This window comes from Celeribacter marinus (assembly GCF_965656515.1).
Classification (GTDB): Bacteria; Pseudomonadota; Alphaproteobacteria; order Rhodobacterales; family Rhodobacteraceae; genus Celeribacter; species Celeribacter marinus_D.
This window is the reverse complement of record NZ_CBFHKW010000022.1, coordinates 1-43,011: the sequence shown is the minus strand read 5'-3', so window position 1 is coordinate 43,011 and position 43,011 is coordinate 1. Positions and strand designations below refer to the sequence as shown.

Sequence of the window (43,011 nt, the reverse complement as noted above, 5' to 3'; positions counted from 1 at the left end):
CTCAAGATCAAAAACTCCAAACACGCGAGCTTCACACGCCGTCTCACCCTGTATGACCCGACGAATACCGCTGACCGCCTGTATCGTACAGCACGCGGGCTACTTGATCATGCAATGGATAAAGCGCCATTTCGCTTGATCGGTGTGGGTCTCTCTAATCTGGTCGATGCCAGTGGTGCTGATCTATCGCCTGATCTTCTAGACCCAGACGCAATCAAACGTGCTCGCGCAGAACACGCCAGCGACAAAATCCGTGAAAAGTTCGGCAAGGATGCAATCGTAAAAGGGCGATCCCTGCGCTGAACGTTATTCCGCCGCCAGCGGCACATCATCCGCGTCGATAGAGACGACTCGCCGCGCCGCGCGCAACAACGCCTCACGCACGTCATTGAATTCTGAGCGCGGCTCAATACGGGCCTCATGCATGTACAACGAACGGTCTATTTCGATCTGAATAGCATGGCGACGCATCGCGGGCCGCCCATACTGTTCAACGATATACGCACCCGCAAAAGGCATATTTCGCGTGACCAAAAAACCCTCGGCAATGAATGCGGATTCGACGTGTGCGACGATGGACGGATCCGCTGAGGCGCCGTATCGATCTCCGATTACAATCTCTGGCCGCTTCACATTGCGCAGCCCATTGGATGCCAACGCCTCACGTGGCATCGAATGACAATCAAGTAATATCGACTGGCCATAAAGCGCATGCGCCTCGTTCAAAAGTGTTTTCATGGCCCCATGATATGGCTTCCAAAACAACTCTATTCGCGAACGCACCTCATCACGAGTCAGTTTGCCGCTATAAATATTGCGTCCGCCCGCAACAACTCGCGGAACAACACCCAAACCCGATGCAACACGCGGATTAAGTTGGCCTCGCGTCATTCCCTCAATGAGGGCCGGATCGAATTCATCACAGCGTCGATTCAGATCAACCCATGCACGCGGAAAGACGGCACTGATCATCGGAACACCAAAATCTGTGACACCCTCAAACAAGAGATCTACGAACGCGTCCTCAGATGACCGAAGGGTCAAAGGATCCAAAACAGATTGATTCACGAAGCTTTTAGGGTAATTGCGTCCACTATGAGGGGACGAAAAGACAACCGAAGAGGTCCGTTGCGTGGGTCGTTTTAACAGATATGACGCGTTGCTCATGCATAAGTCCTCTCACTTGAAACTATAGCGAGTGAAATTACTCACCAAAAGCCCTTGATCAATCACCCGACTCCTTTTATACGCCCACGAACTGACGCGGGAATTATCCTGCGTTTTGTGTTCTAAGGCTCACAAGGCAATAAAATGCAAAGCGCAAATTCCCAAGGTAGGATGGGTGTATAGCTCAGTGGTAGAGCACTTCGTTGACATCGAAGGGGTCACAAGTTCGAACCTTGTTACGCCCACCATTCCTCGACGTTAGATAGGTTTTAACTGGCGCACGCAGGCGCCGCGATTAGGAGAAAGACTATGAAAGTTCGTAACTCACTCCGCTCGCTGAAAAACCGGCACCGCGACTGCCGCGTCGTGCGCCGTAAAGGCCGCGTGTACGTGATCAACAAGACGCAACGCCGCTTCAAGGCCCGTCAGGGCTAAGACGTTCAGCAGCGATTACTGATTGAGCCGCACGGGGCAACCCGCGCGGCTTTTTCTATGCTTGGTGGAGAGGTTGCGCGCACGCCTCTATTTGAGTCCCAACACCTCACGCGCCTGTGCACTCTGCGCAACTCTAGACGTGGTAACACCGATAAACTGACGTTCTGGCAAGACAGTCACAAACGACTGGATAAAGCCGTCTTCCCCTAAACGTGCTGCAAAATAGCCACCACTTTGTCCGTTTGGGTTTATGTTTGTGCTTGGACTCGGTGTCGGTGCCGTATCACGCACGCGCCAGCCACCTGTCGCAACAGCGAACTCAACGATATCCGCGCCCAATGCCATCACTTCGCAGGTTTGCCCGCTCTCATGGGCGACGACCATGATCCGCGAATCGTCCGTGCGATAAAGCTTGGCCACTTTACCATTCAACAGCTTGCGCTCCATCTCCGCCGGCGCACGCTCTAGCCCGAAGCCAAGAGCGATATCCTTCGCCAAAGGTGTGATACAATAGTCCTGAACCGCACGAGCGACAGGCTCGGCAAACAGACTCAACGGGCAAAAACCACAGATCGCCACCGCTACAAAAAATCGCATAAAACTCTCCTGTTTTCGTACACATAGGTATCAGACAGGATCAGACGGCGGCAATCCCTTCGCAGTGGCATGGGAGACGTCACGCTTTGCGGTATAGCTCGTCTTCCAATTCCGACGTGTCAACGCCGAGCGATTCCAACCCATCCTCCAAATAATCCGCTAAAAGCGGTACGCCCAACAGGTAGCTTTCGGTGGGCGCAGAGGCTTCTTGTTTGGCAGTCTCGAACGCTTCGTCATAATCGTCCACCGAAAAGGTATCGCGACCGATCCACATGATCGCAACCAACGCCGCCTTTTCGTCGTCGTTAAGATTGCGAATAAAGCTCTCTAACTCGCGACCCGTAGCATCGGACGAGCGCGATTCGTAGATAGTATCGGAATCCGCGTCATCACCCGCACGATCCCATCGACCTACCTTGATCGAAAGCTCCCGCGCCCTGACAATTACAAAACCGACTTTGTTTGGGCTGATATCCATCACCCTTCCTCCAATTGAGCATGAGGATAGTGTGCGCTGCCTATTGCGTGACAAACATGATTCAGGTCAAGTGTTCGAATGCAGCGACCACTACGACTTAGGCGGTAGTGGCGCGACCGGAGTTGGCGGCACATCTTGTGCAAGTTCTTCGAAATCAAAGTTATCAAGACGATGCGCGCGCTTTCCCGCCTTATCGGCCGAGATTTTGATGTCTTCAAGATCCTTTGCGGCTTGGCCGAAATGACGGTCCAAATTGCCGACACGGGTGCCCAAGCGTTCAACGTCACCGTGCAAAAGCGCTAACTCTTTGCGAATAGCGCCCGCCTGTTCGCGCATCCGCGCATCTTTGAGAATCGCGCGCATGGTGTTGAGCGTGGCCATGCAAGTTGTGGGAGAGACAATCCAAACGCGTTTATCAAAACCCTCGCGCACCAATTCGGGGAAATTGGCGTGAAGCTCGGCATATACCGCCTCGGACGGCAAAAACATCAACGCGCCATCTGCGGTTTCGCCCTCAAGGATATATTTATCCGAGATATCATTGATGTGCTTTTTCACCGAAGCACGCAGCATTTTTGCGGCCTCGTTTAACTCCCACTGGGTATCGGCACGGCGCAGTGCCTCATAGGCCTCGAGAGGAAATTTGCTGTCGATGGCAATCGGCCCAGGGGGGTTAGGTAAATGGATCAGACAATCGGCACGTTTGCCATTCGAAAGTGTCGCCTGCAACGTATAGCTATCCTTGGGCAACGCTTTGCCCACGATATCGTTGAGTTGAATTTCGCCAAAGGCACCACGCGTTTGCTTGTTCGACAAGATATCTTGCAACGACAATACATTGCCCGACAGTTTTTCAATATTGGCTTGTGCCTTATCGATCGTTTGCAGACGCTGCTGCAAATCCCCCAAGGATTGCGCCGTGCGCCGCGCCGACCCTTGAAGGTTTTCATTCATCGTCTCGGAGACAAGCGCAAGTCGTTTTTCCATCAACTGGATCATGTTGGTCTGCGCTGCGGCCTGCGCCTCGGACACATGCGTCAATCCCCCCGCAAGTTGTTGCTGCCCATCGGACAACAATCTCACGGTCTGACCCAATTGATACATCTGACCCGCCAAAGGCGATGTCATACGCGCCGCCTCGCCCGCGCGCTTCAACACGATGAACAGCAAAAAGACAACGAGTAACATGACAACACCAGCGGCCAAAGCCATGAGTGTACCCGCGTCTGAAAGATCGATTACAGTCGTACCAATTTGGATCATGTTCGGCCAAACAGTCTTTCAATATCTGAGAGCTTTAGCTCTACATATGTCGGGCGTCCGTGGTTGCACTGCCCCGAATGCGGCGTTGCCTCCATCTCGCGCAACAACGCATTCATTTCTTCGGCGCGCATCCGGCGACCAGAACGAATGGAACCATGACAGGCAACACGCGACAACACCGCTTCAATTCTTGCCTGGACGCTTAGGCTATCACCCACGTCTTCCAATTCGTCTAGGATATCGGAAATCATCGCTTTGGCATCGACGCGGCCCAAAATGGCTGGCGTTTCGCGCACGGCAATTGCTCCGCCACCAAACGGCTCGATCACCAAACCCAGACGGCTCAAATCATCGGCGAGATCCAAAAGCGTCTGCGCATCATTGGACCCAAGCTCTACCACCTCAGGGATTAAAAGTGCCTGTGACGCAACTCCGTTTGCCGCCATCTGCGCTTTGAGTTTTTCGTAGACAAGCCGCTCGTGCGCCGCATGCTGATCGACAAGCACAATCCCGCGTTCAGTCTGTGCAATGATATAATTTTCATGGACCTGAGCACGCGCAGCCCCAAGTGGCAATGCCTCGACCTCTGGCGCGCTTTGGACATCTTCGAACCGCGCAGACGGCTGGACTGACTCGGAAAAACCCGGGGTGCCAAACCGCTGCGGAGATTGCCACTGATAGCTTTGCTCAATGGCATCGGATGATGGATGTGGTGTGCGGACAAAACTACCGCCACGACCAACCACCGAGCGTTGGTCCATCTGATACACCCGCGGCGTGTGCCCTTGGCCTTCCGGTCGCATCGCATCCAAAGTCGCGGTGGCTACGGTTGTTGACGCGCGGTGCCCCGCTTCGGCCAGAGCATGGCGCAACGCCGACACAATCAGTCCCCGCGCAAGCGCGGGATCACGAAACCGCACCTCTGATTTGGCGGGATGAACATTCACATCCACAAGATGAGGATCACAATCGATAAACAGACATGCGGCGGGATGGCGATCACGGCTCAAGAAATCGAAATAGGCACCACGCAACGCACCGACCAAAAGCTTGTCTTTGACAGGTCGGCCATTCACGAACAGAAACTGCGTCACCGCTGAGCCGCGTGAATACGTAGGCAGAGCCGCGTATCCAGTCAGGTGCAAACCCTCACGTTGTGCATCAATGGCGAGCGCGTTTTGTGCGAAATCCTTCCCCAAAACCTGTGCCAATCGTCCATGAAGCGCATCGAACAAATCACCGCTTTCGGGATCCGCGCGAAACGTCACGCGCCCCTCACCACCACCAGAAACGTCACGCACAGTGAACCCGACAAACGGCTCGGCCATCGCAAGGCGTTTGATCACATCGCCAATAGCTTGGGACTCCGCACGATCAGTGCGTAGAAATTTGAGGCGTGCAGGCGTGGCATAGAATAGATCACGCAACTCAACGATTGTACCTTTGGACAGCGCCGCCGGTTTTACCGGCTCGGCCCGCCCGCCCGAGACAGTCAAAGACACACCATCGCCACCCTCAACCCGAGAGGTAATCTTGAGACGCCCGACCGCACCAAGCGAAGGCAACGCCTCACCACGAAACCCGAACGTGTGGATATCAAGTAGGTCTGATCCGTCGATCTTTGAGGTGGCATGACGCGACAAGGCGAGCGGCAAATCATCCGCTGTCATGCCACAGCCGTCATCCGTCACCCGAATAAGGGTTTTGCCACCATCAGCGTAATCCACTTCGATACGCCGCGCGCCTGCATCAACAGCGTTCTCAACCAATTCCTTCACGGCGGACGCGGGTCGCTCTACGACTTCGCCTGCGGCAATGCGGTTGATCGCCCCCTCGTCAAGCTGACGAATGGTAGGACGAGAGTCTTGGCTTATGTTGGGGCGTGGGGAATTCATACTACTAGAGGTAGCATGGCCATTCCCGATTCGACCATAATGAATTCAGCCCAAACCAACGCCTAAGTTAGTTGGCCTGCACACCCTCCGGCTGTCCCACAATGACGAATGTCAGAGTGTTCGGGTCATACAATTCTCGTACCACACGGTTGATTTCATCAAGTGTGACAGCATTCACCAAATCATTGCGATGCGCGATATACTCGGGTCCAAGACCCACCATTTGCATGCCGACCAAAATGCGCGCAATCGGTGCATTGCCATCAAACCGCAACGCATAGGCGCCCGTCAGATAGGTCTTTGCCTTGTCCAATTCCTCGGGCGTGATGCCATCGCGCGCCACCTTTTCCCATTCATCTTTGACAACTTGAACCGCCTCGGCCACCGAGCCGTTTGCGGACGAAAACTGCCCCGCGACCAGACTGCCGTGGTCAAAGGAGGCAAGGTATGACCCAATACCGTAGGTGAGCCCACGCGCTTCACGGACCTCGGCCATCAAACGACTGTCTGCGCCTCCACCGAAAATCTCGTTGGCGATAAAGGCAGGAATGTAATCGTCATCATCGCGCGCAATCCCTGCATGTCCAAACAACACAACCGATTGCGGCGTCTCGAATGGCACAACTGTTGTCCCGCCTGTCAGCCCCGCAGAAATTGCCTCAGGCATCTCCGGCCCGCTTTGAGCCAGATCTCCAAACAGGTCGTCCACCAATTGAGAAAGCTCGTCCGCCGTTATGTCACCAACGGCACCAATATAAACGCGATCCCTAACCAGTGCGCCACGATATGCGGCAATCACATCGTCGCGCGTCAACGCAGCAACGCTTTCAAGTGTCCCGTCCGGCGACGTTCCATAGGGGTGACTGCCAAAAGCCTGCTCATAAAAAGTGGCTGACGCTATATCGCTAGGATCGGTTTGTTTCGACCGGATGACAGAATAGATCTGTCCCTTTACGCGATCAATTGCATCTTGGTCGAAACGCGGATTGAGAATCGCCTCTCTCAAAAGAGCGACTGCTTCGTCTCGATTTTCAGTTAGGAATTTGGCTGAAATCGAAACGCTATCCATCCCCGCATCAAAGCTATAACTCGCCGCAAGATCATCTCGGGACTTTGCGAAGGCTTGCGCATCCAAGTCGCCCGCGCCCTCTTCGATCAGGGCCATCATCAGATTGACCTCACCACGCTTGCCATCACGGTCAAGAGAGCTGCCGCCCCGAAAACGAATTTCAAGCGCGGTGAACGCAATTGAATGCTCTTCAACCAACCATGCTTTCACCCCCCCCGGAGTGGTGATGTCCTGAACGTCTACGGCGGCATGGGCGGTGGTGGATATCAAGGCGAACACGGCAAACACGCACATTGTAACAAAGCGGATCATTGCGAACCCTCCCCTGTGGACGGCATCAACCAGCCGCTTACAGCATTTGATTTATCAAACACGGATCGGGCCGCAGCCATAACATCGTCGGGCGTCACCGCACCAAGCACATCAGGCCACGCGGTGATATCATCCAAGGTCAGACCAAGCGTCAACAACTCACCGTAGCGGCGCGACAAGCCCTCGATGTTGTCCTCATCATAGATCAGTGATGCGCGCAATTGGGTCTTGAGGCGGTTAAACTGCTCTTGATCCACGCCCTCGTCCAAGAACTCCGCAATTGCCTCGTCCAAAGCGGCCTCGGCATCATTAAGGCTGACGTCAGGAGTCGGAACGATGACCAATCCGAAATTTGCCGCATCCAATGTGGATCCGTCATAATAAGCGGACACGTAGACAGCCTTTGGATCTATAAACGTTAGCTTTTGCCCCAATACGGACGTCGCCGCATCGCCCCCCAAAAGTGCTGCGAGAAACTGCAACGCTGCCGCCTCACTCTGATCACCGGAATTGCGCTCTGGGGCAAGGTAGGTTCGGGTAACATAGGGTTGCGCGACACGTGGATCAGACATCGTCAACCGACGCTCGGACAGCTGCGGGGGTTCTGTAGGCCGAATCCGAGGCGCCAGGTCTGGTGTGGGCTTGATCGGGCCATAATGTATTTTGGCCATCTCATACACAGCCTCAGGATCGACGTCCCCCGCAACCACGAGAATAGCATTATTGGGGGCGTAATAGCGCTCATAAAACGCGAACGCGTCCGCGCGATTGAGCTGCTCTATCTCATGCTTCCACCCGATAATTGGAATTCCATACGGATGGTTAAGATATTGTGCGGCCCGTAGCTGCTCCATAAACAACGCACTGGGATTATTCTCAGTACGCATGTTCCGCTCTTCAAGAACCACATTGCGTTCTGTCACAACATCGTCTTCGGTCATCTGAAGATTACGCATACGGTCCGCTTCCATCCTCATCATCAACGGGAGACGATCAGCGGCAACACGTTGATAATAAGCGGTATAATCCCACGAGGTAAAGGCGTTGTCAGATCCGCCGTTGCGCGTCACAGTCTCCGACAACTCGCCTGCGTCCATCTCATCTGTCCCTTTGAACATAAGATGCTCAAGGAAGTGCGCGATACCGCTTTTCCCCATCGGCTCATCTGCTGCGCCAACACCGTACCAGACTGTGTGCACAACTACCGGAGCGCGATGATCCTCAAGGACATAGACCTCTAGACCGTTGTCCAACTTGAACTGGCTCACATCGACCGCAAACAGGGGTGCAGCAATCACACTCATCAACACGGCAAGACTACGGATCATTGGACTACCTATCTAGAAGATTTCATCACATATTTGCGACACCGCGCGCAAAGAACAAGCGGTGGTGACGGTGATGTGATCAAAGCTGTGGAATTGTTAGCTGCGCGGTGGTGCAGACGGGACATTCACACCCAGCGCGCGTAAGCGCCGCCACTCAGCGAAGGCGTCTAGCGAAAAGCGCTTGTACGTCCGCTCATACTTGTCCTTTTTCCAAGGCAAGCTGCCCCATCCGCTACGCTTCAACTTGGTCGCATCGTCTTGCGCCAAATCGGTGCGGATTGCGGGATCAACGCCAAACCGAGACGCATAGGACACGATCCCTCCGTCGACGCCACCGCCCACGTTGGGCCGTCCGCCCAGCGCGACAATCGCATCTGATTTTGGCTGTTGATCCGCCAAATTTCCGCCCTTGGGCGTCGGTGCCGGCAAAAGGGTGAAATCTGTTGGAGCTTCCAAAGGCTTTGAGGGAACAACTCCAAACTCGTCCGGTCCCGATGAAATCGCAGATGGGCGCAACTCGGTCTTTGGCGCGCACGCCGTTAACGCAAGAAACGCCGCGAGGCACAAACCTGTATTTAGAGCCTTAACCTGCATGAACACCGTTCCTTAAGCCGCTTGCCTGTCTATCTGTAACGGATGCAAGCAAGGACGTCACGCCCGCTTTTTGTCTTCGCCAGTGAAAAGGATCAAACCGAATGCTCCGGCGAAAATCGCAATATCGGCGACATTAAACGAGTAGGGATTGGAAAAGCCGCAGCACGACATGTTGAGAAAGTCCGCGACAGCCCCGTAAACAACACGGTCCACCGCATTTCCCAGCGCCCCGCCAACGAGCATCCCCGCGCTCAGGTTCCCAATCGCCGAAAACCCTTCCTTGCGGGCCCACGTCACCACCCAGATCGAAACACCGACCGCCAAGGCAACCCAGACCCAGCGCATAAGTGTCGCATAGTCAGAAAATAGGCCGAAATTGACGCCTTCGTTCCATGCCATACGGAACACGAGATACGGTTGGGCTACAATGATCTCACCCACGGATCGAAGGTTGAGCGCATGCACCACAACCCACTTCGACATCTGATCAAGTAGGAAAATGATCAAAGCAGTCCAAAGAGTTAGGCGCATACGCTCTCCAATTCGTTGTTGGTCATCCCTAGCCTAGTGGCGGAAGTGACGCATTCCGGTAAAGACCATGGCGAGACCGGCCTCATTGGCCGCATCAATCACCTCTTGGTCGCGCATCGAACCACCCGGCTGAATAACGCACGTCGCACCCGCCGCGGCCGCCTCAAGCAAACCATCAGCAAACGGGAAAAACGCATCAGACGCCACAGCGGACCCGATCGTCAAGGGCTCGGGCAAACCCATTGCCTCTGCCATGCGCTCCGCCTTTTTGGCGGCGATAAGCGCACTATCAAGACGCGACATCTGGCCCGCGCCAACGCCAACCGTAGCTTGGTTCTTGACGTAAACAATGGCATTGGATTTGACGTGCTTGCCAACTTTCCACGCAAACAGCAGGTCTTGTAGCTGCTCTGGTGTCGGCGCTTTTTCCGTCATTACGCGCAAGTCGTCGAGACCGATAAAGCCCGCATCTTTGTTCTGAACAAGCATCCCACCCGCAACCTGACGCACCGTATTTGAGGTCGCCAAAACGTCCGGTAAACCATCCGTGGTCAAAAGGCGCAGGTTCTTTTTCGCTGCGAAAATCTCTTTGGCCTCGTCGGAGGCTCCAGGTGCAATAACCACCTCGGTAAAAATCTCCACAATGGCTGTCGCCGTCTCGGCATCGAGTGCCTTGTTCAGCGCGACAATACCACCGAATGCAGACGTGCGGTCGCAATCGAAGGCCTTTTGATAGGCCTCAAGGAGAGTCGCACCCTTTGCCACACCACATGGATTGGCGTGCTTGATAATCGCCACTGCTGCGGTTTCGGCAGGATTAAACTCGGCAACTAATTCAAACGCGGCATCGGTATCGTTGATGTTGTTATAGGACAACTCTTTGCCCTGATGTTGAGTCGCGGTCGCGACACCTGCACGCGCGGAGCCGTCCACATAAAACGATGCCGTTTGATGCGGGTTTTCACCGTAACGAAGCGTCTGTTTGATCTGACCTGCGACCACACGGCGCCGTGGGGCGGTCTCGCCAATGGCATCAGCCATCCACGATGAAACAGCGGCGTCATAGGCACCCGTGCGGGCATATGCGATCTGCGCTAGGTTTTGACGAAACGCATAGGTCGTCTGACCATCATTGGTGTCTAACTCTGCGATCAGGGCATCGTAGTCCTCAACATCCACGACCGTTGTTACGAACCCGTGATTTTTAGCCGCCGCGCGGATCATTGCAGGGCCACCAATGTCGATGTTCTCGATCATCTCGTCGTAATCAGCGCCACGCGCCAATGCCGCCTCGAACGGATACAGGTTCACAACCAACAAATCGATTGCACCGATACCGTGTTCGGTCATGGCAGTGACATGATCGGCATTGTCGCGCAGCGCCAACAAGCCACCGTGCACCTTGGGATGTAGCGTCTTCACGCGCCCGTCCATCATCTCGGGAAAGCCCGTAACGTCCGAGACGTCTTTGACGTCCAAACCCGCATCGCGCAGCGTTTTGGCGGAACCGCCGGTGGAGAGCAGCTCGACACCTTTCGCGGCCAGTGCTTGGCCCAGCTCAACAAGGCCGGTTTTGTCGGATACGGAAAGAAGCGCGCGCTTTACAGGTGCGAGATCGGTCATGTGGCAGTCCCCAGATCAAATATCTAAATCAACTCAACGTCTCGTCATCCATCTCAAGATCACGCAAGGTATTTGGCGTTTCCTGCGCTTTCGCGAGAGTCCAACGGACGCGGGTCGCATAATCCATTGCGGCGGCAGATAGAACCACTTGTTTGCTCGCGCGCGGTTTTAATCGCCCTTTTTCGAGATAAACGGACCTTTCAAGGCTCAAAGTCGCGCGTCCGTCATGACGAAACACCCAAATCTCGCCCGACTTTAGAGCGATTGAGACTGCTGCCCCGCCCATATCCAATTCGGCATCAACATCCGGATGAAGATGAAACCGAACTTGAAACGGGATCCCCTGAAGTTTTTGACGATCCATCATTCGGTCGAATTGCTTTTCATCGGCGCCCGTAATCGTCGCAAGCGTGTCCTCGCCCGCCAATCCACGGCCGTCATGACTCAAATCGATTTGGCGCACGTGGGTCAATCCGTGAGTGCTCACATAGCCATTGTGCCCACCGACGAATCCTACATCCTTGCCTCCATCACGCATTTCAATGCGAACGTCCGTTGGAACATCCACCAACAATTCGCGCAAATGTCCGCCAATCATTGTTTTCGGGCCTAGGCGCGACGACGAAAAGCCCTCAATCCCGAGTGTAGAATGAGACGGGGTCGCGCGTCCGGCACGGCGCCAGTCGGGTCCGAAGGTAGCTCCCGACCCACAGTTGACAATCACAGGCCGGCGACCCGAGGTCATCTCGAATGCTAAGGTCGATGCATGGGCATTAAACGATACAGGAACAGCAGGCGGGGGGGCTGCATCCGTAATTATGGATGTCCGCCCCGCATGAAGCCGCAAATAGCCCATGTGAAGCCCCTCACCGGCAGCCTCTCGACTACCCGAGGCCGCCAAAGCATGATCGAGCCGACCGTCAGCGCCGCGTCCGCCGCCGTGGAACCGCGCCAGCCCACCATCCGAATGGCGCAGCGCACGCAATGTTGGCGCAATACGCGTGAGGGCAGACAGGTGCGCATCATCGGCGACCCGCCCCGCCTCCGAAAGCGCGGATGCCGCCCACGTCAAAAGCGTAAAGACCTCCAACAACTCTTCGGGGTTGCGTGTTGGCAAACCGCCCATCGCATCAATTCGTGCATCGCACTCGTGCGCCAAAGCCTTCACTGCTGGCGCAACGTGAACTTCCATCCCTTGCAACGAGAGACCCGCATAGATGAGGCCCGTCAGCGCCTCAAATCGCGGCAAGCCCTCAGAGGCCGTATGCCACCTGCGCGTCAGGAAAATAGTTTGTTGAGCAAGGGTCTTATAAAAGGCATCGGATGTGGCGGCTTCTTGTCCAGACAGGAAAAAAAGTGCATGATTGATCCACCGGATGAGACGCCGTCCAGTCAAGTCGGGCGTCCACCCTGCACCAGACCCGTTCATATGGCGGCGCATCCATTCGTTGATCCAGTCATGCGTGCACGCCCGTGCGTTCACATCACCAACCGCCGCCAAATCGTCAAGCCATGCAAAGCCATGGAGATCTTCGGCAAAATCCGGTGTCGGCGGTGCGATGTCCCATATCGACGTGCGCGGCGCCTCGACAAGATGCCCAGCGAACAAAAAATTGCCCGCGATCAACTGTCGGCCTTTGGCAAACGAGCCCATAGATTTTGGTTCTGGTTGAGACACGAATCCCATCGCGGGCTTAGTCCGCGAGGCTCTCCACGCATGAACGCGGTTCATGCGGCGAATGGTCTTTGCCCGCCAATCGTCTTTCCGCGACATTCGCGCCTGCCTCACTAAGTAATAACGTACGCCCACTCACGCGTGTGGATCATCATTTTGGATGCTACGATAGCGACGCGAGGCATGTCTGTCATTGTCGTTTTACGACTTTTGCTTAGGTGTGGCGAAAAACCGTGATGAAGAACCCATCCATACCACCCCGATCCGCCCAGAAATCTGGTCGCGTACGCAATCCTTCAGGGCCAATCCACTCGGGATCGACACCCTCAATTTGCAAAGCCTCCAAGTCCACAGTCAAACCCGCGTGACGCGCCAAGGCATCGCGCACTTGCTCCTCACCCTCATCGATCAGCAAACTACAGGTGCAATACACAAGCCGGCCACTCGGCTTAAGTAACGCCAACGCACGGTCGATCATGTGCTCTTGCAGCTCGAACAAAGACGGGAAATCCGAGCCGTCTTTTGCATAGGGTAAATCAGGGTGACGTCGAATCGTGCCCGTAGCAGTACACGGCGCATCGAGGAGAATTGCATCAAACGGCCCGCCCTCATATTCCAAGGCGTCACCGACAACGACCTGAGCAGACAAACCGCAACGCGCGAGGTTCTCGGACACACGTCTCATGCGGATTTCAGAAATATCAAGCGCGGTGACATCCGCGCCCGTTGCGGCAATCTGCATGGTTTTCCCACCAGGGGCCGCACACATGTCCAAAACGTGCTCGCCCACCTGAGCCGCGAGAACGCGTGCCGGCAACGCCGCCGCCGCATCTTGAACCCACCAGTCGCCCGCATCAAAGCCCGCCAACTTGGTCACTTGAACCGCACCGTCAACCCGTACAGAGCCCGTGGGCAAAACCGTCCCATGTGTTGCACTCGCCACTGCCGAAACGTCTGCTTTTGCGGACAAATCAAGGGGGGCACCTTTGGCCTGAGCAACCTCTATCGCGGCAACGGTCGCCTTTCCAAAATCGGCAATCAATGGCTTTCGCAGCCACTTTGGCATCATCGGCGCAGGCAAAGTTTCCCACTTTGCCACCTCTCCCGACACCCTGCGCAAAACGGCATTCACCAGTCCCTTAAAATGCGCGGCTGTGGCATTTTCTTTCACCAAGGAGACATAGGCATTCACAACACCGTGCGATGCCTCACCTGCGGCGCACATTTCATAGACACCCAAACGCAGCGCATTCATCACGTGCGGGGCGGGCAACGTGGACAAATACGGCCCCAACATCCGGTCGCAGCGATCCATAAACCGTAGGCATTCTGTCGCGAGACGCTGTGCGCGCGCACGGTCCTCAAACGCTAGGACGGCGGTTTTCTTTGTCAGAACTTCCGACAGCAGGCGTTTTTCGATCGTCACCGCATCAAGCAATGCGAGGGCCACGCGGCGCGGATCAAGGCCCGCGACTTTAGGAGAACTTGTTTTCATGGTCATGGCGCGTATATCAGAATGAACGCACGAACAAGGATTAGACAATGATCGACACCCCTAAAAAACGCATCGTCATCAACGGGCGCGACATTTCCGACCTGCCACCCGCCGCCCAACGCGCCCTGATAGAGGCCGAGGAACGCCGCCAAAAGACACAAGATGCCGTGGATGCCATGCCAATCGAACTTGGTGGTCGCGATGGCCCCGAACCCGTTCGCTACGGCGACTATGAAAAAAAAGGGTTGGCGATAGATTTCTAGACCCTGCGCCCGCCGCGATCGCTCACCGTATTGAGAATGTCGCGGATTGCCCCGTGCCACGATCTGCGGTGAACTTGATCTTTGTGCCGCTCAATTCAACAGTCTGGCAATTTGGGCCGAGGTCTTCACCTCCGAAAAAGAGATCGCGGCAAAAGTACCCTGCGTCCCACACCCATGCACCAGTGACATCTTTACCAAAAGCACGGCCGTTGATCGCGCCACTTTTCGACACCACCAACTCTATACCAAGCCGCGTCAGCGCGCGGCCCTCGACGGCAGTCGTAAATTCGGGCCCGCTTTGAACACGCGCATATGAATCGGCAAGGGCGTGCAGCGGAGCACAGACTGCGCACATTAAAACAATACCTCGAACCATGAAAACTCCTAGATAATAGCATCTAGATTACGCGCCAAAACTGAACACAGATTAAACATCGCGCAATATTTTTGTAACAGGTCAGTTTTCAGAAAACGGGCGCTTCGCGCCCCTATAGGCCCAGAACGTCCATCATATCGTATTCGCCCGGCTTTTTACCTTGCCCCCAAAGTGCGGCTTTCACGGCACCTTTGGCGAACAAAGACCTGTCGGTCGCGACATGCCGTAGAATGATGCGATCCTCACCGCTGATAAACATAACGTCATGTTCGCCCACAATGTCGCCACCCCGAATGGCCGAAAACCCGATATCGCCCCGCTTGCGCGCACCGGTTATTCCGTCCCGTCCAGACTCGCGCACATCATCCAATTTGACTCCGCGCCCGTCGGCTGCAGCTTCGCCAAGCATCAATGCCGTACCTGAGGGGGCATCAACCTTGCGATTGTGATGCGCTTCGACCACCTCAACGTCATATTCATCATCGAGCGCCTGTGCGACCATCTTTGTAAGCTTCGTCAATAGGTTAACGCCAAGAGACATATTCCCCGCACGAATGATCGTCGTGTGACGTCCAGCGGGTTCCAACTTGGCAATTTGTGTATCACTCATACCCGTTGTGCCAATGACGTGGACACAGTGAGCCTGAGCGGCCAGCGCGGAAAAGGCCAACGTTGCCTCGGGCGCTGTGAAATCAATCACGGCCTGCGCATGGGAAAACGCCTCTAGCGCATCATCGGTAACGAGCACGCCGAGGGCCGCGCCCCCCATCGCTTCGCCCACATCACGCCCGACCCAATCATGCCCCTCACGCTCCACCGCGCCGACCAAGGTGCACTTATCGGAGGCCATGACAGTTTTGATCAGCATTTGGCCCATACGGCCCGATGCACCTGTAATAACGATACCAGGAAGGTTGGACATGTGAGGTCTCCAGTGAAACAAGCGTGAATGACGTTGCGCGTGGTTTAGCGCGTGGTTCGTTATTTGGCAAAGGCTCGCTTGCATGAACGGGCAATCGGGCTTATCTGGCCCTTATGGCAAAACGATCTCATTCAGGCGGGCCAAGTGGCTCGCACCGCACTCTTCGCATAGGCGAAGCAATCCGCAGACGCCTGTCGGAGCTTCTCTCGCGTGGAGAAATTCATGATCCCGACCTCACCGCGATGTCTATTACCGTGGGCGAGGTCAGTGTGTCGGCCGACCTGCGCGTGGCAACCGCCTTTGTGCTGCCGCTCGGCGGGAAAGACGCGGAAACTGCATTGTTGGCGCTACGCAAAAATCGCGGCGAAATTCGCCACCACGTTGGAAAAGCTCTTGGCATCAAACACACACCTGAGTTGCGATTTGCGCTCGACGATACGTTTGACCGCATGGATGCAACGCGGCGCATGTTTGCGGACGAACGCGTTCAGCGCGACATCAACAAAGATGACACCCCCGAGACCGACGAGGAAGAGTAATGGCCCGACGCAAAAAGGGACGCGAGCTCCACGGTTGGTTGATCGTGGACAAGCCCGCAGGCATGACATCTACGTCAGTCGTGAACAAAGTTCGCTGGGCGCTCAACGCCCAAAAAGCAGGCCATGCAGGCACGCTTGACCCTGATGCGACGGGCGTTTTGGCCGTAGCTTTGGGGGAGGCTACCAAAACGGTTCCGTTCATTACAGACGCATTAAAATGCTACCGTTTTTCCGTTCGTCTTGGGCAAGCGACCAACACGGATGACGCCGAAGGCGAAGTACTTAGCGAAAGCGATATGCGCCCATCGGACGACGACATAAAAGCGGCCCTCGCACCATTTCGCGGTGACATCATGCAGGTGCCACCCAAATTTTCAGCCGTAAAAATCGACGGCGAACGCGCCTACAAATTGGCCCGCGATGAGGCCGATTTCGAGATCGCCGCTCGCCCGCTTTATGTTGATATGCTTAGCTTTATTGAGCGCACAGACGACGACCACGTTTTACTCGAAATGGTCTGTGGCAAGGGTGGCTACGTGCGCGCAATTGCGCGCGATCTTGGCGCGGCCCTAGGGTGTTTTGGTCACGTCGAATGGCTACGCCGCGAGTGGTCCGGCCCATGGGATGCCAGCGACGGAATCACCATTGAGACCATCGATGAGCATGCACAGACTGACGCGCTCGACGCCTATATTCGCCCCATCCAAGAGGGCCTGTCTGATCTGGACGAAGTGCGTTGTACGCCTGATGGCGTTATCCGCTTGGGCCATGGCAATCCCGGTATGGTCTATCCGGCTGACGGCGTGGAGTATGGCGACGAAGTTTGGGCCTCATTCGAGGGACGTCCCGTTGCAGTCGGCGTTTTCAAATCCGGCGAATTGCACCCCTCACGTGTGTTTAACCTCTAAGGCCGCCTTGCGCAGAGATCCGCAAACCGCCAATTATATTGAATGATCACGCGCACACATATCAAGGGCGATGCCCCATCCGTTGCTGTCTATTCTGACTGTGAAAGATACAGATATTCTTTGACCCGCACATGGGACACTCAGGGCTGCAAAGCTCTGTTTGTGATGCTCAATCCATCCACCGCGACCGAAGTGCAAAACGACCCGACCGTGGAACGGTGTGAGCGCCGCGCGCGCGCATTGGGGTTTGGGGCGTTTTGCGTGACCAACATCTTTGCTTGGCGCGACACCGACCCTAAAAATATGCGCGCCGCAGCTGACCCAATCGGCCCCGAAAACGACATAACCATTTTAGGTTTTAGCAGTTGGGCCGACAACATTATATGCGCTTGGGGGACACATGGTGCGCACTTGTCGCGTGGCGCAACCATTGAGGCACTGTTGCGTGAAACAGGCCACGACCTGTATCACCTTGGCCTATCAAAAGCAGGGCACCCAAAGCATCCGCTCTATATTTCATACGAGAAAAACTTGGAACTTTGGCGTTGAGCGAGGCCGCCCAGGCGCCTAAGCTCCCGTCATAGTGACAACGCCAGGCTCCAAGTTGACGATGCCCGTCACGGTCGCAATAGATATAGAATTCAACATGATAACACTCGACAGGCCATCGTCCGTTTGCGCTATACCAAGGACAACAGGTCCATCTGCTGCGGTCACGGGATCAACCTCGATCGTAATGGTATCGACGAGCGGATCAAAGTCCGCGATCTCGATCGTTGGCTGGCCTGACTCAGAGTCAAACTCCATCACGAACGCATCGCGGCCAGTCCCGCCGTGCAAATAGTAATCTGAATGCGCGTCCGATCCTGCGACCAAGGTATCGTCACCATCGCCGCCATACAGAATTGCCGAGCCATCGCCCGCAAAGATTTCATCGTCGCCGGCATTGCCGAACACAATAGCCGCGTCATCGCCCGTCCCGATTGTATCCGCCCCCAGACCACCCGTCACAACGTTGAGCGTCCCGTTGGTGTCGAGTGATGCAACACCATCTGTAACGCGCAAAGTGGCGTCACTCCCGCCTTGTTGGCGGTCGTCGGGCAACACCAAGGCGTCACCGCTATCATCGAGTGTGTAGGTCACGGTCTCACCACTTTGGTCGCCCGTTACGTTTTCGACCAGAGTATTGGCGTCTAAAATATCGTCCAAGTCCGAGCCTATTGGCCCTGGCAATGATGGCGCATCTGGATCGGAAAGCATTGATAAATCGTCAAAATTTGAGCCAACGGGGCCCGCGATGGCTGCCTCTTCAGGATCATTCGGCAAAAGGGCGGGTGGATCGTCGCCTCCCAACTCCCCTTGTGTACTCGATACCAACGCGGAGCCAGACAAAAGCTCTGCCAGCCCCGACGATGTCGCCTCCTCATCTGACGGCGGCGGCACCGACATGTCGCCTGATGCGTCATCCTCATCGGGTGCAGACGCCTCGACAAACATGAATGCAGCGGGAAGAATTCCCAATAATGCAAAGGCCCATAACATGCGTTCACCCCCTAAAACGAAACACGTCCTTCATACGCCAACGCGCCTTATTTTCGCAGCGAAAGATACAAACAACTTAACCTAAACGCTTGTTAAGCATCGCAAAATTTCAACATTGATTATTCTACGCTGTTGTTTTTTCTGCAAAATCCCTTATCCCTTCGGGCATGACACATCCAAATTTACCAACTGACGATCTGGTTGCTTTGACAGCCGAAATTCACCGTTTGAATGAACATCGCTTTGTTCAAATTCACAACTCAACGTGGAAATTGATGTGGTTTCAATTACTTAGAGGGCTTGCGTTCGGGTTCGGGTCTGTGGCCGGAGCGACGATATTGGTATCTATCGTTGGTTTTATCCTCAATCAGATGGAAGTTGTTCCAATTGTAGGTGAATGGGCCAAACAGTTGGCGACCGAAATCATGACCGACACGCGACAGATCGAGGCAGGCCAGTAAATCGACACGGCCATAAACTGCTTCCTTTTTTGCACGAATGCGCCTATACGCGCCCATCCGTGCAGGAATGTGCGGTGATTCATGGGCCTTGCTGGACGACATCCCGGCCTGCGCCGTCTTCGTACCCTAACCTTTAAAGGAGACCCCGATGTCGATTACTGTAGAAGAAAAAGCACGCCTAATCAAAGAGTTCAGCACCAAAGACGGCGATACTGGTTCGCCCGAAGTTCAGGTTGCTATCCTCTCCTCGCGCATCGCGACGCTCACCGAGCACTTCAAAACACACAAGAAAGACAACCACGGTCGCCGTGGCCTTCTTATGATGGTTGCGAAGCGCCGTAAGCTTCTTGATTACACGAAGTCGAAAGACGAAGCACGTTACCTTGACCTGATCAAGCGTCTCGGCATCCGTCGCTAAGCTGACCGACAGTTATGTGAAAAGCGCGTCCTTCGGGGCGCGCTTTTTTCATGCGCGGGCCCGACATCCGACATCAGGATTTCAACACCATTCAGACACATAGATTAAAGTCTTTCACATGTTTAAGGCGGGCTGTTTGATAAAGTTCATACCTTTAGGGCGGGCTATTTAAACATTTCCCGACAGCAAAATGCCACTTAACTCCATCGCAAAGCCGCCAAAACCGACCCCGACGTTCAGCGCGACTTGTCCGCCTTTTGGATGATCCTTGCCACCTGCGTGCCAATCAATCGCGAGGCCTTTACCGAAGGATGGATCATATCAAGACCGTGCATGGAGCGGTCACCGTCTGGCGTCAGGTCGGCCAAGGACAAAAACGTCACGCCTGAGTCGCGCTGCGCCATATTTGTGATCCGCGCCTCAAGCGTATTGCCGAACGGCAAACAGACATCGATGACGCTATCAACGCCGGGACTACGCAAATACCCGATGTAAACGACACGTGCGCCCGTTGCACGAATGCGCGCGACGAGTTTGGGAATGTCGCCCGTCTGGCCCGTTGGATCAATCATGCGCGATATGCGGCGATCACAGGCCTTACACCCGCACCCCAAAAACAAATCATTGCCGCCACCGGTCATAATAACCCAATCCCAGCCTTTGGGTTGAAACTGGCTGTCAATGCGCATGCCAAGCGCCCCCGTGATCGGTAACGCGTGAATGATCTTTGCACCGCCCACGGAGTTATTTATGACCGGTTCGCCCAGCTGTTTGGCCACAACATCGGCAATCGATTGCCCCGAAACGCTGTGCCACGCCATAAGCGAGTCGCCGATGGCCAGTATTTTTGGAGTATCTTGCGCGGCGACGCGCCCTGAAAAAAGCAAGAAAAGAGCCAAAACAACGCTTATAAAACCGTACCGCATACCACCTAGCCTTTTAACTTTTGTGCGCCGCAATCATGTCGGACGCCACGCAGTCTACCTTACCAAATTGCGATAAAGACCCAACCAAAAACTCTGTGCCCCTCGTTAAGTGGTCGGGCTGATGCGTGGTCTGGCGCGCGCATGTGAGCCAAACCACGCTGCCCCTTCCCAAAAGCCCAATTTTACTATATGCGCGGGGAATATCTGAGACGTATGTGCGACGACCCCCGCACAGCGAAAGATAGATACGCGGGGTCGGCGGCAATGCGGCCGCCATATATAACGGGAGACCCGACAGGGGTCGGGAGTGCTCCCAATTAGGATAGCTAGATGTTCAACGAAGTGAAAAAATCTATCCAGTGGGGCGAAGAGACGCTGACACTGGAAACGGGCAAAGTTGCCCGCCAAGCTGACGGCACCGTCATCGCCACTTTGGGCGAGACCTCCGTTATGGCCAACGTAACGTTCGCCAAAGCACAAAAACCGGGTCAGGATTTCTTCCCGCTCACGGTTCACTACCAAGAGAAATACTATGCTGCCGGTAAAGTTCCGGGCGGCTTTTTCAAACGCGAAGCGCGTCCAACGGAAAAAGAGACGCTGACTGCGCGCCTCATCGACCGTCCGATCCGCCCGTTGTTTGTACCAGGTTTCAAAAACGAAGTGCTCGTGATGTGTACCGTTTTGTCCCACGACCTCGTCAACGATCCCGACGTTGTTGCCATGATCGCAGCCTCCGCGGCTCTGACGATCTCTGGCGCGCCGTTCATGGGCCCGATCGCTTGTGCACGCGTTGGTTATGAAGATGGCGATTACATCCTCAACCCGACTGTCGACGACATGCACATGTTGCGCAACAACCCCGAGCAGCGTCTCGATCTGGTTGTGGCCGGCACCAAAGACGCCGTGATGATGGTTGAGTCCGAAGCATACGAGCTTTCTGAAGAAGAAATGCTTGGCGCTGTGACCTTTGCGCACGAGCAAATCCAGCCTGTTATCGACCTGATCATTGATCTGGCCGAAGATGCAGCCAAAGAGCCGTTCGACTTTCAGGCGCCTGACTACTCCGCCTTGTCCGCTGCTGTTAAGGCCGCTGGCGAAGCATCCATGAAAGCGGCCTACGCGATCACGGACAAGCAAGAGCGCGTTGCCGCTGTGTCTGCTGCCAAAGAGGGTATCAAAGCCTCCTTGAGCGAAGAGCAGCTTGCCGATGAGAACCTCGGTGCCGCCCTCAAGAAACTCGAGTCTTCGGTTCTGCGCGGCACTGTCGTCAAAGAAGGCAAGCGTATCGATGGTCGCGCACTCGATGAGATCCGTCCCATCCTGTCCGAAACAGGTATCTTGCCCCGCACACACGGCTCCGCCTTGTTCACACGCGGCGAGACACAGGGTTTGGTTGTGACCACACTCGGTACGGGCGACGACGAACAGATGATCGACGCGCTCACCGGCACGTATAAGTCGAACTTCATGCTGCACTATAACTTCCCTCCCTACTCGGTCGGTGAAGTTGGTCGTGTGTCTGGCCCAGGTCGTCGCGAAATCGGCCACGGTAAATTGGCATGGCGCGCGCTTCAGGCTGTTTTGCCTGCTGCAACCGACTTCCCATACACCGTGCGTGTTGTGTCCGAGATCACTGAGTCCAACGGCTCGTCCTCAATGGCGTCCGTATGTGGTGGTTCCTTGTCCATGATGGATGCGGGCGTTCCGCTCAAATCCGCTGTGGCCGGTGTTGCTATGGGTCTCATCATGGAAGACGATGGCGAATTCGCGATCCTGTCCGACATCTTGGGCGACGAAGATCACCTTGGCGATATGGACTTTAAAGTGGCCGGTACCGAAAACGGTATCACGTCACTGCAAATGGACATCAAAATCGCGGGCATCACGCCAGAGATCATGCAAAAAGCCTTGGCTCAGGCCAAAGCGGGCCGTTTGCACATCCTTGGTGAGATGAACAAAGCTCTGTCTGGCGCGGGCGACTTCTCCGTGCACGCACCACGTATCGAGACGATGCAGATCCCAACGGATAAAATCCGCGAAGTGATCGGTTCTGGCGGCAAAGTGATCCGTGAAATCGTTGAATTGTCTGGCGCAAAAGTCGACATCAACGACGAAGGCATCATCAAAATCGCATCCGCGAACGGTGAGGCAATCCAAAAAGCTTACGACATGATCCACTCGATCGTCGCCGAGCCTGAGGAAAACAAGGTCTACAAAGGTAAAGTCGTGAAGGTCGTCGATTTCGGCGCATTCGTGAACTTCTTTGGCAAGCGTGACGGCCTCGTGCACGTCTCCCAGATCGAAAACCGCCGCCTCAACCACCCGTCTGACGTGCTCAAAGAAGGTCAGGACGTTTACGTGAAACTCCTCGGCTTCGACGACCGCGGTAAAGTCCGTTTGGCCATGAAAATGGTCGACCAGACAACAGGCGAAGAGATCGCAGAAGAAAAGTCCGAGGAGTAATCCTTAGGCTTAAGCGCTACCCGAAAGCCCCGCTGGAAACAGTGGGGCTTTTTATATGGGAGAGGTGTCGATTTGGTTGAACAATTTCGAGCCCTCTCATAAGTGTATTGTCCGCTGGTCTATGCTGAAATCGCCATTACTCACGGATGGATGAGATATGCCTGAATTGTCGCGCTGCAGCTGTTCTGACGTTGTGAATTGCGCACATTTATGACCATTATCGAATTTATTTTACGTATTTAGGGTAGCCATTCGTGACAGACACAAATCTATCAAACCATCAGGCGCAATATTTTTGGCTGACGGCTATTACACTTTTTACATTTGGGTTCATCGGCTCACTTGGGCATGGTTTTGCGGTAATACTCGTTTTCGCATTTCTCGTTTTTGACGGGAAAAAAATATGGTCATCACGCCTGAATTATCGCGTACTCACCGTATATCTAGCTCTCTCAGGTGTCTGGTATGTCTTAGTGTTGCGGAGCCTACCAATAACGCCGTGGAGTGATCTCGTCGCGGCAGCGGCACCAATGTTTCCGATTGCGTTCGTAGGATTACTGGTTTTGCTCAGCGCCCAAGCGGGCTTTAAAATCGCGCCCAAAGCGTTGGGAAATATCGCGTGCGCCAGCGTTATTGGCATTTATCTCGTGATCCTCATCTTGGATCTACTGCCGTCTGGCCACGCTCTCAAAAGCTACCATCAACCCCGACTGTCGCTCTTTAGCGGCAACGCTATTCCGTTTTCCACGGTCAGCCTAAGTCTGTCCGCAATGTGCCTGCTAGGGTGGCAAAGCCGCACCCGCACGCTCCGCGTATTCGCCCTTGGGTGCGCCCTCGCAGGGGCCTACGCCGCCATAATCTTATCTGGGAGCCGCGGACCCGCAATCGCTCTTGTTCTGATCTCGCCACTGATTGCTTGGCACTTAACACACTCAAAAACTTGGACGAGTGCGCTATGTGGCGCATTCATCGCGAGCGCATGCGCTGTCTTAATGTTTCAGCACCTCGACATCATAAACATCAACTTCCTTCATCGCATTACATCAGGCATTGAAACACTCCTCACAGGCGAGAATGTAAATAATTCAAACTATTACAGGATGCATATGTGGATCGCCTCGCTTTCTGCAATTGGCGATGCCCCTCTTTTTGGATTTGGCCTAACCGAGCGCTTTGAGGCCATTCGTCCGCATTTGATCGAAGGCGTGGATGGAGCGTACTCTCACCCTCACAATGACGTTTTTGCGAGCGCCGTATCGGGCGGTGTATTTGCTGGAGTGGCCGCCGCGCTTGCGCTTCTCAGCCCAATCGTCGCATGGAGGCTGATCAATCGGGACAATCAAGATGCGTTTTTTCTCGCAACAGTGGTCGCGATCATCATTTTCGTGGCGGGGTCGGTGAATACGATCTTCTTTAACGATGTTGCAAGTTCATGGCTTGCCGTCAGCACGTTTTTGGTAGGCTGCATGGGAACACCAAAACCAGTGGTGTCCCCATTGGGATAGGCTAGGCAGCGCGGCTGTCTAGCGCAGAACCCACCTTACTTCGGATCTTTGGCGAAGCGTAGGTAAGGTAGTTTTTTGTCGATTGCGCCGAATTTGGCTTCGGCGGCGGCGTCGTCTAGCGATAGGGCAACGATGACGTCTTGGCCTGTTTCCCAGTTGGCGGGGGTGGCGAGGGGGACGCCGTAGGTTTTTTGCAGACCATCGAGCGCACGTAGCACTTCGGCAAAGTTGCGGCCCACGGACATTGGGTAGGTCATGATCAACTGCACCTTTTTATCCGGCGAGATGATAAAGACCGAGCGCACAGACGCGCTATCGGCGGCAGTGCGCCCATCGGGCAGGTAGGCCTCGGCGGGCAGCATATCAAACGCCTTGGCAACCGCCAGATCGGTGTCCGCGATAATCGGGAAGCCCGCTTTGGCCCCTGCAAATCCCTCGATGTCCGCTTTCCACTGAACGTGCTCTTCGGGGCCATCGACGGACAGGCCGATAACCTTGGTACCACGCGCGGCCCATTCATCGGCCAACTGCGCGACAGCACCGAATTCGGTGGTGCACACGGGTGTGAAATCCTTGGGGTGGGAAAACATGATGGCCCAGCTATCGCCAATCCAGTCATGGAACGTAATTTCGCCCTGATCGGTCATGGCGGTAAAGTTTGGAACGATGTCGTTAATGCGAAGGCCCATGGTCTTCTCCTTTTGAGTCTCTATGGCGTCTGGTTACGTTAGATATATTCTAAATTCGGAATTAACAGTGCAAGACAGAGCCATGCGACAATTTTACGTGGGCAGCTCGGACGCGTTAAAACGGGCACTTTGACGTGAACGACATCCCCTTGCCCCCATCGGGATGGCGAAAGCGAAGGTTCTCGGCATGCAGCATAAGGCGCGGGGCATTAAGCGCCTCGCCAGTCGCATAGAACGGATCGCCCAAAATCGGGTGGCCCAGCGCAAGCATATGCACGCGCAATTGGTGCGAACGGCCTGTTTTGGGAAAAAGGCGCACACGAGTCGCGGGAACATCATCCTCATAGCGTTGAACCCGCCAATCCGTGACCGCTTGCCGGCCCGTTTCATGGCACACCATTTGGCGCGGGCGGTTCGGCCAATCTGACGTCAGGGGCAAATCAACGGTGCCGGTTCGCTCGGCCATCGTGCCGTAGACGCGGGCAACATAGGTCTTTTTTGTCTGACGCTTTTCGAATTGCAGGCCAAGGTGGCGTTGGGCATGGGCGGTGAGCGCAAAGACCATCACACCACTGGTATCGCGGTCCAGACGGTGCACCAAAAGCGCCTCGGGAAACGCCGCCTGAACCCGCGTGATCAAGCAATCTGACAGGTGTTCGCCCTTACCCGGAACGGACAACAACCCCGCGGGCTTGCCCATAAGCAAGACCTCATGGTCGGCGTGGATCACGTCGAGGGGCACATCAGGCGGGGTGTATTCGGTAAAGTTCAACGTGTTCATGCCGCCCGCCTACCACGCGGGGGCAACATCCGCAAAGACCCGATCAAGAAGGGCTTGCAAGCGCGTGGCATCCTCGAGCGTGAAAGCGGCCGGAAGGTCGCTATCGATATCAAACACGGCGATGAGTGCGCCGGACGCGTTGCGCACGGGTAAAACCAACTCGGATCGCGTGGAGGACGCGCAGGCAATGTGCCCCTCAAAGGTTTCGACATCATCAACCAACTGCACCTCGCCCGTGCGCGCACATGCGCCACACACACCGCGCGAAAACGGAATGACAAGACAGCCGTGCCCGCCCTGATAGGGACCGATTTTCATGAGATCAGGCGCGACGACACGGTAAAAACCCGTCCAATGGAACCGCGTGTCACTATGGTGCACCTCACACGCAAGCGTCGCCATCAATGCAACGGCATCGGTTTCCCCCTGTGTTAGGGCGAAAATGCGCTGATCCAAACCGCTGTCCATATTCACAAGGTCCTTTTTGTTGTGACGTGCAAACCCGCTCTTAACGATTTGCACCTACGGTATGCAAGAGTTGGAACGATAGGTATGCCGATGAAACTGACCCATAAAGATTTTGACGATCTTCGTCTTATTACTGTCGAGGAGGACCGTATCGATGCGGCGAGCGCCATCAAATTCAAGGATGGCATAAGAAATTTGACACAGGGCGCGCCTGATCGTGTGTTGTTGGATCTGGCACAGGTTGAGTTCCTTGATAGCTCGGGGCTTGGTGCGGTTGTCGCGTGCATGAAGGCGCTCGGCAATGGAATGACCCTTGAACTGGCGGCGCTACAACCCCCTGTCGAACGGGTCTTTCATCTGACACGGATGAATACAGTGTTCAAGATTCACACCCGCGTGTCCGATGCGACGACGGATACCGAACATGCATCTTAGGGCGGAACAAAACCTGTCTGTCTTACAGGGCCCCATGAATCACCGCATAACATTGAACGCATCTCAAAAATCGGTGCGCAAGGCGCTGCGCGCGTTAAAGGCGCAACTGGACGACCACGGGCGTTCACCCGACGATATCGCGGCCATTGAGTTGGTCCTCGCAGAGGCGCTCAATAATATCGTGGAACACGCATATAGAGGTACGGATCAGGGCCCCATCGAAGTGGCCCTCTCTATAGATGCGAACGGACTAGCGTTTCGAATTACAGATCGCGGTTTGCCGATGCCAGATGGAGAGCCGCCCAAGGGGTCGCTTGCGCCTATGACGGATGACATATCCGAGCTACCAGAGGGTGGGTTTGGATGGTTTTTGATTCATGAATTGGCGCATGATCTTGCTTACGTGCGCCGTGGATCGTCAAACATCTTTAGCTTCAGCATTCGTGCTGCCGACACCACGGCATGATCTAACGACAGCAAAAGCGCCATCCACCCACTAGTTCATTTGAAACTGAAGCGGGTATGTTCCATCCTCGAAGGGGCCGAACAAATCGGGCAGGTCGGGATGTTCAACAGGAACGCCAGAATAATCCGCGATCAGGTTTTGCTCTGACACGTAGGCGAGATAATAACTCTCCTCGTTTTCGGCCAGCAAATGATAGAACGGCTGATCTTTATTTGGGCGACTGGATTCCGGTATATTGTCATACCATTCTTTGGTTTTCGAATACGTCGCATCAACATCAAAAACCACACCCCGAAAGGAATGCTTTCGGTGCTTCACGACTTGACCCAAATGATATTTGGCGCGCGTCTTTAACATGACATTGCAACCCCCGTTTCTGGTTAGTAGACCGTTAATCATCGTGCTGTCCACGGTGGGGAGCCAAAAATTTAGGAAACAGTCTGTGCAACTTGTCCTAACAGTCCTTGAAATTGTCTCCCCCGTTTTCCTCCTCGCCCTGATCGGGTTTGGATGGGTCAAAGCGGGACACGAATATCGCATCGAGTTTGTAACGCGCCTTGCGATGACGCTTTCCATCCCTGCGCTCATCTTTGTAGCCCTTGTAAATGCAAAGATTGAACCGGCCGCGCTGACATCGCTACTCATGGCGGCCACGGTCGGGTTTGCCGCTGTCACAGCTGTCGCCTTTGTCGCCGTGAAAGTGTTTAAACTGGAAATCCGCACATATCTCGCACCCCTCATTTTTGGCAATACCGGAAACTTGGGGCTGCCGCTCGCATACTTCGCATTCGGTGACGAAGGCCTAAGCTACGCCGTTGTCGTTTTTGCTGTAATGGCGCTGTGGTCGTTCACCTTTGGCGTTTATGTGACGGCCGGTGGCGGGCATCCGGGCAAAGTGATCAAAGAACCCCTCGTTGGAGCCACCCTTTTGGGGGGGCTGTTTTTGTGGCAAGGCTGGACGCTTCCGACCTTTGCGATGAACACACTGGATCTGCTCGGTCAGATTGCGATCCCTGTCATGCTGATCACGCTTGGCGTTGCCATGGCCCGCTTGCAAGTCAACAGCATGGGCCGCGCCGTGGCGCTATCGTTGGGCAAGGTCATCTTGTGTGCGGGCATCGCCGCAGGTGTCGGCCAATGGTTTGATCTCGCGCCCGTCCCCTTTGCCGTCTTGGTGGTTCAACTCGCCACTCCGGTCGCGGTGACCTCGTATATGTTGGCGGAAAAATACGGCGCACAGGCACAAGAGGTCGCGGGACTTGTCGTGGCATCAACGTTTTTGTCGGTGATTTACCTGCCTGTGCTGCTCGGTTTGTTGCTCTGATTTTCGCCGAATGCGGTCACGATCACGCGAAAGCCATTTCACGAATGCGCAAATTCGGGTAAAGTGTAAAAAACTATAAAAAACACTTGAGAGGCAGTCATGCGTAAAGCATTCCAAACGGTCGCACTATTGGTATTGGTGTCGGCCTGCGGCAGTGGCAACCATTCCGCGCCGCGAAACCTAGACAATGCATGCTCCATCGTGAGCCAGCACCCGAATTATCTACGCGCGATGAAACGTGCAGAGCGCAAATGGGGCATTCCTGTTAACGTTCAAATGGCGACGATTTACCAAGAGAGCAAATTCATTGGGAACGCGCGCACACCCCATAAATTTGTCCTTGGTGTAATCCCGATGGGGCGTCAAAGCTCGGCGTATGGCTACGCACAAGCGCTCGACGGAACATGGGACGAATACCGCAAGGCTGAGGGTGGGTTTGGCGCGCGGCGCGACCGGATCAATGACGCTACGGATTTCATGGGCTGGTATATGGCGCAATCCACCGATCAACTCGGGATTTCAAAATCCGATGCCCGTGCGCAATACCTCGCATATCACGAGGGCCGCACAGGGTATAAACGCGGCAGCTATCGCGCAAAATCATGGCTGATGCGTGTGTCGTCCGAGGTTGGATCACGCTCTGCCACATATGCCGCACAGCTACGCGCCTGTGGTAAACTTTGAACGCACACATCGTAGAATAGCAAAGGGCGGCCCAATGTGGCCGCCCTTTTTGTCTCTAAACCGGTCTGATCGGTCGGCGTCACTCCAACGGCGTGCCGCGCCGATTAGCCTCGGCGCCGATGTTGAATTTTGCATCCGACACAGCGCCCCCAAGGCGCATTTTGGTCAGACGTATGGTCGTCGATCCGCCTGTATCATCATGCACAATCCACGCTTTGAGAATGGGTGTGTCACTAAAAATAAGATCGATTGAGCCGTATTCGGGGTGTGACGGATCTTGGGCACGCACCACTGTATCGCCATTTTCCTCGGTGTGAGAGACAACCATCCGCGCCTGATCCAAATTCACGTTATTTTTAAGAATGACGTTGAGCGGCGTTTTTGAGAGGGGAAACCGCATCGGTGGCTCATTAGATCCGGCGTCAAACACAGCCACTTGCCCACCGGCGGTGAGCACCAGATCATTGGACGCCGCGTACTCCAAGCGCATCCGGCCCGGTCGTTTTATCGTCAAAACACCGTTGGACTTTGAGCCATCATCATTGGTTTGGACGAAATCGGCGCTGACCGTGCCAAGTGTGTTGAGATATTGGGACAACTGGGCGAGCGACAGTTTTTCTGCCGCAGCGGGTGCGACAAGCGCAAATAAACAAAGGGCGGGCGCCAAGGCGATACGAGTAAAGATCATGGATTAGATATAGGCATCCTACCGCGGGCTTTCACCCAAAAAGAAATCACGCGGGCATAATTCCGCGTGATTTCATGTTTCAGAGTTTTAGATCGGCATCTGGCTTTCAGGGACCAAAATTTCGCGTTTGCCCACGTGGTTGGCCGAGGAGACAACGCCCTCGTCCTCCATCTGTTCGACCAATCGCGCGGCCTTGTTGTAGCCAATCGACAGCTTGCGCTGAATGTAGGAGGTCGAGCACTTGCGGTCTTTGATCACAATCGCCACGGCGGTGTCATAAAGCGCATCCTCGCTATCGGAGTTGCCACCGGTCAGGCCCAAGACGGCGTCGATGTCGCTTTCCTTGTCACCCGCAGGGCCCTCAACCACGCCACCAACATAATCAGGGGGACCGTAGGCCTTGAGGTAGGACACGATTTTCTCAACCTCTTCGTCCGACACGAACGGCGCGTGGCAGCGCATGATCCGACCGCCGCCGCCCATGTAGAGCATGTCACCCATGCCCAAAAGCTGCTCAGCACCCTGCTCGCCCAAGATCGTCCGGCTATCAATTTTAGACGTCACTTGGAACGAGATACGCGTTGGGAAGTTGGCCTTGATCGTGCCGGTGATCACGTCCACAGACGGGCGTTGTGTCGCCATGATCAGGTGGATACCCGAGGCACGCGCCATCTGTGCGAGACGTTGGATACAGGCCTCGATCTCTTTGCCTGCGACCATCATCAGGTCGGCCATCTCGTCGACGATCACGACGATATAGGGAAGTGTTTCGGGCTGAAACTCTTCGGTTTCGAAAATGGGATCGCCCGTATCATCGTCAAAGCCGGTCTGAACAGTGCGCGAAAACAGCTCGCCTTTGCCAAGCGCATCTTTGACGCGGCCGTTGTAGCCGTCGATGTTGCGCACACCCATTTTGGACATCTTGCGGTAGCGATCCTCCATCTCCGCCACAGCCCATTTCAGAGCGACCACGGCCTTTTTCGGGTCGGTCACAACGGGCGACAACAGGTGTGGGATGCCGTCATACACGGACAGCTCCAACATCTTGGGATCGATCATGATCAGGCGACATTCCTCGGGCGTCAGCTTGTACAGGAGCGACAGGATCATGGTGTTGATGGCTACGGATTTCCCCGAACCGGTGGTCCCCGCGATCAACAGGTGAGGCATCTTGGCAAGGTTCGCCACAACAGGGTCGCCGCCGATATCTTTGCCCAAGGCAAGTGGTAGCTTTTGATTGCCATCCCCAAATTCGCGGGTCGACAAAATTTCGCGGAACGACACGGTTTCGCGGTGCTCGTTTGGTAATTCGATCCCGATGACCGAGCGGCCCGGAACAGTGGACACACGCGCAGAGAGCGCCGACATCGAGCGCGCAATGTCGTCGGCCAAACCGATGACCCGCGACGCCTTGAGGCCCGGTGCGGGTTCGAGTTCGTACATGGTCACAACGGGGCCGGGGCGGACCGATACAATCTCGCCTTTGACCCCGTAATCATCAAGTACGCTTTCAAGCATACGTGCGTTCTCTTCGAGGGATTCATCCGAAAGCGTGTGCCGCTCGATATGGATCGGGTTCTCCAAGAGCGACAGTGGCGGGACTTCGTATTGCGCCTCTTTAGGGTCGAATTTGAGGGTCGGTTGCGTCTCTGCCTGCGCCCGTTTTGACGGAGTCACAGGTTTGCGCACGGGATGCTGCACAACCTTTTTCGCCTCTGGAATAGCAGGCGAAGGGGTAAAGCGTTGCGCCTGTGGCGCGATGTAATCAGGCACATCAAGCGGCTCAATAATAGGCTCTTCGTCTGCTTGCGCATATGGATCGGCGTACCCGTCATCATACGGATCGGCGTAATCGGTAGGGGCAGCGTAGCCTCGTTGGGCCTCATCGCCCAGTGGGGCATAGGCCGCGCTAGCGGCGTTGGCCTGCTCCATGTCTGCGAGGATCATCGGCGCGGGGCCTTTTTTGTAGCGTGCCGCGGCCTTTTGCGCGGCGCTCAAAGGAGGTTCCACGCGCTCAGGCTGCTCGGGCAAATCACGCGATCCTGCACGGGCGCGCGAGCTGATAATTGTCGAAATCTTTGCCGAAATTCGTTGATTATTGCCATGCGTCACGGGCGGCTCAGGGGCAAGACCGGGCTCGATCAACTCCGGTTCAAGGTCGTAAACTGGCTCTGGCGTGCGTTTGAGAAAGCCGCCCAAAAGCGATGGTTTTGCTGGATTGGGAGCGGGATATGTGGCCGCATCCACAGCGCTCATATGCGCATCAGCCCGCACAACACGTGGCGCCGCAGTCACGGGTGTTTGAGCGTATTGCGCCTGTATCGCGGCATTCAAATCAGCCGCCTCGGCGGCCGCAACCCGACGAGTCTCACGACGTTCCACCGCATGAGTTGCCATTCGCTGTGTCACAGAGACGGAGCCCTTTGCCGTGCGCCCCAACAGGTGCAACACAACGGCGTAAAGAGAGATCACACCCAAAACGAGAAAGCGTAGCGCAGCCGACAATTCGGGACGGGTAAATCCCAAAACGAACAACATCACCGCACCTGTGGCCGCGAAGCTCACGAAGGTCATCACTTTAAGTGCGACTGCCGTTCCCATTGGCAACAGACCGACAAGCGCACCCAAGGCGGTGTCTCCGAATAGCCCGCCAAACCCCTGTGCTTGTGTGCCGTATGAGGATGCAAAAACGGATGCAACGGCGATCGCAATCGGCGCAAAAACAGAACGCGACAAGCTACGCTCGGCCCCGCGGTGCAGGATAAACCGCAGACCCCACGCGCCAAACACCAACGGCAGGCCCCACGCCGCATAGCCGACAATGATCATAAGCGGAGACGCCAATGTGGCCCCAAACCGCCCCAACATGTTTTGAACTGGAGCTTCGGTGACAGAAATCCACGAGGGGTCTTCGGCAACGTAGGAGCCAAGCATGAGAGCCAACAATACGCCAACACCCAATAGGAGGATACCAATCAACTCCTTGCCACGCCGCTCCAAAACAGCCTGTGTGTTACGATCAAAAAGAGGGTCTCTCCCGCGTGCCTGATACGATGCCATGTTTGCCTCTTTCTTACCCGTACAAACAGTCACGAAGCCCGATAAGCCCGCGCTGTGTTTCTTTTTTTGGAGCCACTAATGCGACCCGAATATAGCCTTCGCCGGGGTTTTCCCCATCCACATCGCGCGACAGATACGCGCCCGGAAGGACGCGAATGCCTGTTTGCGTCCACAGTTTGATGGCCGCCTCTTCGCCATTGGCGACAGGCAACCATAGAAAAAATCCCGCTTGCGGCGCGGCGCATCCGTCGATGCCGTCAAACACGGCGTCCGCAATTTCAAATTTCTCGACGTAGAGCGCGCGAGACGCCTCGACATGTGCCTCATCGGCCCAAACACGTTCGGACACCGCCTGAATTGGAAGCGGGAGCGGAGCACCGGAATAGGCGCGCAGTTGTTTGATGTGGTGAATATTCTTTGGCCCAGACGCCACAAAGCCAGAGCGCAAACCCGGCAAATTGGAGCGTTTTGACAGCGAATGAAAGATCACCACGCGTTCGGGATCAGCCCCCATTTCGCGTGCAACTTGCAAGGCGCCAACGGGCTTTTCGCCACGATAGATTTCAGAATAACATTCATCCGCGAACACTTTGAAATCGTGCTTTTCGGCCAGAGCGATCAGGTCACGCAAATAGTCGCGGGACGCCACGGCCCCTTGTGGATTGGACGGGCTACAGATGTAGGCGATCGCAGTACGGTCCAGAATTTCAGCAGGCAGGCTGGCGTAATCGGGCAAAAACCCCGTCTCGCGCGTAGCAGGTACAAACACAGGTTCGGCGCCGATAGTGACGGCGGCCACCGCGTACACTTGGTAAAACGGGTTGGGGGTCAAAACCACCGGCCGCTTGCCGTTCTTGGTCTCGGGGCACAACGCGATGCAAGCGTTCATCAGACCCTCACGGGTGCCGTTGAGCGCCATGACATCTGTTGCGGGATCGACAGTGACGCCAAAACGGCGCAAAATCCATGCGGCAATTGAGGCTCGTAGTCCCTCGGTGCCCTCATTGGCGGGGTATTTGGCAAAGTCGCAGACATGCTCCGCCATCACGTCCGCCACGAAATCGGGCATGGCGTGGCGGGGTTCGCCAATAGTCATATGCATTATATCGCCGCCCGCCGCATGCGCGTCGAGAAGGCTCCGCAACCGCGGAAACGCATATTCTGGCAGGTTTGAAAACCGCTCAGGGAACGTCATGATACTGCTACTGCCTCGTTTTCCGGATCATTCTCGCCCGGTTCATTGTGGTTAAGATAGCGACCCACGCGGCATCGGTCCACAAAAACAGACGCGTTTTACGTCCTGTTTGGCCTAATATGTGACTTTTAGGCCAAGGCCGCCTCAATGGCGCGGCCCAAACGCAACAATTTCGCCTCGGTGTTTGGCGGGGTTTGCACGGATAGTCCCGTGGACGGAATTCCCGTTGGAAGCGTCAAGGCCGGCAGTCCCATCAGATTTCCCACCCGTGTATTGCGCAGCGCCAAGAGGTTTTCGGACACGTAATAATCGTCATCCTCCAGAAGGCGCGCGATATCGGGCGCAAGGATCGGCGCAGTCGGAAGAATGACAGCATCAAACCCCGCCGTTTGGGCGATGTAGTCCGCACGTAACCGATGCAGCTTTTTCCACGCAGCAACATAATCGCACCCGCCAAAATCGCGTCCCGCCCGAAACCGATCGAGGATAGGGGGGAACATCAAATCCGGTGCGGCCTCTATGACATCGCGCCACTCTGCGTAGGCTTCGGTGTTAAACAAGATCGCAGACAGCGCCATTGCCTCTTCCACGCAGGGGAGCGATGCGCGCTCAACCTGCGCCCCCGCAGATTTCAGCACCTCGACAGCGCGCTCAAATCCGTTCAGAGGCTCGGCTCGGATCCCCTCAAACACGACACTATCAAGGATCAAAAACCGCGTGCCTGCAAGGGATGCACCCCGTAAATCGGGGGCGGGCGACCCGTCGAGAACAGCAAAGAGTTCAGCCGCATCTTCGACAGTTTTGCAAATGGGCCCAACGGTATCAAACGACGCAACAAGTGGCACAACACCGTCAAGCGGAAGACGTCCAGATGTGGTTTTAAACCCGACAAGATCGTTCCACGCGGCGGGAATACGGACCGATCCGCCCGTGTCCGACCCAATCGCGCCAGCCGCCAAGCCGTAAGCCACCGATGTGGCCGCCCCCGACGACGATCCGCCCGACACCGCATTCTCGTTGTTCACGCATGGCGGGGTCGCCGTCACAGGGTTGAGACCAAGACCAGAGAACGCCAATTCGCTCATATGGGTTTTTCCCAAAGCGACAAGACCACTGGCACTTGCGCGCTTGAGCACCTCGGCGTCTGCGGTGGGACTACGATCTTTAAGCAAGGCTGACCCTGCTTCGCTCGCGACCCCCGCCGTATCAAACAAATCTTTCCATGACACCGGAACACCGTCCAATAGGCCGCGCCGAATACCATTTTTGGCGCGGTAGGCTGCCGCCTCGGCCTCTGCCATTGCGCGATCGTCCATCATCCGTGCATAGATACGACCCGATAGTCGGTGTGTCTTTGCCCGTTCCAGAAAATGCGCTGTTAAATCAACAGGATCAATCCGCCCCGCGTCAATTGCGCGGCCCAGATCACACATGCTCATCTCGTGGTCATTGGCCATGGTTCGTCCTTGATATCTACGATGTCGTTTTCCCTAGGCTAGCGACGCAAAGGCGCATGGACAATCCCGTGTCGCGCGTCATATTGACGGTCATGACACAAACATCCGATCTGCTTATCGTAGGCGGCGGGCTTAATGGTCCCGCTTTAGCACTGGCGGCCGCCAATGCGGGCCTGTCCGTGACCATCATTGATGCGCTGCCTATAAGTGCGCGGCTATCGTCGGATTTTGACGGACGCGGCTACGCGCTATCGCTCGGCTCACAAAAGTTACTCAAAGCGATCAAACTATGGGATGCGGTCGCACCGAAGGCGCAGCCTATTTTGGACGTCAAAGTGACGGATGGAAAACCGGGTGAGGCCCCTGCCCCCTTTATGTTAGAGTTCGATCATGCCGAAATCGATGATGGCCCCGTAGGGTTTATGATCGAAGACAGGTATTTGCGCCGCGTATTCTTGGACGCGTTGAACGATCACCCGAACATCACCCAAGTCGAATGTACGGTGTCAGGCCAAGATATATTGCCAAACGGCGCGCAGCTTACTCTATCTGACGGCTCCACCTGTGTCGGAAAATTGATCGTAGGATGTGATGGGCGCGGCTCCGGAACCGCAGCGCGCGCAGGGATCAAACGGACCGGATGGGGCTACAAGCAAACCGCGCTCGTTTGCGCCGTTCAACATGAAAAGCCCCACGGCGGTTGCGCGCATCAGTATTTCTTACCGTCCGGTCCGCTGGCTATATTGCCCCTACCCAACAACCAAAGCTCGATCGTTTGGACGGAAAGCGACAAGGTGGCGCATCAAATCCAAGCCCTGAACGATGAGGACTATCTCGCGGTTCTCAAGCCCCGCTTTGGCGATTTTCTTGGTGAGATTTCGTTGGCAGGGGGGCGGTTCACCTACCCGCTCAACATCACGCTTGCGAACGCATTCTACGCGCCACGCGTCGCACTGGTCGGGGACGCGGCTCACGGCATGCACCCCATCGCAGGCCAAGGTTTAAACGCAGGACTAAAGGATGTCGGTGCCCTTACAGAAGTTTTGATTGAGGCGCACAGGCGTGGCGAAGATATCGGACGCGAAGACGTTTTGGCCCGCTATAGCCAATGGCGCCGCTTTGACATCGCGACGATGGCATTGATGACTGACACGTTTAACAAGCTGTTTTCGAACGACAACCCCATGCTACGTCTTGTGCGTGATCTTGGGATGGGGGCCGTCAATGCATTGCCTAACGTGCGGCGCGAAGCCATCCGTGAGGCTGCGGGCGTCAACGGCGACCTTCCAAAGCTGATGCGCGGGATTGCCCTCTAGCGATGTCTTAATCGTCGAGGCTGCGCGCCTCGGAGATGAGCATGATCGGTATGCCATTGCGGATCGGAAACGCGAGGCCCGCCGCCTTGGACACCAATTCGTGACGCTCGGCATCGTAGCTCAGCACAGTATGTGTCTCGGGGCACACCAGCGCCTCCAACATACGGCGGTCAAAGTGGGTTGATTGCTCGGCGTCCATCACATGATCTCCTCATTTGTTCCGCCATGTAGAGCGAACTCCATCAGTGTGACAAGGGTTTCACGGCGGGTAGATAAGGACGGAGCCTCCAACAGCGCTTGTTTATCCTCGGGCTCAAAGGGGCAGAGCATCGACAAGGAATTGATCAACATCTCGTCGTCCGCCTCACCCAAATCATCCCAATCGGTATTAAGGCCTTCACTCGCGAAATACCGCGACAACAACGCCATAAAGCGATCGCGATCCAAACTCGCGTCTTGCTCAGCGCGGCCTCGATCGGCGGCAAAACTATCCCAGTTGGCTGTAAACTTGAGATAGGGCGATGTGCCCGTCACATCCTCGCCCACACGAAAGCGCGAAATACCTGAGAGCGTGATCATATATCGGCCGTCTTCGGTTTCCGAAAATGCCGTCAATCGACCTGCGCACCCAATCGCGCTCAGGCGTGTCGCACCAATAGGTTGAACCATCCCGATGAGGCGCTCAGGCGTCTTCATGCAGTCTTCGATCATCTGCAAATAGCGCGGCTCAAAAATATGGAGCGGAAGGCGCGCCCGTGGCAGCAACAGCGCCCCGGGCAACGCGAAGACAGGGATTACCTGTGGAAGGTCGGACACTTTTATCATACCGACATAACTAGCGCTGCGCAGCCACTAGGCAAACAGGATCGATGATAATTTACGCCGCCCATCTAGCGCCACTTTGTCATTCGGAGCGAGAGCATCAAAAATCTTGAACAACTGCGTCTTGGCAGCCGCCTCATTCCAATCGCGATCCGCGCGCACAGCGTCGAGCAACACATCAACCGCACCGGCAACATCGCCCGTTCCGTGCAAGGCCGTTGCCAGTTCCAACTTGGCGGCCATGTCCGCCGGATCAGCGGCAACTTTGGCGCGCAATTCATCAACGGGTCCAGCGTTCTCGGCTTCGCGGGCAAGGGCAATTTGCGCCTGAACGGTCTCAATTGCGGCACTTGTTGCGACGTCGGCGGGCGCACCGTTGAGCACGGCCTCGGCGGCATCCAAGTCTCCCTTGGCCACATGACATTTTGCCAGTCCCGCAAACGCGGCCACGGCGTTTGGATCCTCTTCGAGAATCGCGGTAAATGTCTCAAGAGCATCGTCCAATTCGCCCTCGGCCAGCATCGCCTCGGCTGCCTCGATTGCATCGGCCAGACCGCCGTCCTCTTCGTTCAAATCTGCGATTTTCGTCACAAAGGCATCGATTTCGGATTTTGGCAGGGCACCTTGAAAGCCATCAACAGGCTTGCCTTGGTAAAAGGCAAAAACGGTTGGAATAGACTGCACACGCATCTGGCCTGCGATGCCTTGGTTCTCATCGACGTTGATTTTGGCCATTTTGACCTTGCCGCCCGCCGCCGTCACAGCCGCCTCCAAAGCGGGGCCAAGTGTCTTACACGGACCGCACCAAGGCGCCCAAAAATCAACGATCACCGGTGTCTCTTGTGAGGCATCGATGACCTTGGCCATAAAGTCGGCCTCAGACACATCATATATGTTTGCGCCGCTCGGCGCGGGGGTTGCTTGCCCGAAATCCATTGTCTCGTCTCCGCTAAATATCTGTTTGGCTTTATATGCGCCCCAAGGCGCGGGATTTAAAGACCTGTATTAGAGATCAAATGTCGCAAAGACCGGCGCATGATCAGACGGCTGTTCCCAGCCACGCGCAGCACGCATGACCCGACTGGAATGGGCTGACGCCGAGATGTCGGGTGTGGCCCAAACATGATCAAGGCGGCGCCCCTTGTCGGCCTCGTCCCAATCTTTGGCGCGGTACGACCACCACGAATAGAGCAAACCATCGGGGATATCCTGACGTGTGATATCGACCCATTTTCCCGCGTCTTGCACCTGTGCCAAATGTTCAATTTCAACGGGCGTGTGCGAGACAATTTTCAAAAGCTTCTTATGATCCCACACATCATCCTCACGCGGGGCGATGTTCAAATCGCCCACAAGAATGGCTTTTTCAGGCGCATCGGCGCGAAACGCATCGCGCATATCGGTGAGGTAATCGAGCTTTTGACCAAACTTTTCGTTGATTTCGCGGTCGGGCTTGTCCCCACCCGCAGGCACATAAAAGTTGTGAATAGTGACACCGTTTTCCAGTTTGCCCGCAATATGGCGCGCATGACCCAGATTGGCGTGATCCTCCGCTCCAGCCTCAATCATCGGGATTTTGGACAGGATTGCCACGCCATTATAGCCCTTTTGGCCCCGCGCAACCATGTGCGTGTAGCCAAGGGCGTGAAACCGTTCCATCGGGATTTTGTCGACGGGAGATTTGCACTCTTGCAAACACAAGACATCGGGCGCTTCCTCTTCGAGAAGCTTACACACGATCGGTTCGCGCAGGCGCACCGAGTTGATATTCCAAGTGGCGAGGGTGAAGGACATGTGGGGCGTCTCCTTTTGGGTCGGCGCAAACATTAGCGCGCCGCCCGCCAATGGACCACCCGAAAGCTGCGCAAAATGATCGAGTAACACGGCGGTGTCGCAAAGCGCATATGACGAGGTGCACGTCCTTTTTCGATTTGCTGTTCAACAACGAAAAACGACATGCGAGGTTTCTAACACCCCCACATGCCGCAATTTTCAGTCCAACGTTACATTTCAGGCAACGAGGCGATAGCCACCCGATTCCGTTACCAACAGGCGCGCGTTCGAGGGATCCGGTTCGATCTTTTGGCGCAGACGGTAGATGTGGGTTTCCAATGTGTGCGTGGTCACCCCCGCATTGTACCCCCAAACCTCGTGCAGCAACGTATCGCGTGCCACGACACCCTCGGTTGCGCGGTAGAGGAACTTGAGAATGTTCGTCTCTTTCTCGGTGAGGCGAATTTTCTTTTCGTCCTCGGTAATCAGCATCTTTTGCGCAGGTTGGAAGGTATATGGCCCAAGTTGGAACACAGCCGATTCAGATTGTTCATGCGTGCGCAGCTGTGCGCGGATACGCGCCAACAGCACCGGAAACTTGAATGGCTTGGACACATAGTCATTGGCACCCGCATCGAGACCAAGAATTGTATCGGCATCGCTATCTTGACCCGTGAGCATAAGGATCGGGGATTTCACGCCCGACTTGCGCATCCGTTTGCACAACTCGCGCCCGTCCGTGTCGGGCAGGCCGACGTCAAGGATCACGAGATCATAGTGACCTTCCTTGATCCGCTCCATGCCGCCCGCGCCGTCACCCGCCTCGAACACGTCAAAATCTTCGGTCATAACGAGCTGTTCACTGAGAGCCTCGCGCAGATCGTCGTCGTCATCTACGAGGAGAATGCGTTTAAGAGTGGCCATGGTTGAGCCTCCTTCCAATTTCTTTGTCTGGAATAGATGTGATGCGCGATCACGCGTTCGACAAGATTTGCGACACTCCCTCACGCAAGCGTGTGAAAGAGACGCTAAATGTTTCACAATCGGACAAAAATCGCTACATCAGGGGCCTGACCTGTCATCGAAAGCAACTCCATGAGCCTCGCGCCTAGCCTACCGGAACTCATCGCGCGCGCCCGCGCCGACCTGCGCATGGGCGTCCCTGTGGTATTGCGTAGTCTGCATGGTGACGCTCTTGTCATCGCCGCCGAAGGCCTATCACCTGAACGTCTCGCGGACATGAGCGCCTTAGGTGATGCGGTTTTGGCCATCACATCGCGCCGCGCCGCCACGCTCAATGCGCACGCCTATGATGGCGATGTTGCGCGGATCAAGCTGCCGACTGCGGCGACCACGCTTTGGGTTGAAGCGGTCGCAAACCCTGCTGATGACCTCACCCACCCTATGAAAGGGCCGTTTGTGACCCTGCGCGATGGCGACACCGCGGTCCACCGTGCCGCTATTGCATTGGCTAAATCAGCGCGCCTATTGCCTGCAGCTGTTGTTGTGTTGGTCGAGAACGCGACCGACATTGCCACCGCTCATGGCCTAACGGCGTTGCCGATTGATCGCGCCATGCCTCATATGGCCGATCTTGCCCCGCTCAATGATGTGATCCATGCGCGCGTGCCACTTGCGGCGTCAAATGCCGGCCGCGTTCACGTGTTTCGCCCCGACGATGGCGGCGAGGAGCATTTTGCGGTCGAAATAGGTCGCCCCGATCGCAGCAAGCCGGTTTTGGCGCGCCTTCACTCGGCGTGTTTCACGGGCGATCTGTTTGGCTCGTTGAAATGCGACTGTGGCCCGCAACTCCATGCGGCCTTGGCGCAGATGGGCGAAGAGGGTGCGGGGGTTCTTTTGTATCTGAACCAAGAGGGCCGCGGCATCGGGCACGCCAACAAAATGCGCGCCTACAGCCTCCAAGACCAAGGGTTCGATACGGTCGAGGCCAATCACCGCCTTGGATTTGAGGACGACGAACGCGATTTTCGGATCGGTGCCGCGATCCTCAAAGAGATGGGATTTGGCGCAGTGCGCCTGATGACCAATAACCCTGCAAAGATTGCACGCATGCAAGAACAGGGCATCGATGTCACCGCGCGTGTCCCGCTCAAAGTTGGCAAAAACACCCACAACACCGCGTATCTGGCGACCAAAGCCAAGAAATCAGGGCATTTGTTGTGACCCCCGCGCTATCACCACACGATATTGTCGTCACAAAGTGGGGGGCGCGATTTCTCGGACGCCGCTTTCCTTGCTCCATCGGCAAGGGCGGCATTACGGACCACAAACGCGAAGGGGACGGGGCGACACCACGCGGAGTTCACACATTACCGCAACTGTGGGCGCGGCCCGATCGTGTCCGCATCACAGGGGCGACACCGATTACCCCGCGCGATCTGTGGTGCGATGATCCCGAAAACACACTCTATAATAGGGCAGTAAAATTTCCGCATCCTGCGCGCCATGAAAAGCTACGCCGCGCCGACCCCCTTTATGATCTGTTTTTGATCACGGACTGGAACTGGCCCGATGCCAAACCACACTACGGATCCGCGATTTTCGTGCACCGTTGGCGCAAACCGCGCCACCCGACCGAAGGATGCGTGGCCTTTCGTGCCGATCACCTTGCGTGGATTGTGGATCACATCACACCGCGCACCCGTCTTATCATCCGCTAAATCAGATCACCCGTAATCGCGATCTCCAAAAATGGCGGAGCCGACCCGCACATGCGTGGCCCCGTGCGCAATCGCCACCTCGAAATCACCCGACATGCCCATGGATAGACCCGCGATGCCATTGCGCGCGGCAATCTCGCGCAGCATATCAAAGTGAGGGGCGGGATCTTCATCGGCGGGCGGAATGCACATCAGCCCCTCAACCGCCAACCCCATCTCGCGACACTCAATGATAAAGGCATCCGCATCGCGCGGCAAAATTCCGGCCTTTTGCACCTCCTCGCCTGTGTTCACCTGAACGAACAGACGGGGACAGTGACCCAACTCAACCGCCAGACGTGCAATGGTTTTGGCGAGCTTGGGACGATCCACCGTTTGAATCACATC

General features: G+C 55.6%; 47 protein-coding genes and 1 tRNA gene. 18 read left to right on the top strand and 30 right to left on the bottom strand.

Features of this window, described 5'->3' with window-relative positions:
* A partial coding sequence (locus ACTG34_RS07070) for a DinB/UmuC family translesion DNA polymerase (RefSeq protein ID WP_439104263.1) occupies positions 1–303 on the top strand: 303 nt, incomplete at its 5' end.
* A 3-nt stretch (positions 304–306) separates the two neighbouring features.
* On the opposite strand, the gene ACTG34_RS07065 is transcribed toward ACTG34_RS07070, so the two are convergent.
* Entirely contained in the window at positions 307–1,167 is an 861-nt protein-coding gene (locus tag ACTG34_RS07065) for an N-formylglutamate amidohydrolase (RefSeq protein WP_439104262.1), read from the bottom strand.
* A 173-nt stretch (positions 1,168–1,340) separates the two neighbouring features.
* On the opposite strand from ACTG34_RS07065, the gene ACTG34_RS07060 reads away from it, so the two are divergent.
* Together ACTG34_RS07060 and ykgO are read left to right on the top strand one after the other, a co-directional pair.
* Positions 1,341–1,415: transfer RNA gene (locus ACTG34_RS07060), tRNA-Val, on the top strand.
* A gap of 61 nt (positions 1,416–1,476) precedes the next feature.
* Entirely contained in the window at positions 1,477–1,602 is a 126-nt protein-coding gene (ykgO, locus tag ACTG34_RS07055) for a type B 50S ribosomal protein L36 (protein ID WP_005850168.1), read from the top strand.
* Positions 1,603–1,689: 87 nt separating this feature from the next.
* On the opposite strand, the gene ACTG34_RS07050 is transcribed toward ykgO, so the two are convergent.
* From ACTG34_RS07050 to ACTG34_RS07000, 11 genes are all read right to left on the bottom strand, one after another.
* On the bottom strand, positions 1,690–2,199 hold the full coding sequence (locus ACTG34_RS07050; RefSeq protein ID WP_439104261.1) for a hypothetical protein: 510 nt from the start codon (positions 2,197–2,199) through the stop codon (positions 1,690–1,692).
* A gap of 79 nt (positions 2,200–2,278) precedes the next feature.
* Complete coding sequence (locus tag ACTG34_RS07045; protein ID WP_439104260.1) at positions 2,279–2,677, bottom strand: DUF3775 domain-containing protein; 399 nt, start codon at positions 2,675–2,677, stop codon at positions 2,279–2,281.
* A 90-nt stretch (positions 2,678–2,767) separates the two neighbouring features.
* A complete protein-coding gene (locus ACTG34_RS07040; protein WP_439104259.1) occupies positions 2,768–3,940 on the bottom strand; it encodes a DNA recombination protein RmuC in 1,173 nt (390 codons plus the stop codon).
* Positions 3,937–5,835 (bottom strand): DNA mismatch repair endonuclease MutL, encoded by a 1,899-nt coding sequence (mutL, locus tag ACTG34_RS07035; RefSeq protein ID WP_439104258.1) that lies wholly within the window; start codon positions 5,833–5,835, stop codon positions 3,937–3,939. The genes ACTG34_RS07040 and mutL overlap by 4 nt, the downstream gene beginning before the upstream one ends.
* Before the next feature lie 67 nt (positions 5,836–5,902).
* Entirely contained in the window at positions 5,903–7,216 is a 1,314-nt protein-coding gene (locus ACTG34_RS07030) for a M16 family metallopeptidase (protein WP_439104257.1), read from the bottom strand.
* Positions 7,213–8,544: a M16 family metallopeptidase gene (locus ACTG34_RS07025; protein WP_439104256.1), complete on the bottom strand. Its 1,332-nt coding sequence runs from the start codon at positions 8,542–8,544 to the stop codon at positions 7,213–7,215. The genes ACTG34_RS07030 and ACTG34_RS07025 overlap by 4 nt, the downstream gene beginning before the upstream one ends.
* 96 nt (positions 8,545–8,640) lie before the next feature.
* Positions 8,641–9,138 (bottom strand): DUF3035 domain-containing protein, encoded by a 498-nt coding sequence (locus ACTG34_RS07020; RefSeq protein WP_439104255.1) that lies wholly within the window; start codon positions 9,136–9,138, stop codon positions 8,641–8,643.
* Positions 9,139–9,195: 57 nt separating this feature from the next.
* A complete protein-coding gene (lspA, locus tag ACTG34_RS07015) occupies positions 9,196–9,669 on the bottom strand; it encodes a signal peptidase II (protein ID WP_439104254.1) in 474 nt (157 codons plus the stop codon).
* Between the two features lie 33 nt (positions 9,670–9,702).
* Positions 9,703–11,292, bottom strand: coding sequence for a bifunctional phosphoribosylaminoimidazolecarboxamide formyltransferase/IMP cyclohydrolase (gene purH, locus ACTG34_RS07010; protein ID WP_439104253.1), 1,590 nt, complete (start codon positions 11,290–11,292; stop codon positions 9,703–9,705).
* A 28-nt stretch (positions 11,293–11,320) separates the two neighbouring features.
* On the bottom strand, positions 11,321–13,066 hold the full coding sequence (locus ACTG34_RS07005; RefSeq protein ID WP_439104252.1) for a heparinase II/III family protein: 1,746 nt from the start codon (positions 13,064–13,066) through the stop codon (positions 11,321–11,323).
* Between the two features lie 115 nt (positions 13,067–13,181).
* Complete coding sequence (locus ACTG34_RS07000) at positions 13,182–14,468, bottom strand: RsmB/NOP family class I SAM-dependent RNA methyltransferase (protein ID WP_439104251.1); 1,287 nt, start codon at positions 14,466–14,468, stop codon at positions 13,182–13,184.
* A 41-nt stretch (positions 14,469–14,509) separates the two neighbouring features.
* Here ACTG34_RS07000 and ACTG34_RS06995 point away from each other — a divergent pair, with 41 nt between their 5' ends.
* On the top strand, positions 14,510–14,725 hold the full coding sequence (locus ACTG34_RS06995) for a DUF1674 domain-containing protein (protein ID WP_439104250.1): 216 nt from the start codon (positions 14,510–14,512) through the stop codon (positions 14,723–14,725).
* A 22-nt stretch (positions 14,726–14,747) separates the two neighbouring features.
* Here the strand turns inward: ACTG34_RS06995 and ACTG34_RS06990 are convergent, their stop codons facing one another.
* Positions 14,748–15,101: a dihydrodipicolinate reductase gene (locus ACTG34_RS06990; RefSeq protein ID WP_439104249.1), complete on the bottom strand. Its 354-nt coding sequence runs from the start codon at positions 15,099–15,101 to the stop codon at positions 14,748–14,750.
* Positions 15,102–15,213: 112 nt separating this feature from the next.
* Positions 15,214–16,023: a 4-hydroxy-tetrahydrodipicolinate reductase gene (gene dapB, locus ACTG34_RS06985; RefSeq protein ID WP_439104248.1), complete on the bottom strand. Its 810-nt coding sequence runs from the start codon at positions 16,021–16,023 to the stop codon at positions 15,214–15,216.
* A 113-nt stretch (positions 16,024–16,136) separates the two neighbouring features.
* Between dapB and rbfA the strand changes: the two genes are divergently transcribed.
* Genes rbfA through ACTG34_RS06970 form a run of 3 tightly spaced genes read left to right on the top strand, consistent with a single transcriptional unit; the run spans position 16,137 to position 18,019 of the window.
* Positions 16,137–16,562, top strand: a complete 426-nt coding sequence (gene rbfA / locus ACTG34_RS06980; RefSeq protein ID WP_062218483.1) for a 30S ribosome-binding factor RbfA — start codon at positions 16,137–16,139, stop codon at positions 16,560–16,562.
* A complete protein-coding gene (gene truB, locus ACTG34_RS06975; protein WP_439104247.1) occupies positions 16,562–17,470 on the top strand; it encodes a tRNA pseudouridine(55) synthase TruB in 909 nt (302 codons plus the stop codon). Before rbfA ends, truB begins: the two co-directional genes overlap by 1 nt.
* Positions 17,471–17,512: 42 nt before the next feature.
* Complete coding sequence (locus tag ACTG34_RS06970; protein ID WP_439104246.1) at positions 17,513–18,019, top strand: DUF1643 domain-containing protein; 507 nt, start codon at positions 17,513–17,515, stop codon at positions 18,017–18,019.
* An 18-nt stretch (positions 18,020–18,037) separates the two neighbouring features.
* On the opposite strand, the gene ACTG34_RS06965 is transcribed toward ACTG34_RS06970, so the two are convergent.
* Complete coding sequence (locus ACTG34_RS06965; protein WP_439104245.1) at positions 18,038–19,012, bottom strand: calcium-binding protein; 975 nt, start codon at positions 19,010–19,012, stop codon at positions 18,038–18,040.
* A gap of 167 nt (positions 19,013–19,179) precedes the next feature.
* Between ACTG34_RS06965 and ACTG34_RS06960 the strand changes: the two genes are divergently transcribed.
* Together ACTG34_RS06960 and rpsO are read left to right on the top strand one after the other, a co-directional pair.
* On the top strand, positions 19,180–19,473 hold the full coding sequence (locus ACTG34_RS06960; protein ID WP_439104244.1) for a DUF5665 domain-containing protein: 294 nt from the start codon (positions 19,180–19,182) through the stop codon (positions 19,471–19,473).
* A 148-nt stretch (positions 19,474–19,621) separates the two neighbouring features.
* Positions 19,622–19,891: a 30S ribosomal protein S15 gene (rpsO, locus tag ACTG34_RS06955; RefSeq protein ID WP_417242007.1), complete on the top strand. Its 270-nt coding sequence runs from the start codon at positions 19,622–19,624 to the stop codon at positions 19,889–19,891.
* Positions 19,892–20,127: 236 nt separating this feature from the next.
* Here the strand turns inward: rpsO and ACTG34_RS06950 are convergent, their stop codons facing one another.
* Positions 20,128–20,817, bottom strand: coding sequence for an SGNH/GDSL hydrolase family protein (locus ACTG34_RS06950; protein WP_439104243.1), 690 nt, complete (start codon positions 20,815–20,817; stop codon positions 20,128–20,130).
* A 330-nt stretch (positions 20,818–21,147) separates the two neighbouring features.
* Here ACTG34_RS06950 and pnp point away from each other — a divergent pair, with 330 nt between their 5' ends.
* Positions 21,148–23,280, top strand: a complete 2,133-nt coding sequence (gene pnp / locus ACTG34_RS06945) for a polyribonucleotide nucleotidyltransferase (RefSeq protein ID WP_439104242.1) — start codon at positions 21,148–21,150, stop codon at positions 23,278–23,280.
* A gap of 530 nt (positions 23,281–23,810) precedes the next feature.
* Positions 23,811–24,785 carry an O-antigen ligase family protein gene (locus ACTG34_RS06940; protein ID WP_439104241.1) on the top strand — a complete coding sequence of 325 codons (975 nt, stop codon included), beginning with the start codon at positions 23,811–23,813 and terminating at the stop codon, positions 24,783–24,785.
* A 35-nt stretch (positions 24,786–24,820) separates the two neighbouring features.
* On the opposite strand, the gene ACTG34_RS06935 is transcribed toward ACTG34_RS06940, so the two are convergent.
* The 3 genes from ACTG34_RS06935 to ACTG34_RS06925 form a co-directional block, all read right to left on the bottom strand.
* The gene (locus tag ACTG34_RS06935) at positions 24,821–25,474 is read right to left on the bottom strand and encodes a peroxiredoxin (protein ID WP_062218461.1); all 654 of its coding nucleotides are present in this window, start codon (positions 25,472–25,474) and stop codon (positions 24,821–24,823) included.
* 115 nt (positions 25,475–25,589) lie between these two features.
* Positions 25,590–26,255, bottom strand: a complete 666-nt coding sequence (locus ACTG34_RS06930) for a pseudouridine synthase (RefSeq protein WP_342843943.1) — start codon at positions 26,253–26,255, stop codon at positions 25,590–25,592.
* Between the two features lie 9 nt (positions 26,256–26,264).
* Positions 26,265–26,723: a GAF domain-containing protein gene (locus ACTG34_RS06925; RefSeq protein WP_439104240.1), complete on the bottom strand. Its 459-nt coding sequence runs from the start codon at positions 26,721–26,723 to the stop codon at positions 26,265–26,267.
* A 90-nt stretch (positions 26,724–26,813) separates the two neighbouring features.
* Between ACTG34_RS06925 and ACTG34_RS06920 the strand changes: the two genes are divergently transcribed.
* Both ACTG34_RS06920 and ACTG34_RS06915 read left to right on the top strand, forming a co-directional pair.
* Positions 26,814–27,158, top strand: a complete 345-nt coding sequence (locus ACTG34_RS06920) for an STAS domain-containing protein (RefSeq protein WP_439104239.1) — start codon at positions 26,814–26,816, stop codon at positions 27,156–27,158.
* Positions 27,159–27,192: 34 nt separating this feature from the next.
* Complete coding sequence (locus tag ACTG34_RS06915; RefSeq protein ID WP_439104238.1) at positions 27,193–27,624, top strand: ATP-binding protein; 432 nt, start codon at positions 27,193–27,195, stop codon at positions 27,622–27,624.
* A gap of 30 nt (positions 27,625–27,654) precedes the next feature.
* On the opposite strand, the gene hspQ is transcribed toward ACTG34_RS06915, so the two are convergent.
* A complete protein-coding gene (gene hspQ, locus ACTG34_RS06910) occupies positions 27,655–27,981 on the bottom strand; it encodes a heat shock protein HspQ (protein WP_439104237.1) in 327 nt (108 codons plus the stop codon).
* Positions 27,982–28,066: 85 nt separating this feature from the next.
* On the opposite strand from hspQ, the gene ACTG34_RS06905 reads away from it, so the two are divergent.
* Both ACTG34_RS06905 and ACTG34_RS06900 read left to right on the top strand, forming a co-directional pair.
* Positions 28,067–28,948: an AEC family transporter gene (locus tag ACTG34_RS06905; RefSeq protein WP_439104236.1), complete on the top strand. Its 882-nt coding sequence runs from the start codon at positions 28,067–28,069 to the stop codon at positions 28,946–28,948.
* Between the two features lie 99 nt (positions 28,949–29,047).
* Positions 29,048–29,632: a lytic transglycosylase gene (locus tag ACTG34_RS06900; protein ID WP_439104235.1), complete on the top strand. Its 585-nt coding sequence runs from the start codon at positions 29,048–29,050 to the stop codon at positions 29,630–29,632.
* Between the two features lie 79 nt (positions 29,633–29,711).
* Here ACTG34_RS06900 and ACTG34_RS06895 read toward each other — a convergent pair whose 3' ends face one another.
* The 4 genes from ACTG34_RS06895 to ACTG34_RS06880 all read right to left on the bottom strand — a co-directional run bounded on the left by ACTG34_RS06895 (position 29,712) and on the right by ACTG34_RS06880 (position 36,032).
* Positions 29,712–30,320: a LolA family protein gene (locus tag ACTG34_RS06895; RefSeq protein WP_439104234.1), complete on the bottom strand. Its 609-nt coding sequence runs from the start codon at positions 30,318–30,320 to the stop codon at positions 29,712–29,714.
* An 87-nt stretch (positions 30,321–30,407) separates the two neighbouring features.
* Positions 30,408–33,380: a DNA translocase FtsK 4TM domain-containing protein gene (locus ACTG34_RS06890; RefSeq protein ID WP_439104233.1), complete on the bottom strand. Its 2,973-nt coding sequence runs from the start codon at positions 33,378–33,380 to the stop codon at positions 30,408–30,410.
* 13 nt (positions 33,381–33,393) lie between these two features.
* The gene (locus tag ACTG34_RS06885) at positions 33,394–34,575 is read right to left on the bottom strand and encodes an aminotransferase class I/II-fold pyridoxal phosphate-dependent enzyme (protein ID WP_439104232.1); all 1,182 of its coding nucleotides are present in this window, start codon (positions 34,573–34,575) and stop codon (positions 33,394–33,396) included.
* A 128-nt stretch (positions 34,576–34,703) separates the two neighbouring features.
* Entirely contained in the window at positions 34,704–36,032 is a 1,329-nt protein-coding gene (locus ACTG34_RS06880) for an amidase (RefSeq protein WP_439104231.1), read from the bottom strand.
* Between the two features lie 92 nt (positions 36,033–36,124).
* Here ACTG34_RS06880 and ACTG34_RS06875 point away from each other — a divergent pair, with 92 nt between their 5' ends.
* Positions 36,125–37,348, top strand: a complete 1,224-nt coding sequence (locus ACTG34_RS06875; RefSeq protein WP_439104264.1) for an FAD-dependent monooxygenase — start codon at positions 36,125–36,127, stop codon at positions 37,346–37,348.
* A gap of 7 nt (positions 37,349–37,355) precedes the next feature.
* Here ACTG34_RS06875 and ACTG34_RS06870 read toward each other — a convergent pair whose 3' ends face one another.
* The 5 genes from ACTG34_RS06870 to ACTG34_RS06850 form a co-directional block, all read right to left on the bottom strand.
* Positions 37,356–37,547, bottom strand: a complete 192-nt coding sequence (locus ACTG34_RS06870) for a Trm112 family protein (protein ID WP_439104230.1) — start codon at positions 37,545–37,547, stop codon at positions 37,356–37,358.
* Positions 37,547–38,173 carry an LON peptidase substrate-binding domain-containing protein gene (locus ACTG34_RS06865; protein WP_439104229.1) on the bottom strand — a complete coding sequence of 209 codons (627 nt, stop codon included), beginning with the start codon at positions 38,171–38,173 and terminating at the stop codon, positions 37,547–37,549. Before ACTG34_RS06865 ends, ACTG34_RS06870 begins: the two co-directional genes overlap by 1 nt.
* A gap of 27 nt (positions 38,174–38,200) precedes the next feature.
* Entirely contained in the window at positions 38,201–39,106 is a 906-nt protein-coding gene (trxA, locus tag ACTG34_RS06860; protein WP_439104228.1) for a thioredoxin, read from the bottom strand.
* Positions 39,107–39,175: 69 nt separating this feature from the next.
* Complete coding sequence (locus tag ACTG34_RS06855; RefSeq protein ID WP_062221135.1) at positions 39,176–39,964, bottom strand: exodeoxyribonuclease III; 789 nt, start codon at positions 39,962–39,964, stop codon at positions 39,176–39,178.
* Between the two features lie 216 nt (positions 39,965–40,180).
* On the bottom strand, positions 40,181–40,867 hold the full coding sequence (locus ACTG34_RS06850) for a response regulator transcription factor (RefSeq protein WP_342843966.1): 687 nt from the start codon (positions 40,865–40,867) through the stop codon (positions 40,181–40,183).
* A gap of 171 nt (positions 40,868–41,038) precedes the next feature.
* On the opposite strand from ACTG34_RS06850, the gene ribA reads away from it, so the two are divergent.
* Together ribA and ACTG34_RS06840 are read left to right on the top strand one after the other, a co-directional pair.
* Entirely contained in the window at positions 41,039–42,127 is a 1,089-nt protein-coding gene (ribA, locus tag ACTG34_RS06845; RefSeq protein ID WP_439104227.1) for a GTP cyclohydrolase II, read from the top strand.
* Entirely contained in the window at positions 42,124–42,624 is a 501-nt protein-coding gene (locus tag ACTG34_RS06840; protein ID WP_439104226.1) for a L,D-transpeptidase family protein, read from the top strand. The genes ribA and ACTG34_RS06840 overlap by 4 nt, the downstream gene beginning before the upstream one ends.
* A gap of 6 nt (positions 42,625–42,630) precedes the next feature.
* On the opposite strand, the gene ACTG34_RS06835 is transcribed toward ACTG34_RS06840, so the two are convergent.
* Positions 42,631–43,011 (bottom strand): alanine racemase (locus ACTG34_RS06835; RefSeq protein ID WP_439104225.1); only part of this gene is annotated, 381 nt, incomplete at its 5' end.

Excerpts from the sequence above, each read along its gene's own strand:
- ACTG34_RS07045 (WP_439104260.1), bottom strand. The coding sequence starts at position 2,677 with ATGGATATCAGCCCAAACAAAGTCGGTTTTGTAATTGTCAGGGCGCGG.
- lspA (WP_439104254.1), bottom strand. The coding sequence starts at position 9,669 with ATGCGCCTAACTCTTTGGACTGCTTTGATCATTTTCCTACTTGATCAG.
- ACTG34_RS07030 (WP_439104257.1), bottom strand. The coding sequence starts at position 7,216 with ATGATCCGCTTTGTTACAATGTGCGTGTTTGCCGTGTTCGCCTTGATA.
- ACTG34_RS06855 (WP_062221135.1), bottom strand. The coding sequence starts at position 39,964 with ATGTCCTTCACCCTCGCCACTTGGAATATCAACTCGGTGCGCCTGCGC.
- ACTG34_RS06875 (WP_439104264.1), top strand. The coding sequence starts at position 36,125 with ATGACACAAACATCCGATCTGCTTATCGTAGGCGGCGGGCTTAATGGT.
- ACTG34_RS07065 (WP_439104262.1), bottom strand. The coding sequence starts at position 1,167 with ATGAGCAACGCGTCATATCTGTTAAAACGACCCACGCAACGGACCTCT.
- ACTG34_RS06890 (WP_439104233.1), bottom strand. The coding sequence starts at position 33,380 with ATGGCATCGTATCAGGCACGCGGGAGAGACCCTCTTTTTGATCGTAAC.
- trxA (WP_439104228.1), bottom strand. The coding sequence starts at position 39,106 with ATGGATTTCGGGCAAGCAACCCCCGCGCCGAGCGGCGCAAACATATAT.
- mutL (WP_439104258.1), bottom strand. The coding sequence starts at position 5,835 with ATGAATTCCCCACGCCCCAACATAAGCCAAGACTCTCGTCCTACCATT.
- hspQ (WP_439104237.1), bottom strand. The coding sequence starts at position 27,981 with ATGTTAAAGACGCGCGCCAAATATCATTTGGGTCAAGTCGTGAAGCAC.
- ACTG34_RS07050 (WP_439104261.1), bottom strand. The coding sequence starts at position 2,199 with ATGCGATTTTTTGTAGCGGTGGCGATCTGTGGTTTTTGCCCGTTGAGT.
- truB (WP_439104247.1), top strand. The coding sequence starts at position 16,562 with ATGGCCCGACGCAAAAAGGGACGCGAGCTCCACGGTTGGTTGATCGTG.
- ACTG34_RS06930 (WP_342843943.1), bottom strand. The coding sequence starts at position 26,255 with ATGAACACGTTGAACTTTACCGAATACACCCCGCCTGATGTGCCCCTC.
- ACTG34_RS06990 (WP_439104249.1), bottom strand. The coding sequence starts at position 15,101 with ATGGTTCGAGGTATTGTTTTAATGTGCGCAGTCTGTGCTCCGCTGCAC.
- ykgO (WP_005850168.1), top strand. The coding sequence starts at position 1,477 with ATGAAAGTTCGTAACTCACTCCGCTCGCTGAAAAACCGGCACCGCGAC.
- ACTG34_RS06895 (WP_439104234.1), bottom strand. The coding sequence starts at position 30,320 with ATGATCTTTACTCGTATCGCCTTGGCGCCCGCCCTTTGTTTATTTGCG.
- rbfA (WP_062218483.1), top strand. The coding sequence starts at position 16,137 with ATGGCAAAACGATCTCATTCAGGCGGGCCAAGTGGCTCGCACCGCACT.
- ACTG34_RS06880 (WP_439104231.1), bottom strand. The coding sequence starts at position 36,032 with ATGGCCAATGACCACGAGATGAGCATGTGTGATCTGGGCCGCGCAATT.
- ACTG34_RS06915 (WP_439104238.1), top strand. The coding sequence starts at position 27,193 with ATGAATCACCGCATAACATTGAACGCATCTCAAAAATCGGTGCGCAAG.
- ACTG34_RS06865 (WP_439104229.1), bottom strand. The coding sequence starts at position 38,173 with ATGATAAAAGTGTCCGACCTTCCACAGGTAATCCCTGTCTTCGCGTTG.
- ACTG34_RS06950 (WP_439104243.1), bottom strand. The coding sequence starts at position 20,817 with ATGCGGTACGGTTTTATAAGCGTTGTTTTGGCTCTTTTCTTGCTTTTT.
- ACTG34_RS07025 (WP_439104256.1), bottom strand. The coding sequence starts at position 8,544 with ATGATCCGTAGTCTTGCCGTGTTGATGAGTGTGATTGCTGCACCCCTG.
- ACTG34_RS06970 (WP_439104246.1), top strand. The coding sequence starts at position 17,513 with ATGATCACGCGCACACATATCAAGGGCGATGCCCCATCCGTTGCTGTC.
- pnp (WP_439104242.1), top strand. The coding sequence starts at position 21,148 with ATGTTCAACGAAGTGAAAAAATCTATCCAGTGGGGCGAAGAGACGCTG.
- ACTG34_RS06995 (WP_439104250.1), top strand. The coding sequence starts at position 14,510 with ATGATCGACACCCCTAAAAAACGCATCGTCATCAACGGGCGCGACATT.
- ACTG34_RS06935 (WP_062218461.1), bottom strand. The coding sequence starts at position 25,474 with ATGGGCCTTCGCATTAACGACATCGTTCCAAACTTTACCGCCATGACC.
- ACTG34_RS06920 (WP_439104239.1), top strand. The coding sequence starts at position 26,814 with ATGAAACTGACCCATAAAGATTTTGACGATCTTCGTCTTATTACTGTC.
- ACTG34_RS07020 (WP_439104255.1), bottom strand. The coding sequence starts at position 9,138 with ATGCAGGTTAAGGCTCTAAATACAGGTTTGTGCCTCGCGGCGTTTCTT.
- ACTG34_RS06850 (WP_342843966.1), bottom strand. The coding sequence starts at position 40,867 with ATGGCCACTCTTAAACGCATTCTCCTCGTAGATGACGACGACGATCTG.
- ACTG34_RS06940 (WP_439104241.1), top strand. The coding sequence starts at position 23,811 with ATGTTTCCGATTGCGTTCGTAGGATTACTGGTTTTGCTCAGCGCCCAA.
- ACTG34_RS06870 (WP_439104230.1), bottom strand. The coding sequence starts at position 37,547 with ATGGACGCCGAGCAATCAACCCACTTTGACCGCCGTATGTTGGAGGCG.
- ACTG34_RS07005 (WP_439104252.1), bottom strand. The coding sequence starts at position 13,066 with ATGTCGCGGAAAGACGATTGGCGGGCAAAGACCATTCGCCGCATGAAC.
- ACTG34_RS06965 (WP_439104245.1), bottom strand. The coding sequence starts at position 19,012 with ATGTTATGGGCCTTTGCATTATTGGGAATTCTTCCCGCTGCATTCATG.
- ACTG34_RS06925 (WP_439104240.1), bottom strand. The coding sequence starts at position 26,723 with ATGGACAGCGGTTTGGATCAGCGCATTTTCGCCCTAACACAGGGGGAA.
- ACTG34_RS06960 (WP_439104244.1), top strand. The coding sequence starts at position 19,180 with ATGACACATCCAAATTTACCAACTGACGATCTGGTTGCTTTGACAGCC.
- ACTG34_RS06885 (WP_439104232.1), bottom strand. The coding sequence starts at position 34,575 with ATGACGTTCCCTGAGCGGTTTTCAAACCTGCCAGAATATGCGTTTCCG.
- ACTG34_RS07040 (WP_439104259.1), bottom strand. The coding sequence starts at position 3,940 with ATGATCCAAATTGGTACGACTGTAATCGATCTTTCAGACGCGGGTACA.
- ribA (WP_439104227.1), top strand. The coding sequence starts at position 41,039 with ATGAGCCTCGCGCCTAGCCTACCGGAACTCATCGCGCGCGCCCGCGCC.
- ACTG34_RS07000 (WP_439104251.1), bottom strand. The coding sequence starts at position 14,468 with ATGACCATGAAAACAAGTTCTCCTAAAGTCGCGGGCCTTGATCCGCGC.
- ACTG34_RS06900 (WP_439104235.1), top strand. The coding sequence starts at position 29,048 with ATGCGTAAAGCATTCCAAACGGTCGCACTATTGGTATTGGTGTCGGCC.
- dapB (WP_439104248.1), bottom strand. The coding sequence starts at position 16,023 with ATGTCCAACCTTCCTGGTATCGTTATTACAGGTGCATCGGGCCGTATG.
- purH (WP_439104253.1), bottom strand. The coding sequence starts at position 11,292 with ATGACCGATCTCGCACCTGTAAAGCGCGCGCTTCTTTCCGTATCCGAC.
- rpsO (WP_417242007.1), top strand. The coding sequence starts at position 19,622 with ATGTCGATTACTGTAGAAGAAAAAGCACGCCTAATCAAAGAGTTCAGC.